The following is a 57671-nucleotide window of genomic DNA, read 5'->3' as shown; positions in this document are numbered from 1 at the left end:
AGCACCGCGTGGCCGGAGGCCGCCAGCGCAAGCAGAACATCCAGCCCAATCAGGGTGATTTCCCAGACGTGATGGGCCAGGTCCCACATGCTGACGGCTAGTAAGGCCATTCAATGTTCCATTGCCGCAACTGCTGTTGGGCGAACCTTCCGGGCAAAAACCGCGCGTGACGGCGCCACGTGCGCCCAATTGCCCGACCAGGAACGCGGCCCCAGCCTACTGGTTCCGCTCGCCGGCTTCCAGCCTTGAAATTCTAAACCTGCCGCCTTGCCAGATTGACGATTGGTGCGAATGATTCTCCAGCCGTGAACTACCTTAAGCCGTAAAATGCTCCTATCCAGAATACGATCCCTTCTCCCGCGCCTGACCCGAGTCTGGCTGATTTCCGTGGCGACCGCTCTGCTGAGCCAGCAACTTCCCGGCGCGAGCGCAATGGCCGCGGCGCCGCAAGCAGGTTGGGATACTTTTAGTGACACGTGGGTTGCCACCGACGCACTGGGGCGCAGCCTTCCTTCATCCTCGGAAGCGGGCTTGCCCCGCAAGCATCGCACAGTGGGGGTCTTCTATTTCCTCTGGCATTACCCGGCAGCGCCACGCGGCCCGTTCGACATTTCCCAAATCCTCGCCCGGGAACCGCAAGCCATCACTAATGCCGCCAGCCCGCTCTGGGGACCGCTCCACGAGTTCCATCACTGGGGACAGTCCATATTTGGCTACTACCTCTCGGACGACGAAGGCGTGCTGCGCAAGCACGCCCAGATGCTCGCGGACGCCGGAGTGGATGTAATCATCTTCGATGTCACCAACCAGCTTGCCTATCCGAAAAGCTGGAAGGCCCTCTGCCGGGTGTTTGACCAGATCCGGCGGGCCGGCGGACAGACTCCGCAAATTGCCTTCCTGTGCCCCTTTTGGGATCCGAAAAAGGTCGCGCGCGAGCTTTGGGAGCAGCTTTACAGCCAAGGTCTCTATCCCGAACTCTGGTTCCGCTGGGATGGCAAGCCGCTGATCCTGGCCGATCCTGCGCTGACCGACCTCGCGCCGGATATTCGCAACCGCTTCACTTTCCGAAAACCGCAGCCGGATTACTTCGTCGGACCGACCGGGCCGAATCAATGGGGGTGGCTGGAGGTTTTCCCCCAGCACATCTTCACCAATGCCGCCGGGGCGCGGGAACAAATGGTGGTCGGCGTGGCCCAAAACGCCGTGGATGGCAAGTTGAGCGTCCTCAGCAATCCCCGCTCCCACGGCCGCAGTTTTCACGATGGCCGCGAGCCCGCGCCGAACGGCTGGGACTTCTCCGGCCGCAACTTCGCCGAACAGTGGCGCCGCGCGCTCGATATTGACCCCGAGTTCATCTTTGTTACCGGCTGGAACGAATGGATCGCGATGCGCTTTGATCACCGGGCGCCCTTCCACGCCAGCGGACCGGTAACCTTCGTGGATCAATTCGACCGGGAATTCAGCCGCGACATCGAGCCGATGCAGGGCGGACATGACGATGCCTACTTCTACCAAATGGTCGCCAATATTCGCCGCTACAAAGGCGTCCGCCCGCTGCCGACGGTCAAGCCGCAGCCCATCACCATTGACGGGCGCTTCGAGGATTGGGCGGCGGTCGAACCCGAATTCCGCGATACCATCGGCGACCCGGTCCAACGCGACCACGCCGGCTGGGCCCCGGGCCAGCGCTACACAAACCGCACCGGCCGCAACGACATCATCGCCGCGAAAACCAGCCTGGATTCCACCAACGTCTGTTTCTACGCGCGCACCCGGGAACCGCTATCGCCTTCCAGCGGCACAAACTGGATGCTCCTGTTCCTGAACGCAGACCTCAATTCCCGCACTGGCTGGCTCGGTTATGACTTCATCGTGAACCGAACCAGCGTTCGCGCGCAAACCACCACGCTCGAACGCAATGCCGGCGGCTATCGCTGGGGGAACCCGGTGGAAGTTCCCTGCCGCTTGGCCGGCAGCGAACTCGAATTGGCCATTCCGCGCGCCGCGCTCGGCGTGAGCACTAGGCTCGACACGTTGGATTTCAAGTGGGCAGACAATGCCCAACAAACCGGCGAGGCGAGCGATTTCACGCTCAACGGCGACGCCGCGCCCAACGACCGGTTCAACTACCGCGCGACCTTCCCTCCGAAATAGGCGCTAAGCGTTCAGCCCCTTGAGATCCGGCTCCAGTTTCCTGCCTTGCTTCAATAGCGCCGCCAGCGTCAATTCCTTCCGGTGGTAGGCGACTTCGCGGCCCAGAATAGCAGTCAGATTCGAGCGGACCGAAGGCGCCACCGTCGGATTGGAGCAATCGCCCTGGGTGACTGCGACGTGGAATTCGTTGATATTGACGACGGTGCCGCTCTTGTAGAGGTCGCCGACCGTGGCGCGCACGGCAGTCTCCGGGCCACGTAGCGTCACGCCGGTGTAGTAATCCGCGTCAATATAGCCATTGGCCCCAAACACCCGTGCCCGAATTTCATCCTTCACCATCGGAATGCTTTGGATGCAGGTGAATGACAGCACTAGGTCGTTCGGGAACCAGTACGTCACCGCAAAATGGTCATAAATGCTGTTGGCCGGGCGCACCTTGTGGCCGCCGGTGCCGCGGGCGCGGATGGGATCGGCGTTGATGATCCAGGTGACCAGGTCCAGCGAATGGATGCTCTGCTCGACGATGAAATCGCCCGAGAGCGGCAGGACATAGTACCAGCTCCGCAGTTGCTGCTCGGGCGTTGCCGGCGGCTGACCGCGCCCGCCGCCCGCCCATGGATACCACGCCTCGGCCATAACCAGCGGGCCCATCGCGCCTTTGTGGACCTGCCCAACGGCGTCGCGGAAGTTCGCATCGGCTCGCGTCTGGAAATCCACCAGGAACACCCGCTTCCGCGCGGTGGCGCGCTCCCCGGCTTCGGCAATTGCCTGGCAGCCGGGCGCATCCACCGCAATCGGTTTGGCCAGATAAACATGCTTGCCCGCGTCCACCGCGTCCGCTGCCTGTTGCGGATGGAAATAGGGCGGCGTCTCGATGACGACCGCGTCGAGCTTGCTGTCGAGCAGCCGCTTGTAGCCCGATAAACCGGTGTGGCGGCGCGCACGATCAATGCCGTGTTGCTCGCCTACGGCGTCCACCTTGTCCTGGAAGTAATCCGCACAGGCCACGAGCCTATACTTGCCGGACTCGGCGAAGAGGTTGGCAATCCAACTGCCGCGCCCCCCGCAGCCGATAAGGCCGATCTCCAGGGCCGAGTTGGCCTGGGAGCCGAGGACCAGCGACGGCTTCAGCACCGTGATGGCGGTGGCGGTGGCAGCAGTGGCGAGAAACGCCCGGCGGGAAATCTGGGGAAGGCTTGTAGTCATGCGGCAATTGTGTCCCCAGCCGCCGCCAAAGCAAGCCCGCGCGCGACGAACGAGGGCCGCCGCGGGCCGGGCCCATCTTGACAACCGGCCGGTGTCGTGATAACAGTGTTGCACTCGACGCGCGGGGTCGCGGCGGTTCAGGGGACGGGCGCGCGGAAGGAAGCGGGCCAATCAAGGCCCAATTAAGACCCAATCATGGAGCAATCATGCTGCAATGATGCTGCCAACACCGTCCAAGGACCACCAAAACACCGAAGCACCACAGGCGCGCCGGCGCGCCGGGGCCCGCGTTGACGGCTCCCGTTACGGCTCGCTGCTAGTGCGGGTCGAGCCACTTTGGCAGCACCCCGTACCAATGATGGCTGAGGGTGAGCCAAACCAGCGAGAGCACGTACAGGTAGAGAACGACCAGGAACACCTTCTGTCCTAGAGTCGCTGGACCTGCCTGCTCGCCAGTTACATTGGTGCCGCGCGCTTCCTTCTTCGGCGCATCCATATGCTGGGGTTATGGCACCGCCGGCGGGAGGCGGCAAGCCTTTTTTGGGCTTGCCGAGGAAGAACCAAGCCGCCCAGCCACGAAGCAGGCAACTGCGGCGGAGGCCGACCGCACCATGACATCCTGCGAGAGGTAACGCCCGCCGTCCCCAAGCACGCACCGCTCCCCGGTCAGCACGTTGCCCTCACCGCCTCTTCGCCTCTTTCCCGAGGCCCTTTACCACGCCCTTCATCCACTCGACACTCTTGCGCGTATTCTCGTCCGTGCCGCTGCATTCGAGGGAGACCACGCCGTCCCAGCCGTGCCGGTGCAGGAACGCCATGCAGGCGCGGATGTTGTCGGCGTTGACGCCGCCGCCGACATGAACCTCGGAACTGCCGATGCCGGTCTCTTCGCCGCGCACGGCGGCGGCCAGGGCGGGACTAACGTCCTTGATGTGGCAATGGCTGACGTATTTGCGCAAGGCCTTCAGGTAGTCGAGCGGGTTGTGGCCGGCGATGAACGTGTTGCCGGTGTCGAAGTTGCAGCGCAAATACTCGGAGTCAAAGTGCTTGAAGAGGTTCTGCATGAACTCGACGTCGTTGGTGTAAGGGCCGTGCGGCTCGACGTTGATGACGACCTTGTAGTCCTCGGCCCAGGAAAGGCACTGGCGATAGTTGTCGCAAGTGACGCGGAAGACCTCCTTGCGCGTCAGGCCGGGCGTCTCGAAGGCGCCGTCCACAGTGTCCACCATCGGGCAGCCCAGGTCCGCGGCAAAACGGATGGACTGGGTGACGTATTGCACGCCAAAAGCCGAGCCGTTGGGCCCCATCATCGGATAGGAGCCGTCAATCTGCGAAACGGCGAGACCGAGCTTGTCCAGGTAACGGCGGATAGCTCGGGGGTTGGACTGGAGCGAAACCCCCGGATCGTAGCCCAGGGCGGCGATGAAGTTCTGCCCGTGAACGACGGCGAACTCAATGTGCTTAATGCCCGTGGCAGCGATCTTCTCACAGGCGCCTTCGAAGCCAACGCTCAGGGGCCTCCAATTGTCGGTGTGTATTCCTATGCGAATCATGCCGCCCTTCTATGCCGGGCGCGGGCAAAGGTCAAGGCGGTTGATGCAGCGCGGCTTACCGATCCAGCGCCGCCAACCGGGTAGCTTCCTGTTCCCACTCAGGATTCAGCTCGGCCAGGCGGCGCTGAACGTCCATCAATTCACGGTTGATCCCCGCCGCGCGTCCGGGCTGCTCGTAAGTCTCCTGCCTCTCCAGCTCGGCGATCATCTCCGCCTGTCGGGCCTCAAGTTCCTGAATCTCCTTTTCCAGCCGGTGCACCAACTGCTGCTGGGCCTTGCGTTCCCGCGAGCGCGCCTGGCGTTGCTCGGCCTCGACCCGCTTCTGCGCTTTCCGGTCCATCGTCGGGGAGGGCAAGCGTTCCCGCGTGCCTTGATTGCCTGGGCTGGCCAGGCCTTCCGCCCGCCCGCCTCCAGCCGCCGTCAGCCCCGCCCGCTCGGATTGGGCCTTCGTCTTGTCCAGGTAATACTGGTAGCCGCCAGGGTAATGCGTCAACCGGCCGGCATCCACGTGGACGACATGGTTCGCCAGCGCGCGGATGAAATAGACGTCATGGCTGATGAACACGAGCGTGCCTTCAAACTGGTCGAGCGCATAGGCCAGGGCGTCAACGCTGGACAGGTCCAGATGCGTGGTCGGCTCGTCCATGAGCAGCAGGTTGGGCGGGTCCAGCAAGAGCTTCACCAGCGCCAGGCGGCTCTTCTCGCCGCCGCTCAGCACCTCGACCCGCTTGAACACATCATCGCCCCGGAACAGAAAGCAGCCGAGCAAGGTGCGAACGAATTGCTCGGTCAGGCGCTGCGGTGTGTCGAACGCCTCTTCCAGGACCGTGCGATCCGGGTGCAGCATGTCCACGCGATACTGCGAGTAATAGCCCGCCTTGGCGTTGTGGCCGAGCGTGCGCGTGCCCGCCTGCGGCGTGAGCACGCCTGCGAGAATCTTCAGCAAGGTGGACTTCCCCGCCCCGTTTGGGCCCACCAACACGGTGCGCTGACCACGCTCGGCCTGAAAGTTCATACCGCGGTACACCACGTTATCGCCGTAGGCATGTTGGATGTGCTCCAGCTTCACCACCCGGAGTCCGCTGCGCTGCGGCTGGGGGAATTGGAAACTGAGCTTGCGATCCTCCCCCTCGGGCGCCTCGATCTTGTCCATGCGCTCGATCTGCTTGAGCTTGCTCTGGGCTTGCGTGGCCTTGGTATTTTTGGCGCGAAAGCGATTGACAAATTCCATGAGCCGGGCGATTTCGCGCTCCTGGTGCTTGTAAGCCGCCAGCAACTGCTCCTCGTAGGCCTGGCGTTGTTCGAGAAATTCGTCATACCCGCCCCGGTAGCGGATCAGCTTGCTTTGGCGAATCTCCACGATGCTCCCCACTAACTGGTTGAGAAACTCGCGGTCGTGCGAAATGACGAGAATCGCCCCCGGGTAGCCTTTCAAGTAATCCTGGAACCAGAGCAATGCCTCCAGGTCCAGATGGTTGGTCGGCTCATCCAGCAGGAGCAGGTCCGGCTCCTGCGTCAACAGCCGTCCCAGGTGCGCGCGCATCACCCAGCCCCCGCTCATCTCCCGGGCGGGCCGGTCGAAGTCCTTCTCCCGGAAGCTGAGTCCGGCGAGAATCTGCTTGGCCTTGGCTTCCAGGCGATAGCCGCCCAACTCGTTGAACCGGTCATGCACATCATCATGGATCTCCTCGGGATGCAGCGCCGCGGTTGGGTGATCCGCCTCCCAGGCCTTGAGGATGCGGCGGAGTTTCGTGTATTCCGGCGTGATGCCCGTGGCCAGCTCGATGACGGTCTCGTCCGCGACCGGCGCGTTTTCCTGCGGCAGGTAGCCGATCGAGATGCCGCGCTCGGAGGATATCTTGCCCGTGTCGGCCGGTTCTTCGCCAAGTATGATCGAAAAGAGGGTGGTCTTGCCGGCCCCGTTCGGACCGACAAGCCCAATCCGATCCAAACGGTTCACCTGCAATGTGACGTCGGCGAACAACACCCGTTCGCCATACGCCTTGCTGATGCCAGACAACGTCAACATGAATCGCCAGTCTAGAATCCAGCGGCTCAACGCCAAAGCCCAAAACGGCGGCGCTAGCTAGCGCCGGGCTGAGCCGGCGTTTCAATCCTTCGCATTGGACTCCGTGCCGGCTTGGCGGGACTTCTTCGCGCTAGCCTTCTGGGTGGCCCTGGCCGGTCGCGGGGTCTCATCAGCAAATAGTCGGTCGGGCGTCAACTCCGCCGCGCTGACCCGGTTGGTAAAAGCCAATTCCCAGGAAACCGGGCTTTCATATATCTTGCCGTCAAACGCCAGGTTTAGCCTCGGCCGGTGGAAACGACACTGAACTACCGGAACGTCCGACCCCAACAAGCCCATTTGGCGGCGCCTCCACTCTCTGTGAGTGCGGGTTGGAGCGTTGGTGGCCGCCTTGCCCAGCGGCACCGGGCAGAACATAAAAACATAGGAGCTCGGGAGTTTGGGATCTGCCATGGGGCGGGCCAGGGATTGCCCCGTGCGGCGGCAGACCGGGCAGATCAGCACGTTCAAGTCGTCCAGGTACTGCGGCACCAGATCCGAAAGCCAGTTGGGCAGGTCGTGATGTTCGGCCTGAAATGCCCGAATAGCGCCGTTGATCGCCTTGAGGTTCTTGATGCAAGCTTGCTTCTCCTCCGTCCCCCGCTTGGCCCCCTTGCGGGCCGGGGCGCTCTGCGCCGAAGCCACGGAGGCGAATCCAACCGCAGCGACCACCCCAACCAGAAACAGCGTGAGCCAACGCGCGAGGCGACAGTTCCAATCCGTATCAGGCATAATTTACGTTGTTCAGCCGTTTGGTAATCTTGCGGACCACCGCGCGCGGCACCACGCGGACCAGAAATGCGGGAATCTGGTTGCGCAGCCCCGTGACGGCAACCGCCTTCCCCCTGCGAAAAGCCCGATGCCCGAGGCGGGCAACCGCTTCGGCCGTCATGGACACCTTCTTCACCATCCCCAGCGTCCTCATGTTGGCCACGGTGCCGAAGTTCGTCGCCGTTGGACCGGGGCATACGGCAGTAACGGAAACGCCCGTTCCGGCCAGTTCCTCGGCCAGGGCTTCACTGAACGACAGCACATAAGCCTTCGTGGCGTAATAGACCGTCATGCCAGGACCGGGCTGAAAAGCAGCAGTCGAGGCGACATTCAGAACGCCGCCGCGCCGGCGTTCGAGCATGCCCGGCAGCAAAAGGCCCGTAAGATGTGTCAGGCTGGTGATATTCACCTGCAACATCTCAAGCTGCCGTCCCAGCGGCAGTTGCGCGAACCTGCCTTGCGCCCCGATTCCGGCATTGTTCACCAGCACGTCCACTTTGAGCCCCGCCGCCTGCAAATGGGCCAGCAGCCGCGTCGGGGCTTCCGGCTGCGCGAGGTCGGCGGTGATCACCTGCGCCTGAATCTTGTGGGCCTTCCTCAGCTCGCTCGCAAGCGCTTCGAGCGCATTGCCCTTCCGCGCCACGAGCGCCAGCCGGCACCCCTCCGCCGCGAAGCACCGCGCCAGCTCCAACCCGATGCCGGAGGATGCGCCCGTAATCAGCACCGTGTCCACGCTCATACCACTCAGCTAACCCCACCAAAGTTGGTTTTGCAACCGCGCAGAAATCCCCACGATGAAGCGCAGGCACAGCAGGCTCGCGTTCGAGCGCGGTCTCATGGCACCTTGAGGCCGCGCTCCACATCACACCGCACGCTGTCAAGGTTGCTCTCGATGATGCTGCAAGGCTGGTGTTTCAGGGCATCCAGGTCTTTAAGCCCAGCGCCGGTCAACATGAGCAGGACCGAATCCTCAGCTCCGATCCTGCCGGCCGCCTTGAGCTTCCTCACGGCACAGAGCGTTGTCGCCGTGGCCGGCTCGACGAACCATCCCGCTTGCGCCAGAACGCGCTGAGCTTCCAGGATCTCCGCCTCGGCGGCGTCCTCGGCCAGCCAGCCATGCGCGTAAGCCTTGGCGATGATCTCATCGCCGCCCTTTGGGTTACCCGTGGTGATGGCCTCGGCTACCGTGTGGAAGTTCGTGAACGGAATCACCCGCTTTGATCCTTGCTTGATCGCGCTGACGATCGGGCTGTTGTTGGCCGCCTGCACCACGATCATTCGGGGCAGGCGTTGAATGAGCCCGGCCGCCAGCAGTTCACGGAAGCCTTTGAACAGCCCGCGAACATGCCCGCAGGCCGACGTCGGAACGGCGATGTAATCCGGCAGCTCCCCCCGGGTTTGCTCATATAACTCGAAGGCGGTCAGCTTGTAGCCCTCCACGCGGATGGGACCGTTGCCCGACACAATGCGCAACTTGAACTCCTCCGCCAGGCCCAGCACAACCTCCTTCATCCGGGCATAATCCGGCGCCCGCACACGGATCACCACCGCGCCGTGGAGGCCCATGGCCAGGAGCTTCTCGCGCGGGACAAACTCGGGCACGAACACAAGCACGCGGAGATCCGCTCGGGCGCCGTACGCCGCGATGGAATGGCCCATGTTCCCCGTGGAGATAGTCGCCGTCGTCCGCTCGCCCATCGCCTGCGCCATGAAAACGCAGGCCAGCGAGCCGCGGTCCTTGAAGCTCCAGGTGGGATTCTGCGTCTCGTTCTTCAGCAGCAAGCGCTCGACGCCGGCATACGCTTTCAGCCGCTCTCCCGCCCCCACCAGCGGGGTGTTCCCTTCGCCGAGCGAGGTGGCCGAATTCACCCGCTGGAACGGCAGAAACTCCGCGAACCGCTCCCAAATGTGGGGGCCCGGCCGGGGCTGCGCCCGCTCAATGCCGCCGACGCTCACTTCCAGCGCCTCGCCGTTATCTGCAAATTCCTCCAACCGCTCGAAGGGATACTCGAGGCCGGTGAGGGTGGAAACCAATTTGTGCATGACCGCCGTCAAGTGTGCCGTTCCCCAGGCGCATTGACAACCGTACAAAGCCCCCCCCGGATAGCACCGGTTCAGCGAAGGCTGTGAGCAATTGCCAACCAAGGTGAAAACCCCTTGCCTGCCGGACACCGCCGGTGTATGTCTGGATGCGACGGTAGTCATTCAACTTACGCGAGACAAATCATGAACAAACGACTTGGAGCAAAAGTACTTTTGGCGATTGCCGCCGTGGGCGTGATGACCCTGTTGCAGGGATGCGGGGAGGAAGAGGACAGCTTTGTCTTCGGCATGGCGTGGGCGCCGGTGGGCTCCGTTCCACTTATGGAGTTCGGCTTCGGAGTGAATCTTGGCACAACTGGGGCTGGCCAGAGCGCCACGACCACAACGGGTGGTGCGGTTGCCGGGGGCACGCAGTAGTCAGCAGCCGTCGGCAGCTCGCGCAGCTTCTCAGCAGATCTGCATCGCCCCGGCCGTGCCTTTGGCGCGGCACACTGCGGCAAGTGTTGAATGGAGCGTGAAAGCGCCGCTGACGCCTTTCAACGGATTGGAGCGTTCAACCCTCAGCGCCACCCCTTTGCCGCGCGCCGTCAGTCCGATCACCGAAACCTCCAGTGACGAATCAGCCACCAGCACCGAGCGCGTGCGGTCAAACCCGATCCCGGCCAGTGCCACCGCCGCGTGGGAGTTCACATTGCGCGGGAACAGCGGGCACACACCGCGGGTCGGGCCGTCATAAAGGGTGACCGGTTTGGCAACGTCCACCGGCTTGAGCTGCGGCGCCGCGCTGAAATCGAGGTTCTTCGGGTTCTTCTTCATCACCACTGTCACTTCTTCCCACAATTCCCGCCCCTCGAAGATGCTGTCCAAACCAACCACCGCCCCGTGCGGGACGAATAGGCAAGTGCCACTGCGCCGTGCCGTTTCAATCAGCCGGTCCTGCAATCCCTCATCAGCAAAGGCCGTCATGGAAAGCGGCATGTAATCGGTTTCCCGAAGGAACTGTTCCCCGAACTGGCGCGTGACCGCCGGATGCGCCATCTCGATGACAAGGTCGGCACCGCGCGAGGCGAATGCGGTGATATTCGGCAAGGCTGCCTCCGCCGGCACTCCCGCAAGCCGATCAGCCGCCAGCTCATGCACGAAAGCGACGTCCAATCCCAGTTCGGGCCTCGATACAATTTGCTCGTACACGTAGCGCCCGAGGTAACCTAAACCGATCAACCCGATTCGTGCTCTATTCGTTGACATGAGAAACGACAATTCTCGCCGCAGGCTAATTCTGAAGGCCGCGATGTCAATCGTTGAGCGTTTAACAAGGCCTTCCACCCCATCGTATCGCCAAGCCAGAGGTACTGGGGTCAGCGGCAACTGGAGAAGGCAAGCAGGCAGCATTACTGACCCAAATATGGACAGTGCGGGAGCGCCCTTCCGGTTCTGGCCGGTGAGCAATGATGCACTCGTGTGCCCTGTATCTCGGCCAGCCGGGTTGTGCGGGTGGAAGCCACCATTATCACTCCGCGGAAATCCGTGATGAACCAATTACCTCGGGCCTGCTTGGTTACGAGACAGCGTGTCTGAAAAGGTAGCAACAGGGGCTGGGCGCTTTGCGATTATGAGGGATCAATGCCAGACATTCCGCCTGGGACAGCCGCCCCGATTCGACCTGTAAGCACCTGAAAAAAAGGAAGATAGGCCGCAGAACCGCGCGGAGCCTGCAGTGTTTGCGGAGCCGCACTGAGCTCAAAACGCCCCCCAACTCAAGGAATCCACCCCCGGCTTGGCAGCATTTATGCGGAGCAGCCGTACAATGAAGTTTGCGGACCTTTCCAATCGGGTAAGGCGGGCGGGCCTTATCGCTCTTTTGTGGGGCGTGTTCATCATCCACACCCCTTTAGCTTCGTTGGCTGGCGGCAGAGTGACGCTGACCTGGAACCCAAGCGCCGGCACCAACATAATTGCCGAGTACGAAATTCACTTTGGAGTGGCCAGCGGCACCTACTCTGACAGCGTTTCGGCTGGCACCAATACTACGCTCACTATCTCGAATCTGGTTGGAGGCACGATGTATTTCTTCGCCGCCCTTGCCATTGATACCTATGGCCTAAAGAGCGACTTCTCCTCCGAGGCTTCGGCGCTGATTCCGCTGAGTGGCTCAAACCAGCCGCCTACGCTCGATCCTGTGATTAATCTCGTTTTCAATGAGAATGCCGGACCCCAGGTTGTCAACTTGTCCGGCATCACGTCGGGCGCCACGGACGAAGTGCAGACGTTGACGGTTACGGCCTCTTCCAGCAACACCGGGCTCATCCCGACTCCGGCAGTCAACTACACCAGCCCCGATAAGACAGGCACGATCACCCTCAACCCCGTTGCCTATGCGAATGGCCAGGCCAGTATCACGGTTACTGTTAACGATGGTAGCACCAACAACAACATGTTCTCGCGCGTCTTCACGGCTTCCGTCCTGCCAGTGAACCAGCCCCCCACCCTCGACGCGCTGGCCAATGTCACCGTCAGCGAAGGTGCCGGACTCCAGTCGGTCAGCCTCTCCGGCATTGGCTCCGGCGCGCTCAATGAGGCCGACACACTGTCGGTGATTGCCTCCTCCAGCAACCCAAGCCTGATCCCCAATCCCACGGTCAACTACACCAGCCCCAACGCCAGCGGCTCCATCTCGTTCACCCCGGTCGCCACAGCGAATGGCTCGGCTACCATCACCGTCACCGTCAATGACGACGGCGTGAGCAACAACATTGTTTCACGCACCTTCACGGTCACTGTTGCCCCGGTCAACCAGCAACCCACGCTCGACCGGCCAGCCGATGTCACCATAGACGAGGATGCCCCCTTGCAGACCATCGCCCTTTCCGGCATCACCTCCGGTGCTGCCAACGAGACCCAGACCCTGTCCATCACCGCGGTATCCGATGACACGAGTATCATCCCGAATCCGACAATCCATTACACGAGCCCCAACCCCACAGGCTCACTGACCTTCAGGCCGGTCCTCCTCGCCAACGGTTCCGCCAACATCACCGTGACCGTCAACGACGGCGGCGCCAGCAACAACCTCGTCGCCCGCACCTTCACCGTCAACGTGACCCCAGTCAACCAGGCTCCTACGCTCGACCCGCTGAGCGATCTCGCCCTCAACGAAAGTGCCGGGCTCCAGACCGTCAACCTCACCGGCATTAGCGCGGGCGCGCCGAACGAATACCAGACGCTGGTCGTCACTGCCACCTCCAGTGACCCGAGTCTGATTCCGACTCCAAAGGTCACCTACACTACCCCCAACCACACCGGGTCAATCGCTTTCACGCCCGTCGCTCTTGCCTCCGGTTCTGCCACAATTACCGTCACAGTGAACGACAGCGCCGCCAGCAACAACGTCGTCTCCCGCTCCTTCACCGTCACCGTCAATTCGGTGAACCAACCGCCCACGCTTAATGCGCTGACCAGCGTCACGATTGACGAAAACGCCGGACCTCAAACCATCGCCCTTTCCGGCATCAGCGCCGGCGCCACCAACGAGAACCAGACCTTGACCGTTATCGCCTCCTCCAGTAACGCGGGTCTCATCCCGGCTCCAACGGTTGCCTATATAAGCCCCAGCGCCACGGGCTCGATCACCTTTGCACCGGTCACTAATGCCTATGGCTCGGCCACCATCACCATCACCGTCAACGATGGTGGCGCGAGCTTTAACACTTTCTCCCGCACCTTCACGGTCACAGTCACCCATGTGCCTTCTCGGCCGGCCGTTTGCACTTATGCGCTCAACCTGAGCCCGACCGCGTTCAGCGCCAACGCTGCCAGCGGTGCGTTTGTGATCGGCACCGGGAGCAGTTGCACGTGGACCATTGACGCACCGGAGTGGGTGCTGCTCAGCGCCACCCAAGGCAGCGGGGCCTACACGGGCACATTGGTGGTCGAGCCGAATACCGGCGCGGCCCGGCTGGGCACGGTAACCGTCAACGGTAACGGGACCAACGTCAGTTGCACCATCACCCAGGAGGCGCCGGTGCCGGGAGCCGTTGCGCTGGCCATGCCGCTGGACAACGCCACCCTTCAATCCGCCCGCCCGCAGTTCTCCTGGACGCTATCTGAACCCGTCGCCGCCAAGTATCTCGTTTCAATTGACCGCGACGGGAGCCGTTACCTTGAGCAATGGGTCGAGGGGGCGACGAACTGGACCGCCTCCGCCGATCTGCCGACGGGCAATTATACGTGGGCGGTTCAGGCGTGCGACGCAGCCGGGATTGGCTCCTGGTCCACAAATTCCTCCTTCGCTGTTCAGGCTACCGCGCCGGGCAACATTGTGCCGCTTTCACCTTCCGGGGTGGTGGCGGTCAGTGGAACTCAGCGTCTCACTTGGAGGGCGGACCGGGCGGCGACCAGTTATGAAGTGTACATCGAGCGAAATGGGGCCTTGTTTGTTAACCGCTGGTTCACGCTGACGGAGTCGGTAGTGGACCCCACAACCGGCACCTTCGCGGTGGACGTGCCCGGGATGGGGGCCGGGACGTATCTCTGGTGGGTGCGCGGTTCCAGCCCGGCTGGGACCGGGCCCTGGTCGGACCGCCTGAAAGTCTTCCTGTACCGCGCGCCGTAACCCGCGGTGATCAGAGCTGGCTGGGCCGCCCGCCCAACGCGACGATGTTATCCCTCGCCACGGGCTGCGCCGGGCATGAATGCCAACCCCCGAAAGTGCCGCCGGGCTACTATTGCAGCGACGCCGAGAGGTTGATCGTATTCTCGAGGTAGTAAGCGGTGGCGTGCACGTACTTTTCAGCCATGACTTTCAAATCCGCCCGTTCCTGCGGCGTCAATTTGCGCACAACTCTGCCGGGCACACCCAGCACCAGCGAGCCGGCAGGAATCTGCATGCCGGACGTGACCACTGCCCCGGCGCCGATGATGGATTGCTCGCCGACTATTGCGCCATCGAGAATGGTCGAGCCCATGCCTACCAGCACCTCGTCGGCGATCGCGCACGCGTGAACGATGGCGCCGTGGCCCACGGTAACGTAGTTGCCCAGAATGCAAGGCAGTTCCTCCGCCAGATGCAGAACCGCGTTATCCTGGATGTTGGAGCAGTGGCCGATGACGATGCGGTTGATGTCCGCTCGCAAAACCGCGTTGCACCAGACGCTGGAACGATCGCCCAGGGTCACGTCCCCCAGGACAACGGCGCCCTGGGCGATATACACACCTTTGCCCAGAGCCGGCTTCTTACGCAGGAACGTGTCGAGCCGATTTTTCACCAGTAGCCGCGACGATGGCCACCGTAGCCGAAGCTAAAGCTCACCACCGGGCGAGCCACGCACACCGGGGGACGATATACCACCGCTGGAGCCGGTGCGGCGTAGACGACTGGAACTGGTGCGGGGTAAACAACCGCGGGCCGGACCGGAGGCGCGGCATAGTACGTATAGCCGTAGCCCATCGCGGGGTAACATACGGGCGCCGGCGCGACATAGTAACTCGGGCGCGGGGCCAGGGCCTGCCCGACAATCAATCCGGCCGTCACGCCGCCCACCACCGCGGCTGCGGTACTCCATCCGCCTCCGCCGCAACCACCGTGGTGGCCGCCGGCCCAGACGGTCTGAGCCCCTGCCGCGGCAATTGCCAGAATTGTCATACTCAGAATCATCTTCTTCATAATTTACCTTTCGAGTTGTATAATATGACCGACAACAGTACGACGGGCCAAATTGAGTTTTATTCAATGCGCAGTACCACTAGGATTGTCAGTGGGTTATGAAGAAACACGCCCCGTATCGTCCGCAGTTGGGCCGTCAGCCGCTCCCGAGTTCCTTAAAAGAACTGACCCCAGCCCGGCACTTCAACCCGCGGACGTTCTTTCGCGAGATGGTCTGGAAGGCACTCCTGACGCGGCGCACCGGTCGTCCCCAGCGCCCGGCTTTCCCCAAATTGACACGCGGGCAGGTCGCTATCACTTGGATCGGGCATGCCTCGTTCCTGCTCCAGTTCACGGATCTGAACGTCCTCATTGACCCCAACTTCGCCAACTGGCTGTTTCTGCTCAAGCGCGTCAAGCGCTCCGGCCTCCGCCTCAAACACCTGCCGCCGATTGACCTCGTGCTGTTGACGCACGCGCACTTTGATCATTTCCACAAGCGCACCCTGCGCCGGCTGCCCCATCCGAAAATCGGAATCATGCCGTGGGGCGTTGGAGACCTCGCCCACAACCTCGGGTTCGGCCGCGTGGTCGAATTGGAGTGGTGGGAGAGTTTCTCCCAGCGTGACTGGCAAGTGACGCTGACTCCCTCCAAACACTGGGGCGCGCGCGTCCTGCGCGATCATCAGCGCGGCTACGGCGGTTTTGTCCTCGAGCACCAGGGCCGGCGCATATACCACGCCGGGGACAGCGCTTACTTCGACGGTTTCAAGGAGATCCGAAAGCACTGCCGGCCGGAGATCGCGCTCCTGCCTATCGGGGCCTACCATCCGGAGACCTTTCGCCACCTGCACATGGGACCAGACGAGTCCATCAAAGCCTTCAAAGACCTTCATGCCCGATGGCTGGTGCCGATGCACTACGGCACTTTCCGGCTCTCGTTCGAGGACCTGGACGAACCGCCTCGCTGGCTCCGGCAAGTAGCCGCCGAGCAAGGCCTCACGCACAAAGTGCGAATGCTGGAAGAAGGGGTCCCGCAAGTATTCTAACCCGTGGCTTCGGGAAATCGCAGGGGGGAGACTTGACACCCCAAGATTTAGTGTGGTACAAATCTGGTCGCCACAATTAGCAGTGGCTATGCCTGTATGCGATGTCCCAAGTGCGGTTGTCAGGACGATAAGGTGATTGATTCCCGGGCCTCCCGGGAAGGCGCAACAATACGCCGCCGACGCGAGTGTATTGCCTGCGGTCACCGGTTCACGACCTATGAGGAGATCGAGCAGTCAGGCTTGCTGGTGCTGAAGCACGATGGCCGCCGGGAGGAATTCTCGAAGGATAAACTCCTGTCGGGGATCAAGAAAGCCTGCCAGAAGCGCCCGATCAGTTCCAAGGTGATCGAGGACCTGGTCGAGCGAATCGTCACCGAGGTCACCGACAAGTATGAGCGCGAAGTTCCGGCCGAGGTCATTGGAAAGCTGGTGATGGGGGCGTTGCGCGAGCTGGACGAGGTGGCGTATGTGCGCTTCGCCAGCGTCTACCGCCGCTTCCAGGAAGCAACGGACTTCGTGCAGGAAGTGAAGAAGTTGGGGGAAAGAGCATGATTGCGTTCAGCTCAGATTGCCTGCTCTTCGAGATGGCCAACGGGGAATGCATCCCCTGTTCCGCCGACACGGTCGGCGTGCAACTGGCGAGCGACGCGGGAGGGCTGTTTGACTCCGAGTTTGTCCAGCAAGCCACCAAGGCGGTCTTTCATTACTTCAAACACGAGCTGGGCCGGCAATCCGTGTCCGCCAGCGAGTTCGCGCGCGCCCTGGAGAAAGTGCTGCGCGGCTTCGCGGCCACAGCGCAGGTTCCTCCCCCACCCAAGTCCGCCTCGAACGTGCTGGAGTCCGATTTGTGCCGGCTGGCTCATGAATCCGGCCAGGGGCGCGAGCTGTTCTTCTTCCCGCGCTTGCGGGCCGAATTGCAGCGGCACTTGCAGCAATCGCCGCGCGCGCTGCGGTTCCATGGCTTGCGCGGCTGTGTCAAGCATCTCGCCGGCGCGCGGCGCTGGAGCCGGCGTTGCCGAACCCTGGAAGGTGAAATTGTCGCCTACCTGCGTGAATGCCTCAGTGCGCAACCCGGCCCGGCGGAGGTTGCGTTGGTGGTGGAGTGAGCGGGCCATGCCCGGATGAACAAGACGCTGTTCGAAAAGATCATCGCTCGGGAGCTGCCAGCCACGATCGTCTATGAAGACGACCAGGTGGTGGCATTCAAGGACGTCCGACCCCAAGCCCCAGTGCACGTGCTGGTCATCCCCCGAAAGCCGATACCACGCATCGCGGAGGCCAGACCGGAAGACCAACTGGTGCTGGGGCATCTGTTGCTCAAAGCAGCCGAAGTGGCGGGCAAACTGGGGCTGACCCAAACCGGTTTCCGGCTGGTGTTTAACAACGGCCCGGACGGCGGTGAGGCTGTGCCGCACCTGCACTGCCATATCCTGGGAGGACGCGGTCTGGGCTGGCCGCCCGGCTAGCCGCAACGTTCCCGGGGGAGGAGTGTGGATTACTTCCCGAGGCAGTCGCGGAACACCGCACCGAGACGCGCGATGCCTTTGCGCACCTTCGCCTCGGAAGCGCTGCCGAAACTCAGCCGCATTTCGTGGTTTGGCTTGCGGCGGGTGGGGTCATCCGCGTAGCAGAGTTCACCCGGCACATACAGTACATCGTTCGCCAGGGCCCGCCGAAACACTTTGGAGCCGACTCCCGATTTGAGGCGCCGCGGGAGTCGTGCCCAGAAGTACAATCCCCCGGCCGGTTCCCATGACTCAACCGCGGCGGGGAAATGCTGTCGGATGGCCTCCCGCATCAGGCGCGCCTTGTGCGCGTAACGCCTGCGCAGCACGACCAGGTGCTTCTGGTACAGGCCTGACATTAGCGCGCGCGCGAGCAGTTGCTGCAACAGGTTGGACGAGCCAAAATCGTGATTGCCCTTGATGCGCAACACGGCGGTGAAGACCGGTTCCGGCATGAGGCCAAAGCCCACGCGTGTGCCAGTCGCAAATGGTTTGCTGTAAGTACCCGAGTAGATGACCCGCTCGCTGCTACCCTTGATGGCCAGCGCGGATTTCACGTCGTCGCCCTCGAACCGCAACTCGCGGTAGGCCGCGTCTTCGAGCAGGTAAATGGGATGCCCCGCCGCCGGTTCGTATTGCCGCAGCAGCTTGAGCGCACCGGCTTTCTTCGCGTAATTCGTCGTGCGGCCGGTTGGATTCTGATAGTAGCTGACGAGGTAGAGCATCTTCACCCGGCGCAATTCCCCGCTGCGTTTCAGGGCTGCGAGCACCGCCTCCAAGCGCGCCAGATTCAGCCCATCCTGCTCCATTCGGATGCCGCGGGCGCGGACCCCGTGACTCTGCAGGATGCCGAGATAGACGAAGTAGCTGGGATCCTCCACCAGCACGAGGTCGCCCGGATCGCATAGCGCCTCGGTAACCATGTAGAGCATCTGCTGCGAGCCGTTGCTGATGATCATCCGATCGGACGAATATGCGCGCCAGGCTGCAGGCGTACCGTCCAACAATTGCAGCCGGTGCGAGGTGAGCTTCCGCAAGACATCGTCGCCTGCGGTCGTGCCGTATTGCAGGGCCGCCTGGCCGGTTTGCGGCGTGCTCAGCATTTCTTTCAGCAGCTGACGCACCTCCTTGAGCGGTAGCGACTCATTGTCAGTAAAGCCCGCGGCCAGGGAGATAAGTTGTGCCCGGGCGAGCGCCGAGGCCATCAGCCATGAAATCGGCGGTTCTTCCGTGCGGCGGCCCAGTTCGGATAAGGCGTGAGCTTTCATGCGTCGAAGATGCCTTACAGTAGGCCGGGTTTGCGCGGCGGAATCAAGCGGCAAAAACCTGGCAGCCGACGCCGGAAAGCTCAGCTGCCCGCGGCAAATTAGAACGGCTTCGCGCCCATTGTTGCGCCAGCCTCGATCAGGGCCAGAAACTCCTCCAGGCCGGTGCGGAAGTGCGTCATGTCGGCTAGGGGATTGTTATGATCGCCGCGCAGTTCCCAAAAGAGCCTGGGCTCGTTGGCGGCGGCAAAGTTCCGTTCCCCGTGGTGAAATGGCACAATCTCATCCATCCGGCTGTGCATGACCAGCACAGGGACTTTCAGACGCGGCAGCTTGCTGTGGGTGTCGTAGCGAATGGTTGCCAGCCAGCGCACCGGCAGCCACGGGAACAACTCCGCACCGATGTCCGGGATGCTGGTGAACGTGCTTTGCAGGACCAGGCCGCCCACTGGTTCGCGCATCGCGAGTTCCGTCGCGATGCCCCCGCCGAGTGACTCACCGAACGCGATGATGTTCGTGCCGGAGAATCCTCGCTGGCACAGCCACCGGTGGGCTGCCTGTGCATCCAAATACGTCCCCTCTTCGCCGGGCCGGCCCTGGCTCCGACCGTAGCCACGGTAGTCGAATACGAAGACGTTCACCCCGGTTGCCAGCAATGCAGCGGCGGTGTCAAGCCGATGGCCAATATTGCCGGCGTTGCCGTGGCACAGCAACATGGACAAGCGCGCGCGCGACGAATTTGTATTCGCCGGAAAGAACCAGCCATTTAGCCTGATCCCGTCACTGGTTTGAAACTGCACGTCCTCGAAAGCCCGGCCCAATTCGGCGCCGGTGGCGGTCAGCGCCCGGTCCGGGTGATAAACCTGGCTATGTTCAAACCAGCGAAACATCAAGAGAACCAGCAGACACGTAACCAGCAGCCCAATCAAGGTCTTTGCGTGCTTCACAACCTCCGTCATAGCAAACACCCCCAACCGGGGCGAGCACGGTTCCGGGACGAGGCCGGGATGACCTCCAAGCCCGAACTTGCCCTGGGCTTGTGGCTGGGAACGTCCAAGCGGTTTCCGGGGAGTAGCGTGAGAACGGCTTAGCTCTGGCCAGGGTCTTGGGCGATTTACTCGTTTCTGAGGGAAGCCAGCAGATTGAGGCGGAGTGCGTAGGCCGTGGCAAGCCACGTCCAAAGCAGGCCGTTCAGCAGGACCGCGACGAGGGTCATAGCCAGGGACCAGTAAGGCAGTTGGGCCCCGGGAGATAGTATGGCCGGCAACACGGCCACAGCAGCGGCGGCGATGCCCAGACTCAACCCGAAGCCAAGCAGCGCCGCATGCTCGCTCAACACTAAGCGCTGGAGCAGTCGCCGCCGGAAGCCCATTGCCACCAGCAGTCCCAGTTCGCCGCGCCGTTCGAGGACGTTGCGCAAGGCCACCACGCCCAGGCCCGCGCTGCCGAGCAGCAACCCCAACCCACCCAGGACCTGGAAGGTGCCCAGGTAGGTGTTCTGCACCGCGTTGAACTCGTTAAGGCGCTGCGCAGCAGGCTTTAGCTCCAGGCCGACATCCTGCAATGCGCGGGACAACGTGGCGGAGACTTGGGGCACGGCGTTGGACGGGGCATCCATCAAGAACATCCGGTAGCCGCTCTCGCCCGGGAATCTGCGGGTGAACGCGGCCTCGTCCATGAGCAGGCTCCCCTGCAACACCGAGTTCGCCACCGCGCCGACCAACCGCAGCTTGAAAGGTCGGCCCTGCTCGTCGGTGTAATCAATCGTGTCGCCGAGCTTCTTGCCCAGCGCCCACTGGATCGAGTTGGCGTCGCCGATGGCGGGAACCTGCTCAATCTCTGTAGCAGCCGGCTGCCGTCGGTCGCTGCGGGGCAGGAGCAGCTCCCATCCTTGGCGGCGGTCGAGACCTTTGGCGGCGCTGGCAAAGGTGAACCGGCCTGCCAGCAGCTCGGGCTTTACGCCGAGGAGGCGCGGCCTCTGCGCCCGGTTCAGGTTCAGGCAACTGGCCACGTCACCCTCCCGTACGCGCAGCGGGACCACGTTCACGCCCGCAAGCTGCTCGGCGTTCAGGCCATAGAATTCGCGCCCGGCTTTGGTGTTCAGGTCCTGGACGATGGGCATGGTGGATTCGCCGATGAGCGCGAAGCCGCCGGTGCCGGAGTCGTGGCGGGTGGCGTCGCGGCTGGCGTCGAGCCGGAACACACCTATGGCTACGATCACAAAGGAGCCGCAGGCCAGCAGGGCGATGGTCGCCAGGCTGCGCTTGGGCCGCCGCGCGCACCCGCGCACCCCTAACCCGCGCAGAGTCAAGTGCGTCGCATCCGCCGCCCGCGCCAGTTGCCCCAGCCACGCAGCCGCCGCAGCCAACCCCGCCACCAGCAACAGCGCCCCCGCGCCAAAGAACACGCCCGGGTCTGCATTCCGGCCGCTTACGAGCGCCCAGCAGACCATTGCGACCGCCGCCACGCCCGAAGCCAGCGCAAGCCATACCCCCCGACTCGGGACTTCGGACTTTGGACTTTGAACTTCGCCGCCGAGTAACACCCGCGCGGGCCGCCCCGCCAGTTTGCGCAGCGTCAGCCAGATGGTCAGCGTCGCCACGACGGTGCTGGCGCAGAGGCCGACAAAGAGGCTGGCCGCCGTCGCGTGGAATTGAAGTTCGGCGCTGCCGATCGCGCTCCGCCACACGGTAGTTAGAGCCCAGACCATCGCTTTGGCATATCCCAGCCCGACCAGCGCGCCAATTACGCCACCCACCAGAGCCAACGCCGCGCCCTCGGCCAGCAACAGCCGCCGCACCTGCTTCGACGTCAGGCCGAGCGCCAGCAGTATGCCGACCTCGGCAGTCCGCTGTTCCAGGCCAAGCTGAAAGAGCAACGCCATGAGCAACAGCGCCGCCATGACGAGGAACAGGCTGAACCCGAGGAACAGTTGTCCGAAGTCCTGCCCTTGCGCCGCCGCCTTGAGCGCCTGCTCGCGAACGGCCTCGAACCGGAGGCCGACATCCTCCGGCCGCAGATTGGCCAGCAAGTTGCGATACACAGCGTCGCAGCAGGTGCTGGCGAAGGTATTGGTCGGCACGGCATACCTGATAGCGGTGATCGCCCCAAACCGGTTTGCCCACATCGCCTGGCCCGCCGCCAGCGTCACAAACGCTTTGGGTGTTCCGCGGTAAGTTTTCCAGTAAGCTTCGTCTTTGGCCCGGATCGGGTAAACGAGCGGGAAACCAGCATCCCAGTCGCGCGTGGTCTCCGCTTTGGCAAGACCCGGAAATTCAGGCATCAGCGTCCGATCGGCATAGATGCCCTTGAGCGGGACAACCTGCCGCACGCGAAATGAGTTTGTGCGCTCGACCAACCGGCTGCCAGAATCCACGACGTAGTAGCTCAGCGCGACGGAGTCGCCCGCCTTAACCTGTAAGTCATCCGCCAGCCACTGGTTGACGAGAATCTCGTCATCCCCCATGCCCGCTGGCACGAATGGCCCGTCTGCTGCCGTCACCATCGAGTAGGGCGTGGCCCGGTCGCCGGCACGAATGAGATTGGCCAAGTAGGTAAGGACGCGCACGCCGTTGGTGACCAACTGAGCGAAGGCTAGGTCGTTGGAATTGTCCGCCTGATACGCCGGGCGGTTAGTAAGCAGCACACTCCGGGGCGTGAGTGCGGCGGCGGCCACGACCGGCTCGAGGAAGATGCGCGCGCTAGCTACCTCGACCGACGGCGGGATGTTGTCACTACCCGCTGTGCTCGATGGCGACTTGACCTCGTGAATTGACAATCCGGCGTCTTCCGGCAGCCAGGCGCGGGCAAGTTCGGTATTGAGCCACGGCAGGGCCAGTTGGTCAGGGACGGCTTGCACGCGCTTGGGTTCAAGCCGGCGGGCGGCGCGCGCGGCCAGGTTGGCAGGGTCCGCGTGGTAATAATTGCACATGGGATCCGTTTGGCGCACCGGGAGTAGAGGAGCGCGCCTCCACAACCAGCGTGCGAGCTGGGTGCGCAGGCCATCCCATAGGCCAGCCTTGGGCGGCGCCGAGGCTGGCCCGGCGACCAGCAGGTTGGCTTGTTCGTGGACGCCGACTTTGTCGGACAGGAATCCCAAGGGCAGGAACAGGTTCGCAGGCGGGGCGGACTGTGGCATGAGGCTGAACTCGCTCAGCAGGTCGGGAGGCAGGATCGCGCCGATTTTGAGCCGGATGGCAACGGTATCCTCGTTGCGCGGGCTGATCGCCGCGTCCAGCCCCAGGGCGCTGGGCTTACGCACACGCAGAATGACTTCATCGCCTTCTCGGGCGGCGAGTTGCCGGGCGAGAGTTTGGTTGACGAACGCCGTCCCGCCGGCCTTCCATTCCGAGAGCGGGCCTTTGCCCTGTTCGCGCAGCATCATCGTGACGCCGTCACGGTTAAGGCGCTCTCCCTCGGGGCCTGAAAGCCAGGCGCCGGGGGAGAGCTTTCCCCAGTCAGCCAGGCGCGGCCATGCCCCGACAACTACGCCGAGCACGTTCACACGGTTGGCGCGCGCCGCACCGTCCTGGCGGGCAACAATGCCGGGAAGCACTAGCGCGGAGGATTCCGGAGAAGCTGGGAACGGGTGGATATAAGTTGAGGGCGCGGAGGGAACACGGATTGAACCCGGTGGTTGAGCGGCCGACAGGCGCGGCCGCAGGTCGGTTTGGAAAAGGCGGTCGTGCGCGCTAAGGGCGAAGTGAATCTTGCCCAACCGGCGCAAGGCCATATTGGTGAGGGTCTCGCGGACCGAGTCGCCCACCACCAGCGCGCCGATCAGGGCCGCGCTGCCGATGGCCGCGCCGAGCACCACGCCCAGATGCGCGCGCGCATGAAAGCGCAGGTTGCGGCGGATGAGTGTCCACAAGGTCATCGCACGCACCACCGGTTTCCCACCGCTTGCAGCCGAGCGATTGCCAAGGCCGCAACCAAAGAGACAGAATCATGGGAAGACAGAATCATGGGAATTGACTCAGGCGTCTTCGCTCCGGGAATGATTCTGTCTTTCTGCCTGGGCATGAGATTTCCGAGCTAGGTCTCCTGACCCACAGGCGTGAGGCGCCCGTCCTTCAACTGCAGCACACGACCCATGAGCCGGGCCAGTTCCAGGGCATGGGTGACGACGATGAGCGTCACGCCTTCCTCGCGGTTCAACTCCAGCAGGAGTTGGCCGAGCTGCTGGGCGGAGGCGTGGTCGAGGGAGCCGGTGGGTTCGTCGGCGAGCAGAAGCTGCGGCTGATTGATCAAGGCGCGAACGACGGCGACGCGTTGCTGCTCACCGCCGGAGAGTTCACCGGGATGGTGGGCCTTGCGTTCGCCCAAGCCGACGCGGTTCAGGAGGCGCTCCGCCCGGTTACCGGCACCATCGCGCGCCGCCGCCTCTGGACATGCGAGGGTCGGGACCAGAACGTTCTCGAGCACAGTGCATTGCGGCAGGAGATAGTGGGCCTGGAAAACGAAGCCGATCTGGCGGTTGCGCACGGCCGCGAGCTGCCGCTCGGTCAGGACACTCGGGTCCTGACCGTCGAGCGCGACCGACCCGCTTGTGGGCCGGTCGAGCGTGCCGATGATGTGCAGCAGCGTGCTCTTGCCGGAGCCGGAGGGGCCGACGATGGCAAGCGATTCGCCGCGCGCGACTTCGAGCGATACGTCCTTGAGCACCGTCAGCGCCTCCGACTTGTCCGGCGCGTCGTAGCGCTGAGTCACGCTGGCCAGTTTGAGGAACGGTGCTGGCGTTGGCATGCTGGAGTGTTGGGCAAAAATGCCAGGCAAGGACAGTAAAAACTGCCTGTTTGTCGGCACCTCAACGGTGCCACAAATTTGAGGGTGCATTCTCCGGCTGGCTGGGGCGAAGCCGCCCTCCGGGAGTCAGCGTTTGATGGCGCGGACGAGGGCGGCGACCCGTTTGGGGTCAACAGGATTGGACACCTTTCCTCCTGCCTTGAGCGAACTGCCGACGATAAAGCCGTCGGCAACGGGCAGAAATTCACGGACGTTCGCGAGGGTCACACCGCTGCCGAGCAGGATTTTTGTGCTTGGGGCAGTGCGGCGCACGCGCTCGACATCCGCCAAGTCGGTTTCCAGTCCAGTGCCGGCGCCGGAGACGATCAGGGCATCCACCAGGCCGCGCTCGACCGTGTCGCGGGCGGCGTCCTCGATGGTCCAGTTTCCCAGCGGCACGGCGTGTTTGACGTGGACATCAGCGAAGATTTGCGCGCGGGGACAAACCCGCTGGCGATAGCGCAGGGTCTCGTAGGCATTGCCCTCGATGAGCCCCTGGTCGGTCAGCATACCGCCGGTGTGGACGTTGACACGGATGAACGCGCCGCCGCAGACCGCACACAGCGCCAGGGCGGCGCGGGCGTCGTTGCGCAGGACATTGAAGCCGACAGGAAGCTTGACGGCCTGGCGGACGGCGCGCCCGGCGGCGGCCATGGCGGCGATAGTTTCGGGCGCAACACTGCCCCTGGTAAAGGGTATGTCGCCGAAGTTCTCGATGAAGAGCGCGTGCGCGCCGCCGCGCTCATAGGCGCGGGCATCGTTCACCGCCAGCCGGATCACGGCTTCCATGTCGCCCTGCCAGCGCGGCGCGCCCGGCAGCGGGCGGAGGTGAACAACTCCAATCAGGACCTTGCGATGCGTGTCGAATAGTGTTTTCACGACTTGCCTTCCTTTTTCGCGCGTAAAGCCGCCAGTGCGGCCAGCGCGGCTTCACTCTCAGCAGCTTTCTTGCTCTTGCCCCGGCCGCGCGCCAGTTCCACTCCGCCGTGCTGCACGATGCACTCGAAAATCCGGTCGTGGTCGGGACCGGTGGCGGAAGCGACCTCATACTGCGGAGCTTCGGGCGAAACGGCTTGCAGCAATTCCTGCAACTCGCCCTTGGGATTCTCCAGAATAGGAATCGCGGAGAGTCCGCCGAAGGACGCCTGAAACTGGCGCAGGATGAACTCACGGGCGGCTTCGTAGCCGCCATCGAGCAACACTGCGCCAAGCAGGGCTTCGTAGGTATCGGCCAGCGCGGAGGGCCGTTCCCGGCCGCCATGCAGATCTTCGCCCCGGCTGACAATCAGGTGCGTGCCTAGGCCAAGGGCTCGGGCGCGCTCAGCCAAGGTGCGGCGATTGACCAGCTTGGCGCGTGCCTTGGTCAGCGGGCCTTCGCCGAAAGCAGGGAACTTCTCGTACAGCTCGCGGGTGAGTACAAGCTGCAGGACGGCGTCCCCGAGAAATTCCAGCCGCTGGTTGGTTTGCATGGCGGGGCCCTGCTCATGAGCAACCGAGGGATGAGTCAGGGCGAGCTGCAGCAAAGCAGGGTCGCGGAATACATAGCCCAGCCGGGCCTGCAATTCTTCGTGTCCGGTGGCGGGAGGCTTCAGGGCGGTGGTCATCCGGGAGCAGTAATGCGCTCAGGGCGTTTCTGCCGGTGCGGGTCCGGCTGGACCCTCGGACTTGGCGGCTTCGGCGGGAGTCTCAGGCTCAGCCGGGGCAGCAGACTCACTTGCCGCAAGCGGGACCGGCGGCTCGGGAGGATGCAAGCCGTGCTCAAGGAGGGAGGCGACGTCGCGCTGGACCTGCTCGAGTTGGTCGAGCTTTAAGGCGGGGTCAACGATGGTGAAGACGTCGCCGGTGGCGGGCTGTTCATAAATGAACACCCGCTGGCCCTCGCGCGTGATCTGCTCCTTGACCTTAAGCAGGCGTTTGCGTTCGAGCATGACGGCCAGAATAAAGCCGGCGGGAACGTAGCGCGGGTCGTTCTGCTCGATGAGTTTCCGCAGGAGCGACTCGGCGGTTTCCCGCTGGATCGCATCAGTGGGCGGCGGCGGCGCGACATAGACTCCCTGCCAGTAGGAGACAAAGCCTTTGCGATCGCGGGCGCCCTGGCTGTATTGCTTCTGCCAGCAGTCGCCGCAAATATCTGACCGGCGAAAGTCGGCTTTCTCATCGAAGAGCAGCGTGTGATAGGGTTCCTGGTCGGCGAAAGGTTTGCCGCAGGCGGCGCACGCGTGGGCGCGGGACTGGATATTCCACTCGGTCATGTCCCGGTTACCACTGCCGCATCCGGTAGTACCGCTGTGTCCCGGTGGCAGCCGGATCGGTGAGGATTTGGAGGCCGCCGTTCCCGGGCCGGGTGCAGACATCGGTCCAGGTCGTCGCGGTGAGGGATTCCTTGTACTGGAGAGCGTAGCTCTTGCGCACCAATGTCTGCACCAGTGTGCTGAAGCGGGTGCCATCCCGGGCGGGATTCAGGAGCAGCGGCACCGGCAGGTAGCCTTGCATCAGCACCACCGTATGGTAGGCGCCGGCGGCGATGTTGGCCGCAGGCGGCAGCCCGGACGAGACGGCGGCCTGACCGCTCCAGTTTGCTCCCCAGGCCACCACGGTGCCGTTGGTGGTAAGGGCCAAGCTGTGCGCCGCGCCACCGGCCACTGCCACCACGTCAGCCAGTCCGGCCGGGACATCACATTGTCCTCGTGAATTGTCGCCCCAAGAAGTCACCGTGCCATCGGCTTTCACCGCCAGACTGTGATATTCGCCGGCCGCAATGGCCACCACGTTGGCCAGGCCCAGCGGCACCACGGACTGCCCCGCCAACCTGCCTTCCGCATCAGTGTTTTCGCCCCAGGCGACCACCGTGCCATTGGCCCGCAACGCCAGCGTGTGGTTGCCGCCCGCGGCAATAGCGACCACATCGCTGAGCCCGGCGGGTTGCTTGGTTTGCCCGAAGCTATTGTCGCCCCAGGCCACCACCGTGCCGTCGGTTCGCAGCGCGACGCTGTGCCAGGTGCCGGCGGCAATGGCCAGCACGTTGTCCAAATCCGCCGGCACATTGGTCTGGCCGTAGTCGTTGGCACCCCAGGCGAGGACTTGGCCATCGGTACGGATGGCCAGGCTATGATAACCGCCAGCGGCAATAGCCAGGGCGCTGTTGAGCGAGTCCGGCACGGCGCATTGTCCGTAGGAATCATCCTGCCAGGCGACGACGATGCCATCGGCCCGCAGGGCCAGCGTGTGCCAGGCGCCCGCAGCCACGGCGATCGCATTGGTGACCGTTGCCGGAGTGTTGCATTGGCCGAAGGTGTTGTCGCCCCAGGTGGACACGGGCGGCGGCGGCGGCAGGACCAGCGTAAAGTCATAGCGGACGACATCGCCGGCCAGGACGACGGCGTTTGCTATGGTCAACGAGCCGGCGCCCTTCTTGGTGGCAGTCGCCACATAAGGGGTGCCGCCGGCTGTGGCGGGAATGAGTGTGGCCACGTAGTAACCGTTGCCATCGGTCCGAACGGTCGGCCCGCCGGTGATGCTCACAGTGGCGTCGTCCACGTATTGCCCGGTGGCGCCGTCTTTGACGCGGCCCCACATCATGCCTTCGGTAGCAGTGGCAGGATTGCGCCACGGCATGGGAGGGGTACTGACCACGTTCGTATTGAGGTTTCCGGCGGCATACGACCACCAATTGGCCGGGGCGGTAAAGTAGGAGTAAGTCGCGTACCCCTTGAGCCCTTTGTCACGCAGATAGCTGATCTCGTCGGTCATGGTCGGAATGTCCAGACCGCTGAAGCTGATGCCCATGAACACCGGCCGGACGGATATCCAACAGGAGGTGATACGGTCCGCCCATGATTTGAACGTGCTCTTGCTATAGGTCTGCGGGATGACCGCATCCACCCAGCCGTTGTGCAGCATCCCGGCCCAATCGCAGAAGTAAAGATAGGGGGTGGAGGTGGTGAAGTCGCACGAGCCCGGGACAGGGCTGTAAGCGAGCGCGGCGCTGGTGTGGCGCAGCGGCTGGCGCGGGTTGCTCTTGATGGATTGGATCTCGGCCTGAACGCGGGCCATGAGCTCGTTCTTGAAGCGGCGGCGATAGTTGGCCCAGTTGGTATTCGTATTACTGGGGGTGCCGACGTAGCCGGTGTTGAGGCGGAAACGGGCCAGGCCGGAACGGGCGTGACTGAGAGCAGGATAGCCGAAACCCGCAGTGTAGCCCGCGCCGTTGATTTCGTCGTCCCAGTTGATGCCATCAATCGGGTAGTTCGTCACCAATTCCCTCACAATGCTGACAAGGTATTCCTGCACATCGGGAGATCCCATGTCGAGACAGTAGTAGCCGTCAACGGGCAGAGGAGTGCCTTCCTCGCTGTTGGCCCGGGGTGCTATGAACCATTCGGGATGAGCGGCCAGCGTAGCGTTGCCGGCGGGCGGGAAAACTCCGTTAGGCGGGGGAAGCGAGACGCGATACATGGCGCCGCCGCTGCCGCCAATCCAGGCGTGGACTTCTATGCCGGCGGCATGCGCCTGCGTGCACAGGTATGCCAGGGGATCGAAGTCGGCCTTGACGCGCGGAGACCAGGGCAGAATGTTCGATTGCCAATGGGCCCCATGCGAGGCGCTGCCGTTCATATCCATGTAACCAAGCACCTGGACGATGACCGCGTTGTAGTTGCCGCTGGCAAGGGTCGAAACCAGGGTGTCCACTTCGCTCCGGCTGCTCATGCCGGCATGAAAGATATCCACCCACGCCGCGCGGAACTCCTGGGCGGGCAGCGAACTCGCTCCTACGGCGAACAGAAGCAAGGCGGCCAGCCGCCTCCCCCGCGCGGAAATCCAGCGCCGGAGCGATACCACCCCGGCGACGGTTCGTGGGTGATGGCGGCGAGCATGTGTATTCACGACGACTTCAAGAGATGAAATATCGGACCATCCTACGCCTTCGCCGGGGAAGGTCAATCCGGCAAACTGGTCAAAGTGGAGCCATCCGGGCATAAGCGCCAACAACCCTGCTGCCGACCCCGCCATTTATCTGTCCCTGGACCGGCAGGACCATCGTCGCGGCTGCCCTTCGCTGGCCAAGCAAGGAAGTCCTACAATTCGGATGCGAATATTGGATTCCTCCCGAAACACCGGTCCGATTCCGATGCGAACCCGGCGATACCCCTGTGTGTATCCCATGGGGAGCGCTCCCCATGGGATACACACAGGGGTTGCACCATGTTCAAGGCGGGGTCACCCGGTGCAAACTCCCCACACTGTCCATTTTTGAGACAGTTGGAAGAAGGGTGGCAGCGAACCTGTATACGTCACGCTTGCGGGGCCAGAACGCAAAATCACCACTGCCGCATCCGGTAGAATCGCGACGCGCCGGAGGCTGACGGGTCAGTCAGAATTCGCAGGGCGCCATTGCCCGAGTTGGTGCAAACACAGGTCCAAGTGGCAGCTGTGGGCGAATCCTTGTATTCCAAGGCATAATTCATCCGGGCCAATGTTTGCACGGAGGCACTAAAACGGCTGCCGTTCCAGGCAGGATTCAGCAGCCGCGGTACGGGCATGGCACCCTCCAACAGAACCACGGTATGAGAAGTCCCAGCGGCGACCGCCGCCACCGCTGACAAGCCGGAAGGTACCTCGCACTGGGAATTCCAATTAGCACCCCAAGGGGTCAAGGCGCCATCGGCGTGCAGCGCCACAGAGTGGGCGCCTCCGCCGGTGACAGCCACCACATTGGCCAACCCTTGCGGTTTGTCGCATTGGCCTTGCGAATTGTCACCCCACACCTCCACGGTGCCGTCGGTCTTCACTGCCAGGCTGTGATATTCGCCGGCCGCGACGGCCCGCACGTTGGCCAACCCGCTCGGCACCACCGATTGACCGGCGATTCTGCCTTCGGCATCCGTGTTTTCGCCCCAGGCCACGACGGTGCCATTGGTCCGCAACGCCAGCGTGTGATTGCCACCCGCCGCCACCGCAGTCACGCCGTTGAGACCGGCGGGCTGATTGGTTTGTCCGAAACCGTTGTCGCCCCACATCACCACGGTGCCATCGGCACGCAGCGCCACGCTGTGCCACGTTCCAGCCGCAATGGCTATCACATCGCTCAATTTCGCCGGCACATTAGTCTGACCGTAATCATTGGCGCCCCAGGCAACCACTGTGCCGTCGCTTCGCAGAGCCAGGCTGTGATATCCCCCGGCAGCGATTGCCACAGCGTCCCGGAGCGAGGAGGGCACCGCGCATTGTCCATAAGCTTCGTCTTCCCAGCCGACGACTCTGCCGTCGGCGCGCAAGGCCAGGGTGTGCCAGGCGCCCGCGGCTACTGCGACTGCGTTGGTGGTCGTCGCCGGAGTGTTGCATTGGCCGAAGGTATCGTCGCCCCACGCCGCGACCGGCATAATGGTCAGAATCGCGTCCGTGCTGAGCGCTTCGCCCAGAGCATTCGTCACGAGCACCGAGTAAGCGCCCACGTCTGTGGCGCGCACGAAGGGGATGTTCAGCACGCTCGTCGTTGCGCCCGGCAAAGCTGTCCCGCCAAGCCGCCACTGGTAGGAAAGCGGGCGGGAGCCAGTAGCGGCAACCGCGAAGGAAATCGCCTTGCCTGGGGCGATGGTTACGCTTTGAGGCTGGCCGGTGATGGCGGGCGGGAAGGTGCCGCCCAGATCGAAATCAAGCTCGTACATGTTGCCGGTGACCTGCCCGACGGCGACGTCAACCGTCCCGGAACCGCTGGGGTAGTTGGTCTTGCTGGCGGTGACGGCGTAGCGGCCGGGTGGCAAATCAATGAAAGCATAGAAGCCCGTGCCGTCCACGAACATGGTGCGATTGGTCGGACCGGTGACGCTCACGGTGGCGCCGTCGGCCCAGGCGCCCGAATTGCCGAGGTAGACTGTGCCCATCAAGTGGCCGGCGACAGGAGAGGTCTTCCAGGGCATGGAGGGGATGTCGTCCCAGCTCGGCGTGACATCCGCGACCAGGGGCGGGGCAAAAATCGCCCAGTCACCATAGGTCAGCGGCTTCGGAGAGACCAAATACGGGCTGCGATAGGAGTAACCGCTGAATCCATGGGCGTAGTTGCCGGCGGGTGACGCGGTGCGCGTCATCTGGAGATGGAGGATGGCATTAGTCAAGTAGTTCATGTAAATGCCCGGCCCGATGATCATGTGGCGGTTGCCTGTGCGGTCCTTCTCGAAGTTGATCCAGCGAAGGTAATCGTTGGGCAGCTCATGCTGGCGGTAATAGGTCATCGGCACGGCCATGTCCACAATCCCCTCCTCAACCCAGCTATCCCAGTCGCAATACACGTCATAGTATGGGCGCGTGTCCATGAAGGCCTCGCGAGTGGAGTCAACCGGGGAGGGATTCCACGTGACGAACGAGCCGGATTGCTTCACCCACGGCTTGGTCTTCTGAATGCGCGCGTAAACCTGCCGCACCACGGCGCTGACCTGGTCGCGCCGCCACTGCTTGAACTGCTCGTTGGACGGCGAGGGTTGGCCGGTCAGGCCGTAACGGGCATTGTAGCGGGCGATGCTGGTGGGGTTGTAGCCCTGGTCGCTGGCGGTGAAGCGGACGTAATCGTAGTGAATCCCATCAATGTCGAAGTTGTTCACCAAGTCCATGGCCACTCCCACGGTGTATTGGAGAACGAGCGGATGGCCGGGGTCGAAGGCCCGGTCGCCGACCTCGGCGCCGGCATCGTCCAGGCTCGGCCAATAGTTGTCGAGGTTAGTCAGGCTGCCGGTGGGAGAGTCAATGTGCCGCTTGTAAACCGTGCCGCCGCTCGTGCGGAATGTGACCATCCAACAGTGGACCTCGATGCGCTTCTTGCCGCCGGTGGTGTCATGGGCGGCGTTGATGATGGCTTGGAGGGCGTTGAAATTAGAAGGCGTAAGGCCGCCCATGTACGGCTCGCCCATGCTGGAGGGATAACAGGCGTCGCAGTTACGGCGCACCTGCACGAAGACCGCGTTGCAGTTAGCGTCGCGGATCCGGCCAGCCGTGCTCGTGCCGGGAACGCCCAGCAAGGTGTCAACCTCGCTTTGCTTCAGGAAGCCAGCCCCCCACGCGTCAACCCAGAACGCTCGCCATTCGGCGGCAGTGGCCAGGGTGGCGAAACAGATGAGGATCACGATGGCGAGGCTGGCGGCCCTGCCGGCGGTCAGACTCAGGAACGACGGCCTTCGGGCAGGGGTTGGTGCTTGGTGACGATGTTCAAGTTCGTTCATGGCGAGTTCAGACACTAAGGTTATTGGACCATACTGCACGGTTTTGAAGGAGGGTCAATTCCGCATAATCGAGCGTGTCAGGAAGCCACCCGCCAGCCAAGAGCCGGGAAGCACCCGGCTGCTACCACCGTCTCACACGGTAAAAGCGCTGGGACAGGCTGGGCTCCGGATCGAGGTATTGGAAAGAGTAGGTGGTGGTGTTGATGTTCGTCAGCTCCACCCAGTCCGCGAGGTTGGTCGTCGCCTCGACGGCACAACGGCCGAGAACGCCACTGACCTGCAACTCAATTTGGCCGCCGGGTGTCAGACTGATCGAGTCAATCCGGGGCGGGAGCAGTTGAGTGACGATGAGGATGGCGTCCGCGCTGGTCGCCGTCCCGGCAGTGTTGGTCACCACGACCGAGTAGCTGCCAGCGTCCAGCCCTCCTATGCCCGCAAGCGTCAGCATCTCGGTCTGCGCCCCGGAAACAACGCCCCCATCGCTCAAATCTACCCCGTCCTTCTGCCACCGGTAACCGAGCGGCGCCTGGCCCACAGCCCCCACCGTGAACATCACCGTGCTGCCCGCCGGGTTGGTCTGACTCACCGGCTGCATCGTAATGACCGGTGCCACCAGCAATACCGCGCTGGCGCTCACCGTCGGCCCTACCCCGTTGGCCACCTCCACCGTATAGCTGCCCGCATCTGCACCTTGCGCGTTGTTCACTGTCCACGAAGAGGTGGTCGCCGCCGCGATGTTCTCCCCGTTCAACCGCCACTGGTAGCTCAATACCGTGTTGCCCGCACTCACACTGAACGTCGCGCTGCCGCCCGCCGTCACCGTCTGCCCAACCGGCTGCGTCACGATGATCGGCGCATCCAAATACTCTACCAGCACGTCGTCAATCCACGCGTCGCCGGTTGTGGTGCCAAGCGCCGCCGACCCAATCAGCATCGAATCCAACGCCCCATCCGTCGCCCCCGTCATCGTCCGGCTCAGTATGTCGTCCACGTAGAAGTTGAGCGTCGTCCCGTCCGCCAGACGCTCAACCGTAAACTTGTGCCAACCCGTGGAACGACTCGGCGCCCCCGCCGCGTTCAGGTTAAACCAGCCAACACTCGAACCGTAAGACACCCGGCCCTGATACTTGGTCGAGTCCCAGGTCTCGCCGGACAGGGTCACGTTGTTGTACTTGCCCACGGCCAAAAGCTGCTGCAGCCCGCTGCCGTCCGTGTAGCCCGCCCCCGTGTGGGCGCGCACCTCGGCAAAGGCCCGCGTCTGCGCCCCGTCGTAAATCCAACACGTCGCCCGCATCCGCCCCGCCACCTCCACCCCGAAGTTATGATACATCTTGTCCAGCGAATGATTCACCAGCGCGCTGCAGCCCCCGCCAGGCGTGTGGTTTTGCACACTCGAATTATCCAGCCCCGTCGCCGGACTGACCGCCGCGTTCCACCCGTTCAGGTCGCACGTCTCAAAGTTGTCCTGGAAGGCAACCGCCCCCGTCAGCGTCAGAGCCGCCTCCAGGCTGGTCACACTTCCGATGGGATTGCTCACCACCACCGAATAAAGCCCCACATCTCCTGACTGGACGTTGCTCCGGGTATAGCTGCTGGCGGTGGCGCCCGAAATCGCAACCCCATTCTTGCGCCACTGATAGCTCAACGGCGCGGTGCCCGTCGCCACCACTGAGAACGCCGCCGTCTCGCCGACGGAGACGGCCTGGTTCTGGGGCTGCGCGGCAATGTCAGGCGGCACGTTCACTGTCAAAACCGCATTTGCGCTGGTGACCGATCCCGCAGTGTTGCTCACCACCACCGCGTAGCTGCCGGCATCGGAAGACAGGACACTGGCCAACGTGTAAACGCTGGCGGTGGCGCCCGAAATCGCACCCCCGTTCTTGCGCCACTGGTAGCTCAGCGGCGCGGTGCCCGTCGCCGTCACCGAGAACGTCGCCGTCCCGCCGACAGAGATGGCCTGGTCCTGCGGTTGCGCGGCGATGCCAGGCGGCACGTTGATCGTCAGTATGGCGTCTGCACTGATCGTGCTGCCGACTGCATTCACAATGAGCACGGAGTATGCTCCGGCATGAGCCGGTATCGCCGCGCCGCGGGTATAGCTGGCGCCCGTCGCGTCGGCCAGGTCGGTGCCGTTGAACCGCCATTGGTAACTGAGCGGCGCAGTGCCGACAGCGGCGACCGTAAAGGTGGCGCTGCTGCCCTGAGTCACAGCCAAATCCTCGGGTTGGGCGGTGATGAAGGGCGCCATGGTGATGGCGAGCATGGCATTGGAGCTGGTCACACTCCCCGCCATGTTCGCCACGACCACAGAGTAGGCGCCGACATCCGCCGGCTGCACCCCGGCGCGAGCATAGCTGCTGCCGGTGGCTCCCGCCAGGTTGGCGCCATTGAGGCGCCATTGATAACTCAGCGGTGGCGCGCCCGTCGCGCCGACGGTGAACGTCGCGGTGGCACCCTCGTTAACGGTCTGGTCCTGGGGCTGCGCGGTAATCGAGGGGGGCAGGTTGACCGTGAGCACCGCCACCGCGCTGGTGATGCTGCCACCCACGTTCACCACCAGCACCGTATAGCTTCCGGCGTCGCTGGCTTGCGCGTTGGCACATGTGTAAGCGCTGCTGTTGGCCCCGGTGATATTGGCGTCGTTCAACTGCCACTGGTAACTCAGCGGCGCCGTCCCGCTGGCGGTGACGGTGAACGTGGCGCTGCCACCTTGGTTCACCGTCTGGCCCTGGGGCTGAAGGCTGATCGTCGGCGGCACGTTCACCGTCAACACCGCGTTCCCGCTGGTGACCGACCCGCCGGCATTGGACACCACAACCGAGTAGCTGCCCGCGTCGCCCGGTTGGGCGTTGTTGCGGGTGAAACTGCTGCCCGTTGCGCCGCTAATGCTCGTTCCGTTGAGGCGCCACTGGTAGCTGAGCGGCGCGGTGCCCGTGGCGCTGACCGTGAACGTGGCGGCGCCACCGGCAGTCACCACCTGGTTCTGCGGCTGCGCCGTAATTGCCGGCGCGACGACGGGCGGCGCATAAACCAGCTTGATGGCGTCGGCCATGACATTCAAATCGCCCGTGAACCCATCGGTGATTCGAATGTAGCCAGCCGTGCCGGCGGCGAAGTTCCAGGTGCCCAGCAGATTGAACTGCCCGCCGTTGATCGCCTGGTTGACATTCACGGTTTGCGTGCCGCCATTGTACTGTATGACGTGGGGGGCATCTGTGGCGCGGTTGCCACCCGCGGGGTGCCACTCGTACACCTGGTAATTGCCCGCCTTGACAATTGTCGGGACGAAATTGACATAACCGCCCTTGGTGCTGAGGTGGGTCTTGTAATAATAATCAGTGTCGTACTTGTCGCTCGAGGAAGTGCCGGTGAGCCACGAGCCGCTCACGGTAACGGCGGCATCGCGATTATCCACGATGATGTCAGTGACCGTGCCGGAAGGATTGGTCACGAAGGTGAAATCACCGGACGCACGCTGCAGGTTGGACGCGTTCTTGGATTTCACCCGGTAATGGTAGGTGGTCGAGGCACTAAGCCCGCTAAGCGTCAGGCTGTGGTTAACCCCGCAAAAGCCGCCCAAAACCGAGCTGCCATACGCAGTGGTGGTCCCGTATTCCACAATGCTGTCCGAGTTCTGGTCCGTGGTCCAGGAAATCGTCACCCCCGTGTCGGAAATGCCTGATGCGCCCACGGCGGAGATGGCCGGGGCGGCGGTGTAGGCGCCCCCAATGCTGTTGGCACCAATGGCATTCCAAATGTCGGTGGTGTGCAGCGCGGCACGCCAGTAGCTGATACCCCGGTAACCCCCAACCGTCACAGGGGTGGAATCGCTCTTTAGGGCGCTGATGAACTGCGTGATCTGGGTGCCGGTGGTGTTCCAGCCTTGCGCAATCGGCGCGAGCGGCTTGATGGAATTGCGCCAGATGCCGGTAAGGGAGTTCTGCCAACTGCTCCATTCGTCATCCATCCAGGTGAGCATGTAGGCAGGCGTCACTCCCAGCTCGACCCAGTAGCACTGGGGCATGACGGCGTCGCAGTAATAGCCGAACTCCTTATAAGGAAACGACCGGTGGACGCTTATAATCGGCATGGGCGCGTGGGCCAGGAACTTGTTGGGCCAGCTGGCGCGAATGCTTGAGCAGAGGTTTATGGCCGCCGCGCCATTGTTGGCCACACTCTCCCACTCGATCTCTGCGTCAATCACAAATCCATCCGCCCCCAAATTGAACACGTAATCCGCCACCCCCTTTTCCCCCGCAATGTCGGTGCCGTAGGAACGGGTATAGCCGAATATCTTAAGCCCGGCATTGTGGGCGGCAGTGACGGTCGAGCTGGTGAACTGGACGCTCCCATAGGGAGCATACAAACTGCCGCCCTCGCCTGCCTTTATGACGACATAGGACATGCCCTTGCCTTTCGCATAGGTCATCAAGCCGGACACACCGCCATGCTGCGACGCCGCGTCGCTCAGAATGTAGATCCAATCCCCCTTGCCGAGATTCCAGGGGTCGATGTTGCCATCGCGGAGCTGAGCCCCGGCGCGCGGAGCGATGACAATCAGCGCCAGCAGCACAGCCGCTGGCAATAGAACAAGACGCATGGTACGACGCATATCTGCTCAGCTCAGTTGTTTGTCGGTTGACGCCACAGCCGCACGGCTGCGCCCAAGAGAAGCGCGTAGCCAGCCATGCTGCCGTCGGCGAGTTGTCAGCGCCGGCGCTGTCCCCAACCGGTCCCGGTCAAGGTATCAACCGCACTCGGTAAAAGCGCTTAGGTTCGTTGATATCCGGATCGAGGAATTGGAACTCGCTGTTCGTGGTGGTGAAGTTAGTCAACTCCACCCAGTCCTCAACCAACAGGTTGGTCGTCGCCTCAACGGCGTAACGGCCCGGAGTTCCGCTGACCTGCAACTGGATCTGGTCGCCAGCAGCAAGGGTGATCAAGTCTATCCGGGGCGCTGTCGGCTCGATGACCGCGAGCACGGCATCGGCGCTGGTGACTGTGCCGGCGATGTTGGACACCACTACCGAGTAGCTGCCTGCATCCGCAAGCCGAACACTGGCCAGAGTCAGGGTGGCACTGGTCTCGCCGCTCAAGTCCGTTCCGTTGAACCGCCATTGGTAAGCCGGGGCAGGCGTGCCGGTCGCCACGACGCTAAAGGCCGCATCGCTGCCCAGGTTGACGTTCTGGTCCACCGGCTGGGTGGTGATGGCCGGCGCCACATTGACCGTGAGCACGGCATCAGCGCTGGTGACTGTCCCGGCGATGTTGGAAACCACGACCGAGTAGCTGCCTTCATCGGCAGACTGGGCGTTGGCCACAGTGTAGCTTGCGCCGGTTGCACCGCCGATCGGCGCGCCGTCCTTGCGCCACTGGTAGCTCGGGGCCGGTGTGCCCGTCGCCACCACGCTGAAGACGGCGTCGCTCCCCTGGTTGACGTTCTGGTCCTGCGGCTGCGCCGTCACGGCGGGAGCCACGTTTACCGTTAGCACCGCATCAGCACTCGTGACGGTCCCAGCGACGTTGGACACCTCGACCGAATAGCTGCCTGCATCACTCGGCTGCGCGTTGGCCACCGTGTAACTGGTCCCAACCGCACCACCGATCGGTGTGCCGTTCTTGCGCCATTGATAGCTCGGGGCCGGTGTGCCCGTCCCCACCACGCTGAACACCGCGTCGCTCCCCTGGTTGACGTTCTTGTCCTGCGGCTGCGCCATAATGGCAGGAGCCACGTTCACCGTCAGCACCGCATCGGCACTTGTGACTGTCCCGGCAAGGTTGGTCACAACGACCGAATAGCTGCCGGCGTCGAAAGGCTGCACATTGCTGCGGGTATAGTTGCTGGCGGTTGCGCCGGGGATATCCGCGCCATTGAAGCGCCATTGATAGCTCGGGTCCGGCGTGCCGGAGGCGCTGACCGTGAAGGTGGCATTGCCGCCTTGGTTCACATTCTGGTCCTGCGGCTGTGCGGTAATGATCGGCGCAACATAAACCGGGCCGCCGATGACGGTCAGGACGGCCTCGGAGCTGGCGACGCTGCCAACGGCGTTGTTAACCATCACCGAGTAGGCGCCCGCGTCACCGGACTGCAGGTCGCTGCGCGTATAAGCACTGGCGGTGGCACCCGCGATGTCTGTCCCATTAAACCGCCACTGATAGCTGAGCGGGGCAGTGCCCGCCGCCGTGGCGGTGAACGTTGCCGCATCGCCCGCATCGGCGGTTTGGCTTTGCGGCTGGGCAATGATGATTGGCGCCGAGTCCTGGTTGCCCGAGTAGACCCAGCGCACGGCATCAGCGGCAACCCGCCGGCTGGTTTCCCCTGTATTATTGGCTAACTGAACAAAGCCGCTCGTGCCCGCTGCAAAGGGCCGATCAGAGGCAATCAGTTGCCATGACCCAAATCCGCTTTGCTGGCTGACGATGACATTGGCGGTCCCCCCGTTGTAAGACACCAGGTGCGGTACAGCAGCCGAGCGTCTGTTAGAGCTGAGGGTGGGATACCAGACGTAGACATCGTAGTTCCCTGCGGTGGTGATGGTAGGAGTAAAAGTTGCCGTGGCATTGGCGGTGCCAGTCTTGGTCGAGGCATAACGATAGTTTGCCTGGAAGTCGTCGCTGGCCGTAGATGTAGTCCATGTACCCCCGAATACGGCATTCGTGTTGTCCACGATAAGTTCTGGCACGGTAGAGGTGAAGTTTGCGGTGATAGTCAGACTGGTGGCGAGCGTGACAGTCAAGGGGTTGTCGGTGCCGGTGGCGCCACCAGACCACCCGCTGAAGTTCCACCCCAGGACCGGGGCGGCGACCAGCGTAACCACCGAGTTGCGCTCATAGGTAGCTTGATCCGGGTGCTTGTAAACCGCGCCGCCGGCCGTGGCCGTGGCCGTTAGGGTCAGATTCGTCTCGAGGGGGCCCACATACGTAAACCGCACCGCATCGGCCATGACGACCTTGCCGGGGTAACCAGTGTCATTGGACAGCATCACGTAACCGTTGGTTCCCTGCACGAATGGGATGGCCGTGCCAATGGATACCCAGGTCCCGCCATTCACCACTTGGTTGACTGGAACAGTAACACTGCCGCCGTCATAAACGATGGACCAGGGCGCGTTCGTTGCCCGGTTGGAGCCGGAGGCGTACCAGACGTAAACATCGTAGTAACCCGAGTTGTATATGTAGGGACGGAAAACGGCGTTTGAGAGTCCCCCCACCGCGGTGACTGCAAACCGGTAGTCCGGACCATACTTGCCCGCTGTGGCCGACCCAGTCTCCCAGAGACCGGTGAAGGTCACCGCAGCGTTGGTGTTGTCGAGGATGATGTCAGTAGTGCTGAAGAAGTTCGCGCTGATCAATTTGTTCCCGGTCATGGTGACGGCGAGCGGGTTTTCGGTGCCGCTTGCATCGCCAGACCAGCCGAGGAACTCGGAGCCCGTATCAGGCGTGGCAGTGAGGGTCACGACGTCGTTCGGCGCGTAGCTGGCGTAGTTGGGGTTCTTGCTGACCGTGCCGCCGGCTGTGGCCGTGGCGGTGAGTAAGAAGTGCACCGTCAACACCGCATCGGCGCTGGTTACCGAGCCGGCGGGATTGGTAACGACGACCGAGTAGGAGCCGGCATCCGCAATTTGGACATCGCCGCGGGTGTAAGTGCTGGCGGTGGCCCCGGCAATCGGTGCTGCGTTGTACCGCCATTGGTAGCTGAGCGGCGCGGTCCCACTGGCCGTTACGGTGAAGGTTGCGCCCTGGCCGGCAATAACTGTCTGGCTTGCGGGTTGGCTGGTAATCGCAGGCGGATTCACAACCGTATCCACCGTCAGGATGGCATCGGCACTTGTAACGCTGCCGGCGGTGTTGGTGACGATCACTGAATAGGAGCCGGCGTCCGCAGGTTGTGCGTCGTCAACCGTGTAGGTGCTGGCGGTGGCCCCGGCAATCGGCGCGGCATTGAACCGCCACTGATAGGAAAGCGGCGCAGTGCCGCTGGCGACGACGATGAAAGTGGCACCGGCACCCTGGCTGACTGTCTGACTCTGCGGCTGCGCCGTGATCACGGGCGGCGTAGCCTCTCCGCCCAAAATCAGGTTTACCTCGTACATGTTGCCGGTAACTTGCCCCACGGCGACGACCGCCGTGCCGACGGCATTCGGATAGCCGTTCAGGCTGGCAGTGACGGTGTAGGTGCCGACGGGCAGATCAATGAAGGCATAGAATCCGGTCCCGTCATTTGTCTGCACTCGGCTGACGGGGCCGGAGATCTCCACCCGGGCGCCGTCCGCCCATGCGCCCGTGCCAGCGATTGTGACTGTCCCCATGATATGGCCTTTGGTGGGTGCTGTCTTCCAAGGCATGTCGGGGATGTCGTCCCAGGTGGGGGTGACGCTCGGCACCAGCGAATTGGTGAAGCCGGACCAACTGCCGCTCAGGTAAGGCACTGCATAGGAATAGCCGGCGAACCCTTCGGCGTAATTGCCCGCCGGCGAGGCGTCGCGCGTCATTTGCAGCTCATAAATGGCATTCTCCAACGAGTTGAGGTAGATGCCGGGGCCGACAATCAACTGGCGGTTGAACTTGCGGTCCTTTTCAAAGTTCATCCACTTCGTGTAATCGGTGGGCAGGCTGGCCCAGTTGTAGTAGGTCATCGGCACGGCCAGGTCCAGGATGCCTTCCTGCATCCAGCTATCCCAATCGGAGTAAACATCGTAGTAAGGTCGCGTGGCCTGGAACGCTGCCCGCGTCGAAGCAGTCGGTGAGGGATTCCAGGTGACGAAGGCGCCAGACTGTTTGACCGATGGCCTGGCCTTCTGGATGCGGGCGTACATCTGCCGCACAAACGCGGTGCACTGGTCGCGCCGCCATTGCTTGAACTGCTCGCTGCTGGGAGACGGATCTCCGGTCAGGCCGTAACGCGCATTGTAGCGGGCCACGCTGGTGGGATTGTAGCCTTCCGTGTTAGCCTCGAACCGAATGTAGTCGTAGTGGATGCCATCAATGTGGCCGTCGGTGCCATCCGGCCCGGCAGTCGTCTCGAAATTAACCAGGTCCATATGCGCGTTGACCAGATATTCGAGGCACTTGGGGTGGCCGGGGTCCAAAGCGCCGTCGGCGTTTTCCGAGCCGGTGGTGGAACTCGTCCGGGTAGGCCAGTAATTGTCGAAAGTGGTCAGGCTGCCCGTGGGGGTGTTAGTGTGCTGCGAATAAACCTGGCCCTTGGCGGTCTTGAAGGCGACGGACCAGCAATGCACCTCGATGCGCTTCTTGCCGTAGCTGGTGTCGTGCGCGGCTTTGATCAAGGCCGCCAACGCGTTGAAGTCCGACGGTGAGAGATTCGACATGTAGGGTTCCCCCACGCCGGAGGGATAGCAGACGTCGGCTCGTTTTCGCACCTGAATGATAACCGCGTTGCAGTTGGCCTCGCGAATCGTCCCCGCGGCGGCCGTGCCGGGAACGCCGAGCAAGGCGTCCACCTGGGTTTGGTTGTAGAATCCGCTATGGAAGGCATCAAGCCAGAACGCCCGATACTCAGCCGCACTGGCTGGCCTGGCGGGCATGAACGCGAGGAGAGCAATGAACAGGAGCGCGCCAAACCACGGCATGGGCAGGTGGTTCCGTCTGCATTTTGTAGCATTGCGGGATCGGTTTTGGGAGCCTGATGATGAGTTTGTCATAACTTCCTCTGGCATGTTAGCCGTTGTTTGGTGTGCGCCGTCCATTCCTGCAGAACGGTTTGGCAGGGGCACGTAAGTACGCCCACGGAGGATATCCGACAAGCAGAACGACAAAGCGGCACATTTGCCATTGTAGAATCTCAGTGTTCGAAGTTAAAATCAAGCGTATTCTGGCGCGAATTCTACGGACCTGAATCCTCAGTAAAGGCAAGAGACTGCCTTGCCGGAAATTGGATACAAGCGGGGGTTGCAGCTAGCTGGATGATAGCTTGTCAGTGCGGTCCGACTACGGTGTGTATCCCATGGGGAGCGCTCCCCATGGGATACACACCGTAGCATCACCGTGCCGTCACCGTAGCACCAAGCCAAAGGTGCCGGGGTCCGCGGAGGCTGGAAAAGGCAGACGGGCAGCACCACTGTCCAAAAAAATGGACAGTGCGCGGGTGCCCAACATGATCACTGATGGCGGGGAACCAACCGCCGTGCCCTGCGTTACGGACAAGGCCTCACTGCGGCGCCACGATAGAACTGCTGTAACGTCGTGTTGGTCACCGTGAATCGCCAAATGCCACTCGCGTCGGTGACTGTGTTGGTGCTACCCGGCAACGGCAGCCAACTGGAGGTGGGCAGCGTTACATCCGAGCTGCCGACGACGTAGTACTCCGCCTGCGGCGTGCCCGCAAACGTCAGGGTAAATGTGCCGTCCAGATTCCCAGTGATACTCAGGAGAGAGTTGGTTTGGCTGCAAATCTCGAAGACTTTTACCACCTGGTCCAAGCCGCTGCCGCTGCCAAGGAAGTTGCCGCCGCCCGCATACTCGGCCCGGATGGCGTTGGTGCCTAGCGCCAGCGAGCTCGTGCTGGCCGCCGCCACGCCGCCGGCTAACGCATTGGTGCTGAACGGCGTGCCGCCAGCCAGGAACACCACCTCGCCCGCCGGGGTGCCTGCCCCGGAAGCGACCGTCGCCGTAAAGGTCACATTCGAGCCCGGGCCGGAGGGATTGGCCGAGGAAACCAGCGTGGTCATGGTGGCCGCCCCGGTGATGTTGGCCGTTGCCGTTGGCGCCGTCATGGAGTAGTTGTCCGCATCGGCGCCGGTCAGGCTCAGGCCGGAGATGGTCACGGGCTTGGTGGTGCCGACATTCGCATCAGCAAAGGTTCCCACCGCAGTGCCAGCCAGGGCGACGGCGTCGCCGCTCACCACGCCTGCAAGTCCCGGTGTTCCCGCAAGCGTCGCGACGGTCGTGCCGTCGTACGCCTTGTTCTGTGCCGTCAGGCCCGTCACCGCCAGCGCCTTGGTTGTGATCGTGCCCGTCAGCGTCGGCTGCGTCAGCGTGTAATTGCCGCTGCTGGCGCCGCTGAGCGTCATCGCGGTGGCAACGGTCTTCCCGGCGCCGACATTCTTGTCCGCGAACGTGCCGCCGGTGGCGTTGCCCAGCGTGACGCTGTCGCCGCTTATCACACCGCTCAAGGCTGCCCCAGTGATCGTCGCCGCTGTCGTCCCGTCATACACCTTGCTGGTCACCGCCGCGCCCGCCACCGTCAGCGCCTTGGCCGTGATCGTGCCCGTCAGCGTCGGCTGCGTCAGCGTGTAGTTGCCGCTGTTGGCGCCGCTGAGCGTCATTGCAGTGGCAACCGTCTTGCCGGAGCCGACATTCTTGTCCGCGAACGTGCCGCTGGCGGCGTTGCCCAGCGTCACGGCGTCGCCGCTCACCACACCGCTCAAGGCTGCCCCGGTGATCGTCGCCGCTGTCGTCCCGTCATACACCTTCCCGGCCACCACTGCGCCCGTCACCGTCAGGGCCTTGGCCGTAATCGTGCCGGTTAGCGTCGGCTGCGTCAGCGTGTAATTGCCGCTGTTGGCGCCGCTGAGCGTCATTGCAGTAGCAACCGTCTTGCCGGAGCCGACATTCTTGTTTGCGAAGGTGCCGGTGGTGGCGTTGCCCAGCGTCACGGCGTCGCCGCTCACCACGCCGCTCAAGGCTGCCCCGGTGATCGTCGCCGCTGTCGTCCCGTCATACACCTTGCTGGTCACCGCCGCGCCCGCCACCGTCAGCGCCTTGGCCGTGATCGTGCCCGTCAGCGTCGGCTGCGTCAGCGTGTAATTGCCACTGTTGGCGCCGCTGAGCGTCATCGCAGTGGCAACGGCCTTGCCGGCGCCGACATTCTTGTTCGCGAACGTGCCGCTGGTGGCGTTACCCAGCGTCACGGCGTCGCCGCTGACCACGCCGCTCAAGGCTGCCCCGGTGATCGTCGCCGCCGTCATGCCGTCATACACCTTGGCGGCCACCGCCGCGCCTGTCACCGTCAGGGCTTTCGGGTTGACGACCTGTGACAGAGCGCTCGAGGAGCTGGAACTGAAGGAGCCATCGCCGCCATAGACCGCCGTCAGGGAATGAGGCGATCCGCTGGCCGAGAGGGTGCTGGTGGTAAAGGTGGCCTGGCCGGAGGCGTTGAGGGTCGCCGTGCCCAGGACGGCGGCGCCATCCTTGAAGGTGACGGTTCCGCCCGGCGTGCCTCCGCTGCCGGTGACGGTTGCCGTGAGGGTAACCGCATTGCCATAGACTGAAGGATTAGCCGAGGAGTTAAGGGTGGTGATGGAGGCGGCCGTCAGCGGCGCGACATACGTGAAGCGTACCGCGTCGGCTATGACGACGGTGCTGCCTCCGCCGCTGCTGGCGTTCGTATTGTACACGCGGACGTAGCCGCTGGTTCCCTGGTCAAACGGCAGCGATGCCGCCAGCCGCCACCATTGGCTGCCGTTGATCTTCTGGTTGACGGGGACGTTCGTGCTTCCGCCGGAATGCACAATTTGCCAGGGGGCGTTGGTGGCCCGGTTGCCGCCCGTGACGTACCAGATATAGACATCGTAGTATCCCGCGCCACAGAGGTTGGGCCGATAGGTCACGTTGGAGTTGCCGGTCGTAGACCCCAGCGCGAAGCGGTAGTCGGTTCCATACAAGCCCCCGTAGGCGCCGGTCTGCCAGGCGCCCACGTAGGTGACCTCCGAGTCCGTGTTGTCCAGGATGATATCGCAGGTGACCGTGAAGTTCGCGGTCACCGCCAGGTTGCCGTTCACCACGACTGTGACCGGGTTGGCGGTTCCGCTGGCGTCTCCGGACCATCCGGCAAACTCATAGCTGCCGGAGGGCGTCGCGGTGAGGGTCACCGACGTGCCCGGCGCGTAGCTGGACTGATCGGGGCTCCTGGAAACCGTGCCGCCGGTGGCGGCGGTGGCCGTCAGGGAGAAGTGGACCGTGAGCGTAGCAGCGGAACTGGTGACGGTCCCGTAGTCATTGGACACGACGACCGAGTAGGCGCCGGCGTCGCCGGTTTGCACATTGGGCCGCGTGTAGGAGCTGGCGGTCGCTCCGGAGATGTTCGCGCCATTGAACCGCCACTGGTAACTCAACGGGGTTGTGCCGCTGGCGGCGACGGTGAACGTGGCGTTCTGGCCGGCGATGATGGTCTGGCTTTGGGGGCCGGACGCGATGGACGGCGGCGTGGCCGGAACGCTCACGGCCAGCACGGCGTTGGCGCTGGTGGCGGTGCCGGCGGAGTTGGAAATGAAGACCGAGTAGCTGCCGGCGTCCGTGGTCTGGACATTGGCGCGGGTGTAACTGCTGCCGGTAGCGCCGGAGATGGAAGCGCCGTTGAAGCGCCATTGATAGGAGAGCGGCGCGGTGCCGGTCGCAACGACGCTGAAGGTGGCGCTGGCGCCCTGATCCACGGTCTGGCTGGCCGGGTGGGTGACAATGGCCGGCGGGGTCACGACCGTCTTGGGGACGATCTGCATGGCCAGCAGGCCGTTGTTGGAGCTGAGCGCATAAACCCGGTCGCCGCCAAAGTCCACCGCCCCCGCGCCGGCGTAGCTGTTATCGTTGTCGGTGGCGAAGTTGGTGGCGGTGATGGACACGGGCGCGCCGTTGGTGGTTGTGAGGTCGTAGAGCCGGAAGCTGTTGCCGTCGCCGAACTCGGCGACGTTAACGCCCCCAAGGACATTGAAGCTGGGGTTGACGCCAATGGGCCCAATGCTGGTCGGGAACACAGGGTCCGCGTAATTGCGCGCCGTGGCCGCTGTGCCGGCGGCCAGGCTAAAGGAGGCCTGCCGCAGGTTTTGCGGAGACGGCAGGCCGGCTTTGCACCAGAAGGTGTCGCCGGCGCCGAAGGCGAGGCCGACCCCCACTACGCTGCTGGGGGTGTCGGTCAGGGTGATGGGTTGCGAGGTGAAACTGATGCCGTCAGTTGTCGTGAGCACCGCAAAGCGATTGGTATTGAGCGAGCCGATGATGATCTGCGTATTGGCGCCGGAGCCGCGCACATCAAGCGTATCGCCCCAGCGCAGGTCCAGCCCCTCGCCCGGGTCGCCCGAGTAGGCGACGGTGGGCAGGGTGCCGTAGCTATCGTTGGCCCAGCGGTAGACTGTGAAGTCAACCGTATTGCCGTGCAGCGTCATGTTGCCGGCGTAAACCGCGCCGTCCTCGGCCACCCCCACCATGAGCAGATAATAGGAGGCGGTGTAGCCGCCGGTGACGCCGGTCGTGTTCAAGGTCCACAGGTCGGCGCCGGTGTCGCCGTCGAGCACATAGGCGGTCATGGTGGTGCGCTGCACGATGATGACGCGCCGGGTCAGCGGGTTATAGGCCATGCCCCGCTCGTCGGGCGGCGCACCCGCGACGCTGGTCAGATAGGAGCGCGAGCCGGGGGCCAGGCTCCAGAGCACGGACAAGCCGCCGGCCTGCAGGACGGGGGAGACCGTCAGCGTCGCCACCTGGCTGGTGGCAGCGCCGTAGGCGTTGGTGACGACGACCGTGTATGGTCCGCTTTGGTTCGTGGTGAGGCCGGTGAGAGCCAGGCTTGTTCCCGTTGCCCCGGCGAGGTTCGTGCCATACCAGCGCCACTGGTAAGCGAGCGGAGTGCTGCCGCTGGCAGCCACGGTGAAGATGGCACTGTCGCCCTGGTTAACCGTCTGGCTGATCGGCTGGGTGGTGATGGCGGGCGGCACGGTGACCGTCAAGACCGCGTTGGCGCTGATGGCGCTGCCGGCGGTGTTGGAAACTAGCACGGAATAACTGCCGGCGTCGGTGGCCTGGACATTGGCGCGGGTGTAGCTGCTGGCGGTTGCGCCGGAGATGCTGGCGCCGTTCAGGCGCCATTGATAGGTCAGGGGAGCCGTTCCCGAAGCGACCGCGCTAAAGGTCACGCTCTGCCCCTGGGTAACCGTCTGGCTGATCGGCTGGGTGGTGACGGAGGGCGGCACGATCACCGTCAGCAGCGCATTCAAGCTGGTTGCCGCGCCCATGGAGTTGGACACGACGACCGAATAAGGGCCGGCATCAGCAAGCTGCACGGAGCTGAGAGTGTAGCCGGATGCGGTCGCGCCGGAGATGTTTATCCCATTGAGGCGCCACTGGTAGTAGAGCGGCGTGGAGCCACTGGCCGAGACGGTGAATGTGGCGCTGGCGCCCTCGCCGACCGTCTGGTCCTGGGGCTGGGTGACAATGCTCGGGGCGGTGAGAGGCACATAAACAGTCAGGATGGCGCTGGCGCTGGTGGCGCTGCCCACGGAATTGGCAACCACCACCGTGTAACTCCCGGCGTCGGCGGGCTGGACGTTGGCGCGGGTGTAACTGGATGCGGTCGCGCCCGAGATGTTCGCGCCGTTGAACCGCCACTGGTAAGTGAAGGGCGTGGTGCCCGACGCAGCCACGGTAAAGGTGGCGCTGGTTCCCTGGGTAACCGTCTGGCTCAGCGGCTGGGCGGTGATGGTGGGCGGCACGGTGACCGTCAAAACCGCATTGGCGCTGGTGGCGTTGCCGGCGGCGTTGGCGACCAACACCGAGTAGCTGCCTGTATCGGTTGGCTGCGCGCTGCTCTTTGTGTAGCTGCTGAGCGTCGCGCCGGAGATGTTGGCGCCATTGAACCGCCACTGGTAGGTGAAGGGCGTGGTACCCGAAGCCGCCACCGTGAAGGTGGCGCTGGTTCCCTGGTACACCGTCTGGCTCAGCGGCTGGGTGGTGATGGTGGGCGGCACGATTACGGTCAGCACCGCATTGGCGCTGGTGGCGCTGCCGGCGCCGTTGGCGACAACCACCGAGTAGCTGCCTGCATCAGTCGCCTGCACGCTGCTCTTCGTGTAGCTGCTCAGTGTCGCCCCGGAGATGCTCGCGCCGTTGAACCGCCACTGGTAGCTGAACGGCGTGGTGCCGCTGGCGGCAACCGTGAAGGTGACGCTGCTGCCCTGGTTGACCATTTGGCTCTGCGGCTGGGTGGTGATGGTGGGCGCAGTGCCTACCGCGGCGTTGAGGACCAGGTCGTAGCGGACGACATCCCCGGCGAGCGCGATGGCGGTCACGGTTTGGGAAGTCATGCCAGTCTTGCTGACCGTCGTCGAATGGGCGGTGCCGCTGGCGGTGGCCGGAACCAACGTGGCAATGTAGTAACCGTTGCCGTCGGTCTTGACCGTCGGCCCGCCGGTCACGGTGACGGTGGCGTCGTCCACATAGAGGCCGGTGTTGGCGTCGGTGACGCGGCCCCACACGATGCCTTCGGTCGCCGTGGCCGGGTCGCGCCACGACATGGTGGGGACGGTGGCAGTACTCGTGTTAACGTTGGCGGCGGCATAGGCCCACCAGCCGCCGTCCGTGCTCGAGGCCCCGTAGGAGTAGGTGCAGTAGCCTTTCAGGCCCTTGCTGCGGAGATAGCTGATCTCGCTGGCGATGGTGGCATTGCCGTAGAGATAGGCGCCAATGCCCGAGAATATCTGCCGGTTGAACTGCCAGCAGTTGGCGCATCGGTCCGCCCAGGTGTTGAAGGTGCTGCTGCTGTAGGTTTGTGGAATCGCGGCGTCCACGTACCCGTTTTGCAGCATGCCGGCCCAATCGCAGAAATAGGTGTAGGGGGCCGACCCGGAGAAGGTGCAGGAACTCGGGACCGGGCTGTAGGCGATGGGAGCGATGGTGTGCCGCAGCGGCTGGCGCGGATTGGTCTTGATGGATTGAATCTCGGCCTGAACCCGGGCCATCAGTTCGTTCTTGAAACGGCGGCGATAATTGGACCAGGCGGTCTGGGTGTTGCTGGGCGTGCCGGAATAGCCGGTGTTGATGCGGAACCGGGCCAGGCCGGAGCGCGCATAGCTGGCCTGGCTGTAAGCGGGATAGCCGAACCCCTCGTTGTAGCCCGAGCTATTGAGCTCGTCGTCCCAGTTGATGCCGTCAATCGGGTAGTTGGTGACGAGTTCCTTGACGATGCTGACGATGTAGTCCTGCACGTCTGGCGAGCCCATATCCAAAGAGTAATTGCCGTCCACGAGCTCGGGAGACCCTCCTTCGCTGCTGGCATAAGGCGCGATAAACCACTCCGGGTGCGCGGCCAGGGTTGCGTTGTTGGCGGGGGGCCAGGCAGTCGAGACGCGGTAAGGTCCGCCGCCGCTGCCGCCCAGCCAGGCGTGGACCTGAATGCCGTTGGCGTGCGCTTTCGTGCAGAGGTAAGCCAAGGGATCAAAGCTGGAGGTGACACGCGTGGACCACGGCAGAATAGATGACTTCCAATGGGCGCCATGGGAGGCGTAGCCGTTCCGGTCCATGTACGCCAGCACCTGCACGACGACCGCGTTGTAGCGGCCCGAGACGAGGGTCGAGACCATCGTGTCCACCTCGGCGGCGCTGCTCATGCCGACGTGGAACACATCGGCCCAGGCCGCCCGGAACTCCTCGGCCGCCGATGCCGGGGTCGCACCCCCGGCAAGGGATAACAGCGCGGCCAGCAACAACGCGCCCAAGCCCGTTCTGGGCGGGCGGTGCGGCTGGTGATGCTGAGTGTTGAGGTGGTGAATTTGGGAGTTCACTTTATAGCCCGGTGATAAGTTCGGCATAACGTGTTCTGGCATGTTGAACCGATTGGAGTTGTCAGTCTGCTGCCGCCACAGGAAGTCCAATTGCAAGGGCGCACGGAAACTCGTGCGGAGGATAACCAAAACTAAGGACGACTAGACGGCTCATTCGCGAATCTACTCTATCTGCTTTGCAGCCGGGACTCAAGAGAATTGGTCAGTCGAGCCAACGCTCCAGGAATGTCTGTCACCCGGCAGGACGGCGGTCTGCGACATTCAGGAGGCGGCAGCGTGGCAGCCGATTTTCGTTTGCCGGCGCGGCCGTGCAACTTCGTCTATGGTATCAGGTGCACCCGGTAGAACCGCTGCGCGAGGTTGGGCTCCGTATCCAGGCACTGGAACGTGGCCTCCGTGGTGGTCATGTTGGTCAACTCCACCCAGTCCACCACCGTCAGATTAGTCGTCGCTTCCACGACGTAATGGCCCGGCACCCCGCTAACCTGCAACTGTATCTGGCCCTCGGACGTCAGGCGGATCCCCACTATCTGCGGCGCTGCCGGCTGCGTCACGCTCAACACCGCATCGGCGCTCGTCACCACCCCGGCCATGTTCGACACCACCACCGCATAGCTGCCCGCGTCGGTGGCCTGCGCTTTGGCGCAGAGGTAGGAACTGCCGGTCGCCTCGGCCAGATCCGTGCCATTGAAACGCCACTGGTAGTGCAGCGGCGCCGTGCCCGTAGCCGTGACGGTGAAGGTGGCGTTGCTGCCAGCCGTGACGCTGAGGCTCTGCGGCTGCGCGGTGATCGCCGGGGGCACGTTGACTGTGAGGGTTGCACTGGAACTGGTGACCTGGCCCGCCACGTTGAGCACTTCGACCGTGTAGCTGCCCGCGTCCGCCGGTTGCGCGTTGGCCACGGTGTAACCGGCGTCGGTGGCACCGCCGATGGGCGTGCCGTTCTTGCGCCACTGATAAGCCGGAGCCGGCGTGCCGCTGGCGACCACGCCAAACACCGCGTTGCCACCCTGGTTCACATTTTGACTCTCCGGATGGGTCGTGATTGTCGGGGCGACATGGGGTGGGCCGACGAATGTGAAGCGCACCGCGTCAGCCATGACCACTTTGCCAGCGTAGCCGGTGTCGTTGGACAAGCGCACGTAGCCGTTGGTGCCTTGCACGAACGGCAGCTCGCTCCCAATTAACACCCAAGCCGATCCATTCACCTGCTGGTCAACGGAGACGTTAAGGCTTCCGCCCTCATACACAATGGACCAAGGCGCGTTAGTCGCGCGGTTAACGCCAGTGGTATACCAAATGTAAACATCATAGCGTCCGGGGACGTGGATGTAGGGACGGAAGACTGCGTTGGAGAGGCCGCCCGCAGCCGTAACCGCAAACCGATAATCGTCGCCATACTTGCCGCTGGTCGCGGTGCCGATTTGCCATAGACCGTCGAAGCTCACGGCGGCATTGGTGTTATCGAGGATGATGTCCGTCTCGGAGCTGACGAAGCTTGCGGTGATCGCCTTGTTAGCCGCCATCGTAACTTGAAGCGGGTTGTTGGTGCCGCTGGCGTCGCCGGACCAGCCGGTGAAGGCGTAGCCAGTGTTGGCGCCGGCGGTGAGTGTCACGACGGTGTTGGGCGCGTAGCTGGCCTGATCGGGGCTCTTGCTGACTGTGCCGCCTCCAGTCGCGGTGGCGGTAAGCGAGAAGTGCACCGTCAACACCGCGTCGGCGCTGGTGACAGAGCCAATGATGTTGGTGATCACCACGGAGTAAGAACCCGCGTCCGTAGTCTGGACGTTGCTGCGGGTGTAGGAACTGCCCGTTGCCCCGGCGATCGGCGCAGCGTTATACCGCCACTGATAACTCAGGGCGGCTTTGTTGGTGGCGGTCACGGTAAAGGTTACGCTTTGACCGGCAATAACCGTCTGGCTCTGCGGCTGCGCGGTGATGACAGGCAAGGTAACGTCTGTGTCCACCACGAGCATGGCGTTGGAGCTGAGCAAACTCCCGTAGGGGTTAGTCACCAGCACCGAGTAGTCGCCGGCGTCGGTGGCCTGAACATTGGCCCGGCTGTAACTGCTGGCGGTTGCGCCGCTGATGTCCGCGCCGTTCAGCCGCCACTGGTAAGCCAGCGGGATGCCGCCTGTAGCTACAACGCTAAATGAGGCCGTTCCGCCGAGGATGACCGTCTGGCCTTGCGGCTGCGTGGTGATGCTCGGCGGCGTCCCTGCGCTTGTGGTGGTGGCGTTGGCCTCAGCCGAGTTGGCTGAAGCGCCCAGGTAATTCGTGGCCCACACGACATAATAATAGGTCGTGGCGGGAACCAGACCGGTGTCGCTATAGCTGGTCGCGTTGAGCGGCAGGACCGAAATGTTCGCGTAAGGCCCGCCCGCCGTCGTGCTGCGGGCGACAACATACGCGCTTTCGTTGGTCGCATTGTCCGACCAGGCCAGGTCAATCTGGCTGCTACTGACGGCGCTGGCCGTCAAGCCGCTTGGGGCAGCCGGCACTGACGTGGGCGGCACGAAGACCAGCTTCACCCCGTCGGCAATCGCCACCGCGCCCGACTCGGCGATGCCGTCCGTGACGCGGATGTAACCGGAGTCGCCAGCGGCGAAATTGAACGTGCCCAGCAGGCTCCAGTTGCCGTCGTTGGTCTGCTGGTTGGCATAGACGGTGGTGGAACCGCCGTTGTAGCTGATGGTGTGGGGGACGCTGGCGGAGGCGTCAGCACGATACGGGTGCCATTGGAACACTCTGTAATCGCCGGGCACAATAATGGCGGGCGTGAACTGCACGTAAGCGCTGCCGCTGCCCTGGCTTCGGGTCAGGTAATTCGTGCCAAAGGAATTGGTATCGGTGCCGCTGCCGTTGCCATAAAAAGCGCCGTTGGAAAACGTTCGTACCGAGGTCCAGGAACCGCTGGCGGTTACCCGGGGGCTGTCAATGACGATGTTATTGACAATGCCGGGGAAGCTGCCGCTGATGCCAGCGCCGATGTTGGCAAACTGGCCCACCCCGTGGAGGTCGGTCCGGTAGAAATTGGCGCCCTGGTAGCCGCCAGCGGTGACGCCATTGGGATCGCAGGAAAGGTAATCAATGAACTCCATCACGTTCTTGTCCGGCATAGTCGAAACGCTGTTGCCGAAGCAACTCGAGCCCCCGGGAATGATCTCCCCATAGACATTGTTCACCGGAGCCAGCGGCTTGATCGAATTGGTCCAGTAGATGGTCTGGCCGTTCACCACGGAATAAGTGCCCACCAGCGAATTCTGCCAGCTGGTCCAGTTGGCATCCGTCCAATCAATGCCTCCGCTCGGGGAGCGCTTTACCCCGGTCCAATTAAAGAAGTAGATCTGCGGCATGATCGCGTCGCACCAATAACCGAACTCCTTGTAGGGAAAGGACGAATGATAGGAGATGATCGGGAAAGGCGCATGCGCGAGGAACTTGTTCGGCCAGTTCGTGCGGACGGCGCCGCATAGCGCCCAGGCCAACGCGGGACCGTTGGCGCCGATCCAGGGCTTGTTGCTTTCCCATTCAGCCTCGGCATCCCAGACAAACCCGTCCGCGCCCTCTCTGAACACGTAGTCGGAAATTTCAATTTCTCCGGGAATGTCCCCGCCGTAGGAGCGGTTATACCCGAAGACCTTGATCCCATGACTGTGGGCAATGTTGACGACATTGCTGTTGAATTGAGGGAAGTTGTAGCAGCCGGTAAACAGGTAGTTGCTGGTGGCGGCTTTGATGATGATGTAGCGGACGCCGATGCTCTTGTAGAAGAGCATCAGGCTGTTCTCGTTGGTGACGCTGTTGACGTGACCTCCGAGCCGGTTGGTGGCGTCGGTCATGGTCACAATCCACTCGCCCTTCCCGAGGTTTGCCGGGTCAATCCCGCCATCGCGGATGACACCCCACGCAGGGCTTGCCAGAAGACAGACCAGCAGCCATGCGCCGCACCACATTCCCTTAATGCGGCGCGGGCGCGTGGAGTGGGGCGAGGAATGCTGGATTGGAAATTCCGACCCGCAGCACGTTGGTTCGTTTGACATAACGTCAGTGCGTTGTCCGATTTGTTGTTCTCCAGGGCGGGAATTGGCCCCAGTCTGGATTTCTATGGTATCAGGTGCACCCGGTAGAACCGCTGCGCGAGGTTGGGCTCCGTATCCAGGCACTGGAACGTGGCTTCCGTGGTGGTCATATTGGTCAGCTCCACCCAGTCCACCACCGTCAGGTTAGTCGTCGCTTCCACGACGTAATGGCCCGGCACCCCGCTTACCTGCAATTGTATCTGGCCCTCGGACGTCAGGCTGATCCCCACTATCTGCGGCGCTGCCGGCTGCGTCACGCTCAATACCGCATCGGCGCTCGTCACCGCCCCCGCCATGTTCGACACCACCACCGAATAGCTGCCCGCGTCGGCGGTCTGCGCCTTGTTGCAGAGGTAAGAACTGCTGGTCCCGTACGCCAGATCGGCGCCATTGAAACGCCACTGGTAGTGCAGCGGCGCAGTGCCGGTGGCCGTAACCGTGAAGGTGACGTTGCTTCCGGCCGTGACGCTCAGACTTTGCGGCTGCCCGGTAATCGCCGGCGGCACGTTAACTGTGAGGGTTGCACTGGAACTGGTGACCTGGCCCGCCACATTGAGCACTTCGACCGTGTAGCTGCCCGCGTCCGCCGGCTGGGCGTCGGTGACCGTGTAGGCGCTGCCGGTTGCCTCCGCGATGGGCATGCCCCCCAGATACCACTGGTAGGCCAACGGCGCGGTGCCGGTGGCGGCGACGGTGAAGGTGGCATTGCCGCCCTGGTTGACGGTCACGTCTTGCGGGTGCGCGGTGATGGCGGGCGGAACGTTGACGGCGAGGGTGGCGTCGGCGCTGGTCACTGTCCCGGCGATGTTGGTGACGACGACCGAGTAGCTGCCGGCATCGGCGGGCTGCGCGTCGGCGCGGGTGTAGGCGCTGTCGGTCGCACCGGCGATGGGCGCGTCGTTGAACCGCCACTGGTAGCTGAGCGGCGCGGTGCCGGAGGCGACGACCGTGAAGACGGCGCCGGCACCCTGGTTAACCGTCAGATTCTGAGGTTGGGTCGTGATGGCCGGTGGGACGTTGACGATGAGGAGGGCGTCGTCGCTGGTCACGGTGCCAGCGGCGTTGGTGACGACGACCGAGTAGCTGCCCGCATCAGTCGGCTGAGCGTTGCTGCGCGTGTAGGAACTGCCGGTCGCGCCGGCAATGGGCGCGCCGTTGAGTCGCCACTGATAGCTCAGCGGGATGGTGCCGGCGGCGGTCACACTGAAGGTGGGCGAGGCACCGGCAACGACCGTCTGGCCTTGCGGCTGGGCGGTAATCGAAGGCGGGGTATCTACGGGGCCGATGTAAACGAACTTGGCCGCGTCGGCGCTGACCAGGTCGGTATCCACGGCATCGTTCCCCAACTCGACATACCCGCCCGTCCCGGTGGCAAACGGCAAGTTGGCGCCGACCAGGAACCAACCGCCCTGGTTGACCTCGGTTGAATCCTGATTCTGCAAACTGCTGACGGTGCCACCGTTGTAGGTGACCCGGTAGGTCGCACCGGCCGTCCGGTTGGGACCAATCTGGTAATAGACATAGACATCGTAGTAACCGGCGACCCCGAGATCTGGCGTCCAGCGGCAACTGCGGGTGATCGAGGAACCGCCGGTGCCCGCGGTGTAGAGGTAGTTCGCCCCAATCTTGGGCACCGCGGTACTCGACCCAGTGCTCCAGGTCGCGCCGCCGGGGGACGTGTTGGACCAGCCCGGGTCTGTGTTATCAATTACGATCTCGGGCGCGGTGCTGCCGAAATTCGCGGTGATAGTCTTGTTGGTGGTCATGGTGACCGAGAGCGGGTTGACGGTGCCGGTGGCGTCGCCGGACCAGCCGATGAAGGTGTAACCGGTGTTGGTGGTGGCGGTCAGGGTGACGACCGCATTGGCCGTGTAGCTGGCCTGATCGGGGCTCTTGCTGACCGTGCCGCCGTTGCCGGCGGTGGCCGTGAGCAGGCAGTTGACGGTGAGCACGGCATTGGCGCTGTTGGTGGACCCGGCGCTGTTGGTGATCACCACGGAGTAAGAGCCGGCATGCGCGGCCTGGACGCTGGCGCGGGTGTAAGCGCTGCCGGTGGCGCCGGCGATCGGCGCCGAATTAAACCGCCATTGATAGCCGAGCGGGGCGGTGCCAGTGGCAGTCACGGTGAAGGTCGCGCTTTGCCCGGCAATGACGGCCTGGCTTTGCGGCTGGGCGGCGATGCCCGGCGGGATCACGTTTGTGATGACGGTCAGCACGGCATCCGAGCTGGTAACGCTGCCGGTGCCGTTGGTGATGACCACCGAATAGGAACCCTCATCGGCGGGTTGGACATTGCTCCGGGTGTAGGTGCTGGCGGTGGCCCCGGCGATGGGCGCCGCATTCAAGCGCCACTGGTAGGCAAGCGGCGCCGTGCCGGTGGCGGTGACGGTGAAGGTCGCATTGGCGCCCTGGCTGACGCTCTGATCCTGCGGTTGGGCGGTGATGGAAGGCGGCAGAGTCCCACCGAGCACAAAGTTCTGCTCGTACATGTTACCCGTCACCGCGCCGAGGGCCACGGTGACGCTGGCAACCACATTCGGATAACCAGGCTTAAAGGCAGTGACGGTGTACGTGCCCGGCGGCAGATCAATGAAGGCATAGAAGCCTGTTCCATCCACCATCATGCTGCGGGTGGCCGGCCCAGCGACAGTGACCGTGGCGAAGTCGGCCCAGGCGCCGGTCCCGGCGATCGTGACCGTGCCCATCATGTGGCCCTTGGTCGGCGCCGACTTCCAGGGCATGTCGGGGATGTCGTCCCAGGTCGGGGTCACGGACGACACCAGGGAAGGGCTGAAGCCAGACCAGGAACCGCCGCTGTAAGGCGTCTTGTAGCAAT

At 63.3% G+C, this 57671-nt stretch carries 32 protein-coding genes (2 of these 32 running past the window's edge); 7 read left to right on the top strand and 25 right to left on the bottom strand.

What is annotated here, in order from left to right; all coding sequences use genetic code 11:
• A protein-coding gene (locus P5205_04925) for a phospholipase D-like domain-containing protein (GenBank protein HSA09696.1) crosses the window boundary here: on the bottom strand, positions 1-89 show its start. It extends 1363 nt beyond the left edge of the window; 89 of the gene's 1452 nt are visible here — the first part of the coding sequence; the start codon lies at positions 87-89; the stop codon falls past the left edge of the window.
• A 298-nt stretch (positions 90-387) separates the two neighbouring features.
• On the opposite strand from P5205_04925, the gene P5205_04920 reads away from it, so the two are divergent.
• A complete protein-coding gene (locus P5205_04920) occupies positions 388-2154 on the top strand; it encodes a hypothetical protein (protein HSA09695.1) in 1767 nt (588 codons plus the stop codon).
• Between the two features lie 3 nt (positions 2155-2157).
• Here P5205_04920 and P5205_04915 read toward each other — a convergent pair whose 3' ends face one another.
• The 7 genes from P5205_04915 to thrC all read right to left on the bottom strand — a co-directional run bounded on the left by P5205_04915 (position 2158) and on the right by thrC (position 9792).
• Positions 2158-3360 (bottom strand): Gfo/Idh/MocA family oxidoreductase, encoded by a 1203-nt coding sequence (locus tag P5205_04915; protein ID HSA09694.1) that lies wholly within the window; start codon positions 3358-3360, stop codon positions 2158-2160.
• Between the two features lie 316 nt (positions 3361-3676).
• A complete protein-coding gene (locus P5205_04910; protein ID HSA09693.1) occupies positions 3677-3856 on the bottom strand; it encodes a hypothetical protein in 180 nt (59 codons plus the stop codon).
• 184 nt (positions 3857-4040) lie between these two features.
• Complete coding sequence (locus tag P5205_04905; GenBank protein HSA09692.1) at positions 4041-4913, bottom strand: sugar phosphate isomerase/epimerase family protein; 873 nt, start codon at positions 4911-4913, stop codon at positions 4041-4043.
• A 55-nt stretch (positions 4914-4968) separates the two neighbouring features.
• Entirely contained in the window at positions 4969-6942 is a 1974-nt protein-coding gene (locus P5205_04900) for an ABC-F family ATP-binding cassette domain-containing protein (protein HSA09691.1), read from the bottom strand.
• 81 nt (positions 6943-7023) lie between these two features.
• Positions 7024-7710 (bottom strand): hypothetical protein, encoded by a 687-nt coding sequence (locus P5205_04895; GenBank protein ID HSA09690.1) that lies wholly within the window; start codon positions 7708-7710, stop codon positions 7024-7026.
• On the bottom strand, positions 7703-8488 hold the full coding sequence (locus tag P5205_04890; protein ID HSA09689.1) for an SDR family oxidoreductase: 786 nt from the start codon (positions 8486-8488) through the stop codon (positions 7703-7705). The genes P5205_04895 and P5205_04890 overlap by 8 nt, the downstream gene beginning before the upstream one ends.
• Before the next feature lie 95 nt (positions 8489-8583).
• Positions 8584-9792 (bottom strand): threonine synthase, encoded by a 1209-nt coding sequence (gene thrC, locus P5205_04885; GenBank protein HSA09688.1) that lies wholly within the window; start codon positions 9790-9792, stop codon positions 8584-8586.
• Between the two features lie 183 nt (positions 9793-9975).
• On the opposite strand from thrC, the gene P5205_04880 reads away from it, so the two are divergent.
• On the top strand, positions 9976-10209 hold the full coding sequence (locus P5205_04880) for a hypothetical protein (GenBank protein HSA09687.1): 234 nt from the start codon (positions 9976-9978) through the stop codon (positions 10207-10209).
• A 30-nt stretch (positions 10210-10239) separates the two neighbouring features.
• Here the strand turns inward: P5205_04880 and P5205_04875 are convergent, their stop codons facing one another.
• A complete protein-coding gene (locus P5205_04875) occupies positions 10240-11040 on the bottom strand; it encodes a DUF108 domain-containing protein (protein HSA09686.1) in 801 nt (266 codons plus the stop codon).
• A 559-nt stretch (positions 11041-11599) separates the two neighbouring features.
• Here P5205_04875 and P5205_04870 point away from each other — a divergent pair.
• Entirely contained in the window at positions 11600-14404 is a 2805-nt protein-coding gene (locus P5205_04870) for an Ig-like domain-containing protein (protein ID HSA09685.1), read from the top strand.
• A 109-nt stretch (positions 14405-14513) separates the two neighbouring features.
• Here P5205_04870 and P5205_04865 read toward each other — a convergent pair whose 3' ends face one another.
• On the bottom strand, positions 14514-15056 hold the full coding sequence (locus P5205_04865; GenBank protein HSA09684.1) for a gamma carbonic anhydrase family protein: 543 nt from the start codon (positions 15054-15056) through the stop codon (positions 14514-14516).
• A complete protein-coding gene (locus P5205_04860) occupies positions 15053-15454 on the bottom strand; it encodes a hypothetical protein (GenBank protein HSA09683.1) in 402 nt (133 codons plus the stop codon). Before P5205_04860 ends, P5205_04865 begins: the two co-directional genes overlap by 4 nt.
• A gap of 98 nt (positions 15455-15552) precedes the next feature.
• Between P5205_04860 and P5205_04855 the strand changes: the two genes are divergently transcribed.
• From P5205_04855 to P5205_04840, 4 genes are all read left to right on the top strand, one after another.
• Positions 15553-16482 carry an MBL fold metallo-hydrolase gene (locus tag P5205_04855; GenBank protein ID HSA09682.1) on the top strand — a complete coding sequence of 310 codons (930 nt, stop codon included), beginning with the start codon at positions 15553-15555 and terminating at the stop codon, positions 16480-16482.
• Between the two features lie 96 nt (positions 16483-16578).
• Positions 16579-17034 (top strand): transcriptional regulator NrdR, encoded by a 456-nt coding sequence (gene nrdR, locus P5205_04850; protein HSA09681.1) that lies wholly within the window; start codon positions 16579-16581, stop codon positions 17032-17034.
• Positions 17031-17588, top strand: a complete 558-nt coding sequence (locus P5205_04845) for a hypothetical protein (GenBank protein ID HSA09680.1) — start codon at positions 17031-17033, stop codon at positions 17586-17588. The genes nrdR and P5205_04845 overlap by 4 nt, the downstream gene beginning before the upstream one ends.
• Before the next feature lie 15 nt (positions 17589-17603).
• Complete coding sequence (locus P5205_04840) at positions 17604-17948, top strand: histidine triad nucleotide-binding protein (protein ID HSA09679.1); 345 nt, start codon at positions 17604-17606, stop codon at positions 17946-17948.
• Positions 17949-17977: 29 nt separating this feature from the next.
• On the opposite strand, the gene P5205_04835 is transcribed toward P5205_04840, so the two are convergent.
• The 14 genes from P5205_04835 to P5205_04770 all read right to left on the bottom strand — a co-directional run.
• Positions 17978-19255 (bottom strand): PLP-dependent aminotransferase family protein, encoded by a 1278-nt coding sequence (locus tag P5205_04835; protein HSA09678.1) that lies wholly within the window; start codon positions 19253-19255, stop codon positions 17978-17980.
• Between the two features lie 98 nt (positions 19256-19353).
• A complete protein-coding gene (locus P5205_04830; GenBank protein ID HSA09677.1) occupies positions 19354-20199 on the bottom strand; it encodes an alpha/beta hydrolase in 846 nt (281 codons plus the stop codon).
• A 167-nt stretch (positions 20200-20366) separates the two neighbouring features.
• Complete coding sequence (locus P5205_04825) at positions 20367-24128, bottom strand: ABC transporter permease (GenBank protein ID HSA09676.1); 3762 nt, start codon at positions 24126-24128, stop codon at positions 20367-20369.
• Between the two features lie 158 nt (positions 24129-24286).
• Positions 24287-24997 carry an ABC transporter ATP-binding protein gene (locus P5205_04820; GenBank protein HSA09675.1) on the bottom strand — a complete coding sequence of 237 codons (711 nt, stop codon included), beginning with the start codon at positions 24995-24997 and terminating at the stop codon, positions 24287-24289.
• Positions 24998-25123: 126 nt separating this feature from the next.
• Positions 25124-25915, bottom strand: a complete 792-nt coding sequence (locus tag P5205_04815) for a BtpA/SgcQ family protein (protein HSA09674.1) — start codon at positions 25913-25915, stop codon at positions 25124-25126.
• Positions 25912-26640, bottom strand: a complete 729-nt coding sequence (rnc, locus tag P5205_04810; GenBank protein HSA09673.1) for a ribonuclease III — start codon at positions 26638-26640, stop codon at positions 25912-25914. Before rnc ends, P5205_04815 begins: the two co-directional genes overlap by 4 nt.
• 18 nt (positions 26641-26658) lie before the next feature.
• Entirely contained in the window at positions 26659-27288 is a 630-nt protein-coding gene (locus P5205_04805; GenBank protein ID HSA09672.1) for a hypothetical protein, read from the bottom strand.
• A gap of 7 nt (positions 27289-27295) precedes the next feature.
• A complete protein-coding gene (locus P5205_04800) occupies positions 27296-30013 on the bottom strand; it encodes a family 10 glycosylhydrolase (GenBank protein HSA09671.1) in 2718 nt (905 codons plus the stop codon).
• Between the two features lie 341 nt (positions 30014-30354).
• Complete coding sequence (locus tag P5205_04795; protein HSA09670.1) at positions 30355-33246, bottom strand: family 10 glycosylhydrolase; 2892 nt, start codon at positions 33244-33246, stop codon at positions 30355-30357.
• Positions 33247-33367: 121 nt separating this feature from the next.
• Entirely contained in the window at positions 33368-37846 is a 4479-nt protein-coding gene (locus P5205_04790; protein HSA09669.1) for an immunoglobulin domain-containing protein, read from the bottom strand.
• A 139-nt stretch (positions 37847-37985) separates the two neighbouring features.
• Positions 37986-42836, bottom strand: a complete 4851-nt coding sequence (locus P5205_04785; GenBank protein ID HSA09668.1) for an immunoglobulin domain-containing protein — start codon at positions 42834-42836, stop codon at positions 37986-37988.
• 564 nt (positions 42837-43400) lie between these two features.
• Entirely contained in the window at positions 43401-50780 is a 7380-nt protein-coding gene (locus P5205_04780) for a YDG domain-containing protein (protein HSA09667.1), read from the bottom strand.
• Between the two features lie 293 nt (positions 50781-51073).
• On the bottom strand, positions 51074-54796 hold the full coding sequence (locus P5205_04775; protein ID HSA09666.1) for an immunoglobulin domain-containing protein: 3723 nt from the start codon (positions 54794-54796) through the stop codon (positions 51074-51076).
• A 62-nt stretch (positions 54797-54858) separates the two neighbouring features.
• A protein-coding gene (locus tag P5205_04770) for an immunoglobulin domain-containing protein (GenBank protein HSA09665.1) crosses the window boundary here: on the bottom strand, positions 54859-57671 show its 3' portion. It continues 1189 nt past the right edge of the window; only the last 2813 of its 4002 coding nucleotides appear in the window; the start codon falls outside the window, past its right edge — the gene reads right to left on this strand; its stop codon occupies positions 54859-54861.

It is taken from the genome of Candidatus Paceibacterota bacterium (genome assembly GCA_035452965.1).
In the GTDB taxonomy this organism is placed as follows: domain Bacteria; phylum Verrucomicrobiota; class Verrucomicrobiia; order Limisphaerales; family UBA8199; genus UBA8199.
Note: the sequence above shows the minus strand (reverse complement) of the source record. Positions and strands in the feature narration are given on the sequence as shown.

Coding starts and splice junctions, on each gene's coding strand:
- P5205_04915 (HSA09694.1), bottom strand. CDS start 3,360: ATGACTACAAGCCTTCCCCAGATTTCCCGCCGGGCGTTTCTCGCCACT.
- P5205_04845 (HSA09680.1), top strand. CDS start 17,031: ATGATTGCGTTCAGCTCAGATTGCCTGCTCTTCGAGATGGCCAACGGG.
- nrdR (HSA09681.1), top strand. CDS start 16,579: ATGCGATGTCCCAAGTGCGGTTGTCAGGACGATAAGGTGATTGATTCC.
- P5205_04860 (HSA09683.1), bottom strand. CDS start 15,454: ATGAAGAAGATGATTCTGAGTATGACAATTCTGGCAATTGCCGCGGCA.
- P5205_04870 (HSA09685.1), top strand. CDS start 11,600: ATGAAGTTTGCGGACCTTTCCAATCGGGTAAGGCGGGCGGGCCTTATC.
- P5205_04875 (HSA09686.1), bottom strand. CDS start 11,040: ATGTCAACGAATAGAGCACGAATCGGGTTGATCGGTTTAGGTTACCTC.
- P5205_04890 (HSA09689.1), bottom strand. CDS start 8,488: ATGAGCGTGGACACGGTGCTGATTACGGGCGCATCCTCCGGCATCGGG.
- P5205_04835 (HSA09678.1), bottom strand. CDS start 19,255: ATGAAAGCTCACGCCTTATCCGAACTGGGCCGCCGCACGGAAGAACCG.
- P5205_04855 (HSA09682.1), top strand. CDS start 15,553: ATGAAGAAACACGCCCCGTATCGTCCGCAGTTGGGCCGTCAGCCGCTC.
- P5205_04910 (HSA09693.1), bottom strand. CDS start 3,856: ATGGATGCGCCGAAGAAGGAAGCGCGCGGCACCAATGTAACTGGCGAG.
- P5205_04780 (HSA09667.1), bottom strand. CDS start 50,780: ATGCCGAACTTATCACCGGGCTATAAAGTGAACTCCCAAATTCACCAC.
- P5205_04840 (HSA09679.1), top strand. CDS start 17,604: ATGAACAAGACGCTGTTCGAAAAGATCATCGCTCGGGAGCTGCCAGCC.
- P5205_04900 (HSA09691.1), bottom strand. CDS start 6,942: ATGTTGACGTTGTCTGGCATCAGCAAGGCGTATGGCGAACGGGTGTTG.
- P5205_04895 (HSA09690.1), bottom strand. CDS start 7,710: ATGCCTGATACGGATTGGAACTGTCGCCTCGCGCGTTGGCTCACGCTG.
- P5205_04905 (HSA09692.1), bottom strand. CDS start 4,913: ATGATTCGCATAGGAATACACACCGACAATTGGAGGCCCCTGAGCGTT.
- P5205_04800 (HSA09671.1), bottom strand. CDS start 30,013: ATGCCCGGATGGCTCCACTTTGACCAGTTTGCCGGATTGACCTTCCCC.
- P5205_04790 (HSA09669.1), bottom strand. CDS start 37,846: ATGCGTCTTGTTCTATTGCCAGCGGCTGTGCTGCTGGCGCTGATTGTC.
- P5205_04775 (HSA09666.1), bottom strand. CDS start 54,796: ATGTCAAACGAACCAACGTGCTGCGGGTCGGAATTTCCAATCCAGCAT.
- P5205_04880 (HSA09687.1), top strand. CDS start 9,976: ATGAACAAACGACTTGGAGCAAAAGTACTTTTGGCGATTGCCGCCGTG.
- thrC (HSA09688.1), bottom strand. CDS start 9,792: ATGCACAAATTGGTTTCCACCCTCACCGGCCTCGAGTATCCCTTCGAG.
- P5205_04825 (HSA09676.1), bottom strand. CDS start 24,128: ATGACCTTGTGGACACTCATCCGCCGCAACCTGCGCTTTCATGCGCGC.
- P5205_04805 (HSA09672.1), bottom strand. CDS start 27,288: ATGACCGAGTGGAATATCCAGTCCCGCGCCCACGCGTGCGCCGCCTGC.
- P5205_04820 (HSA09675.1), bottom strand. CDS start 24,997: ATGCCAACGCCAGCACCGTTCCTCAAACTGGCCAGCGTGACTCAGCGC.
- P5205_04795 (HSA09670.1), bottom strand. CDS start 33,246: ATGAACGAACTTGAACATCGTCACCAAGCACCAACCCCTGCCCGAAGG.
- rnc (HSA09673.1), bottom strand. CDS start 26,640: ATGACCACCGCCCTGAAGCCTCCCGCCACCGGACACGAAGAATTGCAG.
- P5205_04785 (HSA09668.1), bottom strand. CDS start 42,836: ATGCCGTGGTTTGGCGCGCTCCTGTTCATTGCTCTCCTCGCGTTCATG.